55 protein-coding genes and 1 pseudogene (1 of these 56 running past the window's edge) are annotated in these 57,671 nt (G+C 61.3%); 46 read left to right on the top strand and 10 right to left on the bottom strand.

Annotated features, from left to right (window positions below; translation table 11 throughout):
* Positions 1-1,335, bottom strand: partial view of an acyltransferase family protein gene (locus E4U03_RS02710; RefSeq protein WP_135011449.1) — the 5' portion only. It extends 618 nt beyond the left edge of the window; only the first 1,335 of its 1,953 coding nucleotides appear in the window; it begins with the start codon at positions 1,333-1,335; its stop codon lies off the left edge, out of view.
* Between the two features lie 337 nt (positions 1,336-1,672).
* Here E4U03_RS02710 and dapB point away from each other — a divergent pair, with 337 nt between their 5' ends.
* The 11 genes from dapB (at position 1,673) to E4U03_RS13310 (ending at position 13,831) form a co-directional block, all read left to right on the top strand.
* Entirely contained in the window at positions 1,673-2,428 is a 756-nt protein-coding gene (gene dapB, locus E4U03_RS02705) for a 4-hydroxy-tetrahydrodipicolinate reductase (protein ID WP_135011448.1), read from the top strand.
* A 3-nt stretch (positions 2,429-2,431) separates the two neighbouring features.
* Positions 2,432-3,037, top strand: coding sequence for a hypothetical protein (locus E4U03_RS02700; protein ID WP_245207650.1), 606 nt, complete (start codon positions 2,432-2,434; stop codon positions 3,035-3,037).
* A gap of 93 nt (positions 3,038-3,130) precedes the next feature.
* Positions 3,131-4,063 (top strand): 4-hydroxy-tetrahydrodipicolinate synthase, encoded by a 933-nt coding sequence (dapA, locus tag E4U03_RS02695; protein ID WP_135011447.1) that lies wholly within the window; start codon positions 3,131-3,133, stop codon positions 4,061-4,063.
* Positions 4,064-4,166: 103 nt separating this feature from the next.
* Positions 4,167-5,882: a ribonuclease J gene (locus E4U03_RS02690; protein ID WP_135011446.1), complete on the top strand. Its 1,716-nt coding sequence runs from the start codon at positions 4,167-4,169 to the stop codon at positions 5,880-5,882.
* 87 nt (positions 5,883-5,969) lie between these two features.
* Entirely contained in the window at positions 5,970-9,215 is a 3,246-nt protein-coding gene (locus tag E4U03_RS02685) for an FtsK/SpoIIIE family DNA translocase (protein WP_135011445.1), read from the top strand.
* Between the two features lie 81 nt (positions 9,216-9,296).
* Positions 9,297-9,899 carry a CDP-diacylglycerol--glycerol-3-phosphate 3-phosphatidyltransferase gene (gene pgsA, locus E4U03_RS02680; RefSeq protein WP_245207649.1) on the top strand — a complete coding sequence of 201 codons (603 nt, stop codon included), beginning with the start codon at positions 9,297-9,299 and terminating at the stop codon, positions 9,897-9,899.
* A gap of 6 nt (positions 9,900-9,905) precedes the next feature.
* A complete protein-coding gene (locus tag E4U03_RS02675) occupies positions 9,906-10,448 on the top strand; it encodes a CinA family protein (RefSeq protein ID WP_135011444.1) in 543 nt (180 codons plus the stop codon).
* A 203-nt stretch (positions 10,449-10,651) separates the two neighbouring features.
* Positions 10,652-11,101 (top strand): helix-turn-helix domain-containing protein, encoded by a 450-nt coding sequence (locus tag E4U03_RS02670; protein WP_135011443.1) that lies wholly within the window; start codon positions 10,652-10,654, stop codon positions 11,099-11,101.
* 102 nt (positions 11,102-11,203) lie between these two features.
* A complete protein-coding gene (locus E4U03_RS02665; RefSeq protein WP_135011442.1) occupies positions 11,204-11,425 on the top strand; it encodes a DUF3046 domain-containing protein in 222 nt (73 codons plus the stop codon).
* A gap of 204 nt (positions 11,426-11,629) precedes the next feature.
* A complete protein-coding gene (gene recA / locus E4U03_RS02660) occupies positions 11,630-12,736 on the top strand; it encodes a recombinase RecA (RefSeq protein ID WP_135011441.1) in 1,107 nt (368 codons plus the stop codon).
* Between the two features lie 93 nt (positions 12,737-12,829).
* Complete coding sequence (locus tag E4U03_RS13310) at positions 12,830-13,831, top strand: regulatory protein RecX (protein WP_245207648.1); 1,002 nt, start codon at positions 12,830-12,832, stop codon at positions 13,829-13,831.
* 107 nt (positions 13,832-13,938) lie between these two features.
* Here E4U03_RS13310 and E4U03_RS02650 read toward each other — a convergent pair whose 3' ends face one another.
* Both E4U03_RS02650 and E4U03_RS02645 read right to left on the bottom strand, forming a co-directional pair.
* Entirely contained in the window at positions 13,939-14,193 is a 255-nt protein-coding gene (locus E4U03_RS02650) for a type II toxin-antitoxin system RelB/DinJ family antitoxin (protein WP_135011440.1), read from the bottom strand.
* A 39-nt stretch (positions 14,194-14,232) separates the two neighbouring features.
* A complete protein-coding gene (locus E4U03_RS02645) occupies positions 14,233-15,321 on the bottom strand; it encodes a hypothetical protein (RefSeq protein ID WP_135011439.1) in 1,089 nt (362 codons plus the stop codon).
* Positions 15,322-15,355: 34 nt separating this feature from the next.
* Between E4U03_RS02645 and miaB the strand changes: the two genes are divergently transcribed.
* Genes miaB through E4U03_RS02625 form a run of 4 tightly spaced genes read left to right on the top strand, consistent with a single transcriptional unit; the run spans position 15,356 to position 19,471 of the window.
* Positions 15,356-16,870 (top strand): tRNA (N6-isopentenyl adenosine(37)-C2)-methylthiotransferase MiaB, encoded by a 1,515-nt coding sequence (gene miaB / locus E4U03_RS02640; protein WP_135011438.1) that lies wholly within the window; start codon positions 15,356-15,358, stop codon positions 16,868-16,870.
* Positions 16,871-16,873: 3 nt separating this feature from the next.
* On the top strand, positions 16,874-17,836 hold the full coding sequence (gene miaA / locus E4U03_RS02635) for a tRNA (adenosine(37)-N6)-dimethylallyltransferase MiaA (RefSeq protein WP_135011437.1): 963 nt from the start codon (positions 16,874-16,876) through the stop codon (positions 17,834-17,836).
* A gap of 36 nt (positions 17,837-17,872) precedes the next feature.
* Positions 17,873-18,829, top strand: coding sequence for a diaminopimelate epimerase (gene dapF / locus E4U03_RS02630; RefSeq protein WP_245207647.1), 957 nt, complete (start codon positions 17,873-17,875; stop codon positions 18,827-18,829).
* Positions 18,830-19,471, top strand: coding sequence for a class I SAM-dependent methyltransferase (locus E4U03_RS02625; RefSeq protein WP_135011436.1), 642 nt, complete (start codon positions 18,830-18,832; stop codon positions 19,469-19,471).
* Here the strand turns inward: E4U03_RS02625 and E4U03_RS02620 are convergent.
* A complete protein-coding gene (locus E4U03_RS02620) occupies positions 19,448-20,053 on the bottom strand; it encodes a class I SAM-dependent methyltransferase (protein ID WP_135011435.1) in 606 nt (201 codons plus the stop codon). The two genes, E4U03_RS02625 and E4U03_RS02620, sit on opposite strands and share 24 nt — an antisense overlap.
* Before the next feature lie 87 nt (positions 20,054-20,140).
* Here E4U03_RS02620 and hflX point away from each other — a divergent pair, with 87 nt between their 5' ends.
* Together hflX and E4U03_RS02610 are read left to right on the top strand one after the other, a co-directional pair.
* Positions 20,141-21,745, top strand: a complete 1,605-nt coding sequence (gene hflX / locus E4U03_RS02615) for a GTPase HflX (protein ID WP_135011434.1) — start codon at positions 20,141-20,143, stop codon at positions 21,743-21,745.
* Entirely contained in the window at positions 21,742-23,778 is a 2,037-nt protein-coding gene (locus E4U03_RS02610) for an ATP-dependent DNA helicase (protein WP_135011433.1), read from the top strand. The genes hflX and E4U03_RS02610 overlap by 4 nt, the downstream gene beginning before the upstream one ends.
* 14 nt (positions 23,779-23,792) lie before the next feature.
* Here E4U03_RS02610 and lexA read toward each other — a convergent pair whose 3' ends face one another.
* A complete protein-coding gene (gene lexA / locus E4U03_RS02605; RefSeq protein WP_135011432.1) occupies positions 23,793-24,509 on the bottom strand; it encodes a transcriptional repressor LexA in 717 nt (238 codons plus the stop codon).
* A 218-nt stretch (positions 24,510-24,727) separates the two neighbouring features.
* Here lexA and E4U03_RS02600 point away from each other — a divergent pair, with 218 nt between their 5' ends.
* From E4U03_RS02600 to E4U03_RS02575, 7 genes are all read left to right on the top strand, one after another.
* The gene (locus tag E4U03_RS02600; RefSeq protein WP_167752241.1) at positions 24,728-25,330 is read left to right on the top strand and encodes a LysM peptidoglycan-binding domain-containing protein; all 603 of its coding nucleotides are present in this window, start codon (positions 24,728-24,730) and stop codon (positions 25,328-25,330) included.
* A gap of 75 nt (positions 25,331-25,405) precedes the next feature.
* The gene (locus tag E4U03_RS02595; RefSeq protein ID WP_245207646.1) at positions 25,406-26,515 is read left to right on the top strand and encodes a histidinol-phosphate transaminase; all 1,110 of its coding nucleotides are present in this window, start codon (positions 25,406-25,408) and stop codon (positions 26,513-26,515) included.
* A 54-nt stretch (positions 26,516-26,569) separates the two neighbouring features.
* Positions 26,570-27,202 (top strand): imidazoleglycerol-phosphate dehydratase HisB, encoded by a 633-nt coding sequence (hisB, locus tag E4U03_RS02590; RefSeq protein WP_135011430.1) that lies wholly within the window; start codon positions 26,570-26,572, stop codon positions 27,200-27,202.
* Complete coding sequence (gene hisH, locus E4U03_RS02585; RefSeq protein ID WP_135011429.1) at positions 27,202-27,882, top strand: imidazole glycerol phosphate synthase subunit HisH; 681 nt, start codon at positions 27,202-27,204, stop codon at positions 27,880-27,882. The genes hisB and hisH overlap by 1 nt, the downstream gene beginning before the upstream one ends.
* Before the next feature lie 3 nt (positions 27,883-27,885).
* Positions 27,886-28,056: a hypothetical protein gene (locus E4U03_RS12730; protein WP_167752239.1), complete on the top strand. Its 171-nt coding sequence runs from the start codon at positions 27,886-27,888 to the stop codon at positions 28,054-28,056.
* Between the two features lie 53 nt (positions 28,057-28,109).
* Positions 28,110-28,841, top strand: a complete 732-nt coding sequence (gene priA / locus E4U03_RS02580; protein ID WP_135011428.1) for a bifunctional 1-(5-phosphoribosyl)-5-((5-phosphoribosylamino)methylideneamino)imidazole-4-carboxamide isomerase/phosphoribosylanthranilate isomerase PriA — start codon at positions 28,110-28,112, stop codon at positions 28,839-28,841.
* A complete protein-coding gene (locus E4U03_RS02575; protein WP_245207645.1) occupies positions 28,841-29,761 on the top strand; it encodes an SseB family protein in 921 nt (306 codons plus the stop codon). Before priA ends, E4U03_RS02575 begins: the two co-directional genes overlap by 1 nt.
* Here the strand turns inward: E4U03_RS02575 and E4U03_RS02570 are convergent.
* On the bottom strand, positions 29,758-30,177 hold the full coding sequence (locus E4U03_RS02570; protein ID WP_135011427.1) for a DUF1844 domain-containing protein: 420 nt from the start codon (positions 30,175-30,177) through the stop codon (positions 29,758-29,760). The two genes, E4U03_RS02575 and E4U03_RS02570, sit on opposite strands and share 4 nt — an antisense overlap.
* A gap of 326 nt (positions 30,178-30,503) precedes the next feature.
* On the opposite strand from E4U03_RS02570, the gene infC reads away from it, so the two are divergent.
* The 3 genes from infC to rplT all read left to right on the top strand — a co-directional run bounded on the left by infC (position 30,504) and on the right by rplT (position 32,093).
* Entirely contained in the window at positions 30,504-31,196 is a 693-nt protein-coding gene (infC, locus tag E4U03_RS02565) for a translation initiation factor IF-3 (protein ID WP_135011426.1), read from the top strand.
* Between the two features lie 204 nt (positions 31,197-31,400).
* Positions 31,401-31,595 (top strand): 50S ribosomal protein L35, encoded by a 195-nt coding sequence (gene rpmI / locus E4U03_RS02560; protein ID WP_135011425.1) that lies wholly within the window; start codon positions 31,401-31,403, stop codon positions 31,593-31,595.
* A gap of 114 nt (positions 31,596-31,709) precedes the next feature.
* A complete protein-coding gene (gene rplT, locus E4U03_RS02555; protein WP_135011424.1) occupies positions 31,710-32,093 on the top strand; it encodes a 50S ribosomal protein L20 in 384 nt (127 codons plus the stop codon).
* A 382-nt stretch (positions 32,094-32,475) separates the two neighbouring features.
* On the opposite strand, the gene E4U03_RS02550 is transcribed toward rplT, so the two are convergent.
* Entirely contained in the window at positions 32,476-33,141 is a 666-nt protein-coding gene (locus E4U03_RS02550; RefSeq protein WP_245207644.1) for an NAD(P)H-dependent oxidoreductase, read from the bottom strand.
* A gap of 130 nt (positions 33,142-33,271) precedes the next feature.
* On the opposite strand from E4U03_RS02550, the gene E4U03_RS02545 reads away from it, so the two are divergent.
* The 13 genes and pseudogenes from E4U03_RS02545 to E4U03_RS02490 form a co-directional block, all read left to right on the top strand.
* A complete protein-coding gene (locus tag E4U03_RS02545) occupies positions 33,272-34,207 on the top strand; it encodes a TrmH family RNA methyltransferase (protein WP_135011422.1) in 936 nt (311 codons plus the stop codon).
* Between the two features lie 2 nt (positions 34,208-34,209).
* On the top strand, positions 34,210-34,650 hold the full coding sequence (locus E4U03_RS02540; protein ID WP_245207651.1) for a (deoxy)nucleoside triphosphate pyrophosphohydrolase: 441 nt from the start codon (positions 34,210-34,212) through the stop codon (positions 34,648-34,650).
* Positions 34,651-34,760: 110 nt separating this feature from the next.
* Positions 34,761-35,270 (top strand): hypothetical protein, encoded by a 510-nt coding sequence (locus E4U03_RS02535; protein ID WP_135011421.1) that lies wholly within the window; start codon positions 34,761-34,763, stop codon positions 35,268-35,270.
* 530 nt (positions 35,271-35,800) lie between these two features.
* Positions 35,801-36,928, top strand: a complete 1,128-nt coding sequence (pheS, locus tag E4U03_RS02530; protein ID WP_135011420.1) for a phenylalanine--tRNA ligase subunit alpha — start codon at positions 35,801-35,803, stop codon at positions 36,926-36,928.
* A gap of 3 nt (positions 36,929-36,931) precedes the next feature.
* Positions 36,932-39,484: a phenylalanine--tRNA ligase subunit beta gene (gene pheT / locus E4U03_RS02525; RefSeq protein WP_135011419.1), complete on the top strand. Its 2,553-nt coding sequence runs from the start codon at positions 36,932-36,934 to the stop codon at positions 39,482-39,484.
* A gap of 239 nt (positions 39,485-39,723) precedes the next feature.
* A complete protein-coding gene (locus E4U03_RS02520) occupies positions 39,724-40,392 on the top strand; it encodes a hypothetical protein (RefSeq protein WP_135011418.1) in 669 nt (222 codons plus the stop codon).
* A gap of 211 nt (positions 40,393-40,603) precedes the next feature.
* Complete coding sequence (argC, locus tag E4U03_RS02515; protein ID WP_135011417.1) at positions 40,604-41,647, top strand: N-acetyl-gamma-glutamyl-phosphate reductase; 1,044 nt, start codon at positions 40,604-40,606, stop codon at positions 41,645-41,647.
* Positions 41,644-42,861 (top strand): bifunctional glutamate N-acetyltransferase/amino-acid acetyltransferase ArgJ, encoded by a 1,218-nt coding sequence (argJ, locus tag E4U03_RS02510; protein WP_245207643.1) that lies wholly within the window; start codon positions 41,644-41,646, stop codon positions 42,859-42,861. Before argC ends, argJ begins: the two co-directional genes overlap by 4 nt.
* 13 nt (positions 42,862-42,874) lie before the next feature.
* Positions 42,875-43,885, top strand: a complete 1,011-nt coding sequence (gene argB, locus E4U03_RS02505; protein WP_135011416.1) for an acetylglutamate kinase — start codon at positions 42,875-42,877, stop codon at positions 43,883-43,885.
* Between the two features lie 8 nt (positions 43,886-43,893).
* Positions 43,894-44,457, top strand: a complete 564-nt coding sequence (locus E4U03_RS13625) for an aminotransferase class III-fold pyridoxal phosphate-dependent enzyme (RefSeq protein ID WP_322785910.1) — start codon at positions 43,894-43,896, stop codon at positions 44,455-44,457.
* Positions 44,384-45,112 (top strand): aminotransferase class III-fold pyridoxal phosphate-dependent enzyme, encoded by a 729-nt coding sequence (locus E4U03_RS13620; RefSeq protein ID WP_322785912.1) that lies wholly within the window; start codon positions 44,384-44,386, stop codon positions 45,110-45,112. The genes E4U03_RS13625 and E4U03_RS13620 overlap by 74 nt, the downstream gene beginning before the upstream one ends.
* 107 nt (positions 45,113-45,219) lie before the next feature.
* Positions 45,220-46,176, top strand: a complete 957-nt coding sequence (argF, locus tag E4U03_RS02495) for an ornithine carbamoyltransferase (protein ID WP_135011415.1) — start codon at positions 45,220-45,222, stop codon at positions 46,174-46,176.
* A gap of 16 nt (positions 46,177-46,192) precedes the next feature.
* Positions 46,193-46,681 (top strand): annotated as a pseudogene (locus E4U03_RS02490) (arginine repressor); the annotation flags it as partial.
* Positions 46,682-46,736: 55 nt separating this feature from the next.
* On the opposite strand, the gene E4U03_RS02485 reads toward E4U03_RS02490, so the two are convergent.
* On the bottom strand, positions 46,737-47,132 hold the full coding sequence (locus E4U03_RS02485; protein WP_135011413.1) for an ankyrin repeat domain-containing protein: 396 nt from the start codon (positions 47,130-47,132) through the stop codon (positions 46,737-46,739).
* Between the two features lie 160 nt (positions 47,133-47,292).
* Here E4U03_RS02485 and E4U03_RS02480 point away from each other — a divergent pair, with 160 nt between their 5' ends.
* Positions 47,293-48,867 carry an AMP-binding protein gene (locus tag E4U03_RS02480; protein WP_135011412.1) on the top strand — a complete coding sequence of 525 codons (1,575 nt, stop codon included), beginning with the start codon at positions 47,293-47,295 and terminating at the stop codon, positions 48,865-48,867.
* Positions 48,868-48,896: 29 nt separating this feature from the next.
* Here the strand turns inward: E4U03_RS02480 and E4U03_RS12725 are convergent, their stop codons facing one another.
* A complete protein-coding gene (locus E4U03_RS12725; RefSeq protein ID WP_167752238.1) occupies positions 48,897-49,034 on the bottom strand; it encodes a glycerate kinase in 138 nt (45 codons plus the stop codon).
* A gap of 231 nt (positions 49,035-49,265) precedes the next feature.
* On the bottom strand, positions 49,266-49,529 hold the full coding sequence (locus E4U03_RS02475; protein WP_135011411.1) for a hypothetical protein: 264 nt from the start codon (positions 49,527-49,529) through the stop codon (positions 49,266-49,268).
* Between the two features lie 176 nt (positions 49,530-49,705).
* Between E4U03_RS02475 and E4U03_RS02470 the strand changes: the two genes are divergently transcribed.
* The 5 genes from E4U03_RS02470 (at position 49,706) to tyrS (ending at position 57,100) form a co-directional block, all read left to right on the top strand.
* Entirely contained in the window at positions 49,706-50,908 is a 1,203-nt protein-coding gene (locus tag E4U03_RS02470; RefSeq protein ID WP_135011410.1) for an argininosuccinate synthase, read from the top strand.
* A 120-nt stretch (positions 50,909-51,028) separates the two neighbouring features.
* Positions 51,029-52,471 carry an argininosuccinate lyase gene (argH, locus tag E4U03_RS02465; RefSeq protein ID WP_135011409.1) on the top strand — a complete coding sequence of 481 codons (1,443 nt, stop codon included), beginning with the start codon at positions 51,029-51,031 and terminating at the stop codon, positions 52,469-52,471.
* A gap of 9 nt (positions 52,472-52,480) precedes the next feature.
* Positions 52,481-53,032 (top strand): adenine phosphoribosyltransferase, encoded by a 552-nt coding sequence (locus E4U03_RS02460; RefSeq protein ID WP_135011408.1) that lies wholly within the window; start codon positions 52,481-52,483, stop codon positions 53,030-53,032.
* A 256-nt stretch (positions 53,033-53,288) separates the two neighbouring features.
* Positions 53,289-55,589, top strand: coding sequence for a HelD family protein (locus E4U03_RS02455; protein ID WP_228065729.1), 2,301 nt, complete (start codon positions 53,289-53,291; stop codon positions 55,587-55,589).
* A 203-nt stretch (positions 55,590-55,792) separates the two neighbouring features.
* Positions 55,793-57,100, top strand: coding sequence for a tyrosine--tRNA ligase (tyrS, locus tag E4U03_RS02450; RefSeq protein ID WP_135011406.1), 1,308 nt, complete (start codon positions 55,793-55,795; stop codon positions 57,098-57,100).
* Positions 57,101-57,671 lie beyond the last annotated feature (571 nt).

The following is a 57,671-nucleotide window of genomic DNA, read 5'->3' as shown; positions in this document are numbered from 1 at the left end:
GGACGCCTGCATGTAGTTGGCACCGGCCGCTACCACAGCTTCAGCCTGGGTCATGGCAGGTGCGGTACGCACCGCAAAAACGGTGGCAATTAGGGTTACACCGGCAAGGACGGCTACGCCCACCGGCAGGGCCCGGCCTGCCGGTGCTACCATGGCTGAGAACCAGGCTGAAAGCGTCCCTCGGAAGCCCAGCTGACGCACGGGTTGCTCCACATACATGTAGGACAGACCCGCAACAATCAGGGTTAAGAACAGCACGCCGACGTTCACCCAGGGGGAGCGTGCCGCGCCAAAGGTGTAGTGGGCCAGCACCATCAGCGGCCAGTGCCAGAGGTATATGCCGTAGGAGCGCTGGCCGATCCAGCGCAGGGGAGCTAGGGACAGCAAGCCCCGAAAGAGCTCGGATGTGCCGCCGCGGACGTCCGGAAGCAGGGCCTGAATAATGCCCATACCCAAAAGAGAACCCACCAGCAGGCCCCAGGGCATGAGCCAGGAGCTGTGGTCTGAAAGGGTGAGTGCAAAGGGAATGACGGCAGCCAAGCTCACCCAGCCGACCAGCTGGCGCATCCAGCCCCAGATACCGTTGCCGTAGCCGACCAGGGGGTAGAGACGGTCATCAACAGGCGGGTACATGGACCAGGGAATCATCATGGCCAGCAGGACGCCCAGCATCAGGCCGTAGAGGTGGGTATCGGTTCCGTAGTAGAGGCGGGTGGTGGAAGCACCCAGTAGCCCCAGCACGACCGCAGTCAGCAGCGACAGGGCACCCAAAACTCCAGGGACAAGAGCCCGCTGCCACCACTTAGCGGTAAACATAAAGACAAAGACCATCACGACAGGCCAGAACAGGTAGAACTGTTCTTCAACCGCCAGCGACCAGAAATTGGTCATGAGCTCAGGAGAGGTCTGGGTGAAATAGTCGTTACCGGCCCAAATCAGCAGCCAGTTCGACGAATAGGTAAAAGCGCCGAGAATCTGGCGGCCCAGACCGACCTGGGCATCACCGCCTACCAGCAGGGCCAAAGAACCTACCACCAGGGTCAGCAGGGCAAAAGCCGGCACCAGACGGCGCAGACGCCGCACCCAGAAAGAAACGATATCCATCTTGCCGGTGTAGGCACCCTCGCGCAGTAACAGGGCAGTAATCAGATAACCCGAGATAACGAAGAAAATATCAACGCCAATCATGCCCCCGGGCAGGTACTGGGGCCAAAAGTGGTACACCAGCACCAGCAGCACCGCGATAGCACGTACGCCGTCGAGACCGCGCAGGACAAAGCGTCGCTGCCCCTCGTGGGGGTGCACGGCAGAGTAAAAAACGTGATCGTCTTTCATAGTTCCCTTGGGTCGGTGAGCTGGGGTGCAGACGCACCTTTCTAGTGTAAGAGCTGGGCGGGTTTTCTTGTGTCGAACCCGCCGGGTCTTTTAGCACTCAGCGGGCCGAAACCGGTTTCGGATGCTGAAATACCCCCGCCTACTTTCGGGTATTAGCACAGGTGAAAGGACGCTTGGGTGCGGCAGGGCGTGCAGTGGGGCTACCCCGTTCGCTAGAGTAGTGTGATGTGGCTTGTTGATGCGATACCTGCGCCAGCCGGTGCTGTGCGTGTGAGCGAGTACCGCCAGGTGCCGCCCGGCACCCAAGCTAACGACTATCTAAGGGATATATAGAGGCATGAGCAAGATTTGGAAGGTCGCTGTTGTAGGCGCTGCCGGTCGTATGGGGTCAGAGGCAGTGAAAGCGGTTAACACCGCAGAAGATATGGATCTGGTAGCCGCCCTGGGCAACGGGGACTCCCTGGACCTGCTCGTTGAATACGGCGCCGACGTCATGATCGACCTGACCGTTCCCTCCGCCACCGAAGCGAACGTACGCTTCGCCGTTGAGCACGGCATCCACGCGGTGGTCGGCACCACCGGCTGGAATGAAGAGCGCCTGGCCTCCCTTGAAGCCCTGCTCGCCGAGCACCCTCGGGTGGGTGTGCTGATTGCCCCCAACTTCGCCATCGGTTCTATCCTGGCCACCGAGTTTGCAGCTAAGGCAGCTAAGTTCTTCGAGTCAGTCGAAGTGATCGAGATGCACCACCCCAACAAGGTGGACGCCCCCTCGGGTACCGCCGTCCACACCGCCCACAAAATTGCAGCAGCCCGCGCCGAAGCCGGTGTGCCCGCCTCACCCGATGCTACCGAAACCGACGAAGGTGGCTCCCGCGGCGCCAAGGTCGCCGGCGTTAACGTGCACGCCGTCCGCCTGCGCGGCCTGACCGCCCACCAGGAAATCCTGCTGGGCGATGCCGGTCAGCAGCTGGTCATCCGCCACGACTCCTTTGACCGCACCAGCTTCATGCCCGGCCTCCTGCTCGGCGTCCGCCAGGTCGAACAGCACCCCGGCCTCACCGTAGGCCTTGACCGCTACCTCAACCTGGACTAGCCCGTGACCTCGCTGCGCGCCTTCACCGCCGGGGCAATCACCCTGGCCGTCCTCACCGTGCTCATCCTGCCCCTGCCGCTAGGAACCCGCCTCTTCTTGCTCGCGGTCGGTGTTTTCTGTGCGGTGTTTATCGCGGTGGACGCCGGTGGGCGGGGGCGTGCCTTCGCCGCCCTCGTTACGGTAGCCCTGAGCCTCTACCTGGTACTGACCGTTCAGAGGGGCTTCATTTTCCTGCAGAACGCCGGAACCCTGGGCGCCCTCTTAGGCGGAGCTCTCATCGTGCTGCCCGTCCTAGGAGCCTGGGCCATGGTTCGCGAAATTATCTTCGGCTCCCGCACCCAGGCACTTGGCCAAGAACTTGCTGCAACCGGGGAACTGTCCGAAGACACCCTGCCCTGCACAGAATCCGGCCGCATCGACCGCACCGCCGCCGACGCCCAGTTCACTCGGGTTGCAGCAGCAACCGAGACCGAACCGGCCAACTGGAAAAACTGGTTCCACCTCTCCCTGGCCTACGACGCCTCCGGCGACCGAAAACGCGCCCGCAAAGCCATGCGCACCGCCATCGCTCTTTACCGCGGCAAAACCCCGGCCCAACTCTCCGTCTAGAAGCTGCCCGCAGACGTCCCCGCCCCGCCCAGCCACCTAGCTTTAAGCAAACTCACCTCACCCCACCCAGCCAGATAAGGTAACGTAGTAGATATGTCTGAGACCGCACAGAACACCTCAACCGCAGCAGAACCCGTCTTCGGGCGCCTGCTCACCGCCATGGTCACCCCCTTCGCCGCCAACGGCGAAGTGGACGAACAAGCAACCGCAGCGCTCGCGACCAACCTGGTGGACCGAGGCCACGACGGTCTCATCGTCTGCGGCACCACCGGCGAATACTCCACCATGACCGATGAGGAAAACGAAAACGTCTTCCGCATCGTCAAAGAGACTGTCGGCGGCCGCGCAAAAATCGTAGCTGGCGTTGGCTCCAACGACACCGCCCACACCCTGCACCTGGCCTCCCGCGCCGAAGCAGTAGGTGTAGACGGCCTGCTCGTGGTCACTCCCTACTACAACAAGCCCACCCAGACCGGCCTGGAAGCCCACTTCCGCACCGTAGCTGACGCCGTCAAGACCCCCGTCATGATCTACGACATCCCCGGTCGCGCAGGCATCCCCATCACCCCCGCCGTCTACCGCGCCCTGGCAGACCACGAGAACATCGTGGCAGTCAAGGACGCCAAAGCAGACTTCACCGCCGCCACCGAGGTCATGGAAACCACCGACCTCGACTACTACTCAGGCGATGACGGCCTCACCCTGCCCTGGCTCGCCATGGGCGCAGTCGGTCTTGTAGGCGTCACCTCCCACGTAGCCCCCGAACACTTCCGCCAGCTCATCGACGCAACCGTTGCCGGTGACCTGGCAACCGCCCAGAAACTGCACCTCGACCTGGCCCCCGTCGTCCGCGCCGCTATGAGCCGCGTACCCGGCTGCGTCGCCGCCAAGCAGATTCTTACCTGGCAGGGCATCCTCGACTCAGCCACCGTGCGCCTGCCGCACGTGCTCGCTACCGACGAAGAAGCCGCCCTCATGCGCTCCGACCTCGAAGGCTCCATCATCGCCTCAACCCTGGTCAAGTAAAAACGTACTGCGGGTACCCGGCGGGCCCACCCAAAATCACGGCGATTTTGGGTGGCCCGCTTTGCCCGTATTCAGAAAAAGAAAAACGAACGAAAGAGAAACTATGCAAACAGTTGAAAGTCCGCACCTACCTCCCAAACTGAAAAAAGACACCCTGCGCGTTGTGCCCCTGGGCGGCCTGGGCGAAGTCGGCCGTAACATGACCGTCTACGAGATCAACGGCAAACTGCTCGTTGTCGACTGTGGCGTGCTCTTCCCCGAAGAGTCCCAGCCCGGCGTTGACCTCATTCTGCCCGACCTCAACTACATCAAGGACCGTCTGCAGGACATCGTGGCCATCGTGCTGACCCACGGCCACGAAGACCACATCGGCGCTGTACCCTACCTGCTGCGTCTGCGCCCCGACATCCCCCTGGTTGGCTCCCAGCTAACCCTGGCCCTGGTCGAGGCAAAGCTGCAGGAACACCGCATCAAGCCCTACACCATGGACGTCGTTGAAGGCCAGGTTGAGCGTTTCGGCCCCTTCGAATGCGAATTCGTAGCCGTTAACCACTCCATTCCCGATGCCCTGGCAGTCTTCATCCGCACCAAGGCGGGTAAGTGCCTGCACACCGGCGACTTCAAGATGGACCAGCTGCCCCTCGACGGCCGCATCACCGACCTACGCCACTTCTCCCGCCTGGGTGAAGAAGGTATTGACCTCTTCCTGCCCGACTCAACCAACGCTGAGGTTCCCGGCTTCACCCCGACCGAAAAGAACATCGGCCCGGTTATCTCTAACGTCATGCGTGACGCCAAGCGCCGCGTTATCGTTGCCTCCTTTTCATCCCACGTCCACCGCGTGCAGCAGGTGCTCGACGCCGCCGCCGAGCGCGGCCGCAAGGTCGTGTTGGTAGGCCGCTCCATGGTGCGCAACATGACCATCGCCGAGAAGCTGGGCTACCTAAACGTACCCGAAGGTATTCTGGTCGACCTCAAGAAGGTCGACGACTACCGCCCCGAGCAAATCGTGATGATGTGCACCGGTTCCCAGGGTGAGCCCATGGCTGCCCTCTCCCGTATGGCTAACGGCGACCACAAGATTCAGGTCGAAAAGGGCGATACCATCATCCTCGCCTCATCCCTGATTCCCGGTAACGAAACCTCCGTCTACCGCGTGATTAACGGCCTGATGAAGCTGGGTGCCAACGTGGTACACAAGGGTAACGCCAAGGTTCACGTCTCCGGCCACGCCGCCGCCGGCGAGCTGCTCTACTGCTACAACATCCTGCAGCCCAAGAACGTCATGCCCGTACACGGCGAAGTCCGTCACCTGCTGGCCTCCGGCAAGCTCGCTATCGAAACCGGTATCAAGAGCGACCGTGTGCTGATCTGTGACTCCGGTACCGTGGTAGACCTGCGCGATGGCCGCGCCGATATCGTCGGCCAGGTACCCTGCGAATACGTCTACGTCGATGGTAAGTCCGTGGGCCACGTGACCGAGGACGACCTCAAGGATCGCCGCGTTCTGGGCGAAGAAGGCTTCGTTTCCATCGTGACCGTGGTCGACCGCGCCACCAAGCGCGTGGTCACCGGCCCCGATATCCACGCCCGCGGCATCGCCGAAGACGACTCCGTCTTCGACGACATCACCCCCAAGATCACCGCAGCCCTCGAGGACGCCCTGCACCGGGCCCCCGAAAAGGTGCACACCACCCACCAGCTGCAGCAGATCGTCCGCCGCACCATGGGTGCCTGGGTGGCCCGCCGCCTGCGCCGCAAGCCCATGATCGTGCCCGTGGTCATCGAGACCCACACCCCTGAGGCTGAAGGCAACTAGCAACCTCTGCGCATACCCGGCGGCAGTTTTACCTGCTGCCGGGTAAGCTATTTAAACGCATACCAACGTCAACCAGTATTGGGAAGAATGGCTCCGCGAAAGTCTGCATCGAGTAAATCAGCTCCCCGCTCTACAGGGAGCCGCTCCAAGACGTCCTCACGTCGCTCAACCTCCGCTCAAGGTCGAAGCCGTAAGACCACGTCAGCGCCCCCTCAGGAGAGCAACGCCTTTGTGCGTGCCCTGGTGGGAGCCTGGCAGTCTCTAGCCTTTACCGTGGGCGGTGCCGTGCGCCGTATGGGCGAGCTCCGCACCGATATCGAACTGCACGAACGCCGTGACGGCGGTGCCTTGCTGGTGCTGGCTATTGGCCTGCTCACCGCGGGCGTGGAGTGGTGGGGCTGGCGAGCTGACCCCGCTAACCTTGCCTGGTACGAGTGGCCGCTGCACCTGTGGCATATCGCCGTGGGCGGCCTCTTCGGTCAGGGCTCCCTGCTGATTCCCATTCTCTGCCTGATTTTCGCTATCAGAATCTTCCGCCACCCGCTGGAGGTACGCGCCAACAACCGTATCGCCATCGGTTTTACCATCATGATGGTTTCGGCTTCCATGATGGGCGCCAAGGTCGCCGGCTACCCCTCATTCTCATCGAGCTTTGATGAATTCTGGGGCGGTGGCGGTACCGTGGGCGTCCTGATCGGTACCCCTGCAAGCCGTATCGTGGGCGGCGTGAATGTGCTCGAATGGCTTGTGATTGCCCTGGTCTTCCTTGCCGGTTTGCTGGTGGCAACCGATACGCCCCTGCGCCAAATCTGGCCCAAGGTCGTGCATATTTTCGGCCTGCTGCTGGGCGAAAAGCCCCACGGCTCTGTTGCCGACGCCGGACGTCCTTCCCGCGTCTCCCGCACCCAGGACGATACCGAAACCCGCGTGCTGGACGGCGAGCACGACCGCTCCTATCTCTACGAGGACGCCCCCGCCCCAGCTCCCCGCCGCCGCGGCGGCCTGCTGAGCTGGCTGGGCTTTGGACCTTGCGAAGAGAAGGACCGGAGGCTTGACCGCTACGAGGCAGACGAGGCCTACCAGACTGCTGTTATTGAGGGTGGCTACGATGCCGAACCCGAAACTGCCCGCGTTGAGCAGGTTCCTGCTGCTCCCCGCCGCGCTGCCCAGAACGCGGCCCGCCCCGTAGAAGCCTTCGACGTTGAGGCCCCCCGCAAACAAACCCGTAAAGAGAAGAAAGCAGCGGCTAAGGCCGCCAAGAAACAGGGCGAGCTCTTTGACCAGGGTCTGTGGGAGAGCGAGGACGAGCTTGCGGCCAGCTACGCCGAGCAGGAGCGTTCGGACGCCCCCGCCCAGCGCCTCGACCAGGCCCGTCAGGCTGCCGCGGATCACGGATATAGCCCTGAACCGGTAGAAGCAGACCGTGACGACTTTGAGCCCGAGATTGTTGCGGCTCAGCCTGTTAGCCGACCGGCTGCTGCTTCTGCATCGGCACCCGCCCCCGCATCAGCTCCTGCTGTGCCCCGCCCCGGCAAGGGGAGCGCTTCTGCCGCTTCACTGGGTGCTGCCCTGACCGGCGCGGCTGCTGCCGGTGCTGCTAGTGCAACCGCGGCGGCACGTCCTGCCGCAGAGCGCCCTGCCGCTGAACGCGCGTCCGCCCGCCTGCAAAACAACACCGTGGCAGAACGAACCGAACAGCCCCGTGGCGAGCTGGTCGTGGAGTATTCGACCGGCTCCTACACCCTGCCCACCGAGTCCATGCTCGAGGCCGGCCCGCCCGCCAAGGAAAGCTCCGAAGCCAACGAGCAGGTGGTCGATGCCCTGACCAACGTGCTCCAGCAGTTCAACGTCGATGCCGAAGTCACCGGCTTCTCCCGCGGCCCCACCGTCACCCGCTATGAGATTGAGCTGGGCCCCGGCACCAAGGTGGAGCGCGTCACAGCCCTGTCCAAGAACATTGCCTACGCTGTGGCGTCTGCCGACGTACGCATCCTTTCGCCCATCCCGGGTAAGAGCGCTATCGGTATCGAAATCCCCAACACCGACCGCGAAATCGTGGTGCTAGGCGATGTGCTGCGCTCCGCCAAGGCTCACGCTACCGACCACCCCATGGTCATGGGTGTGGGTAAGGACGTCGAGGGCGGCTTCGTCATTGCTAACCTTGCTAAGATGCCCCACATGCTGGTGGCAGGTGCTACCGGCGCCGGTAAATCCTCGTTCGTGAACTCCATGATTACCTCGATCCTGATGCGCTCAACCCCCGATCAGGTGCGCCTGATTATGGTTGACCCCAAGCGCGTGGAGCTCACCGCCTACGAGGGGATTCCTCACCTGATTACCCCCATCATTACCAACCCCAAGAAGGCCGCCGAGGCCCTGCAATGGGTTGTGCGAGAGATGGACGCCCGCTACGACGACCTTGCCCACTACGGCTACAAGCACGTGGACGACTTCAACAAGGCCGTCAAGGCTGGCAAGATTCAGCCGGAACCCGGCTCCAAGCGCCAAATCAAGGCCTACCCCTACCTGCTGGTGATCGTGGACGAGCTTGCCGACCTGATGATGGTTGCCCCGCGCGATGTGGAAGAGTCCATCGTCCGTATCACCCAGCTGGCCCGCGCCGCCGGTATTCACCTGGTGCTGGCGACCCAGCGTCCGTCCGTTGACGTGGTCACCGGCCTGATTAAGGCCAACGTGCCCTCCCGCATGGCCTTTGCGACCTCGTCAGTGACTGACTCCCGCGTGGTGCTCGACCAGCCCGGTGCCGAGAAACTAATCGGTCAGGGTGACGCCCTCTTCCTGCCCATGGGCGCGTCGAAGCCCATGCGTGTGCAGGGTGCCTGGGTGGGCGAATCTGAGATTCACGAGGTCGTGGAACACGTGAAGAAGCAGGCCCCTGCGGTCTACCGCGACGACGTGATCGCCGCTGCCCCCTCCAAGAAGATTGACGACGACATCGGGGATGACCTAGACGATCTGCTGCGGGCAGCCGAACTGGTGGTCAACACCCAGTTCGGTTCGACCTCCATGCTGCAGCGCAAGCTGCGCGTGGGCTTTGCTAAGGCAGGGCGCCTCATGGACCTGCTCGAATCCCGCGAAGTCGTTGGCCCCTCCGAAGGCTCGAAGGCTCGCGATGTGCTGGTCCAGCCCGATGACCTGCCCGCCGTCCTCGCTAAGATTCGGGGTGAAGAGCCCCCGGCCCCTGTAGACAGCGACCCCTACGGAGGGGATCCCGTAGCCCACATGAACGACGGGGTGCCGCAGGCCGTTGACTACTACGACGAGGCGGACGACCCCGACAGCGAAGACGCCTGGAACCTGACCGGCCGCTAGCCGGCCTTCCCTGCCAGACCCAACCGACGGCGTCCGCCCCGCTTATCGAGAGAGGGGCGGAACCACCCTAAGGAGAACACCGTGGCCGACCAGACCGCAACCGCTTCTAACTGGAACATCCCGAATGCGCTGACCGCCCTGCGCATTGTGATGGTTCCCCTGTTCGTCTGGACCCTCTGGGCCGGCGGGCCCCACGGCGAGGCCAACCTGAGCCTGCGCTGGTGGGCAGCCGCCGTGTTCGTACTAGCCATGATTACCGACTGGCTCGATGGCTACCTAGCCCGCAAAAACAACCTGATTACCAGCTTCGGCAAGATCGCTGACCCCATCGCTGATAAGCTGCTCACCGGGGCGGCCTTCGTGGTGCTGTCCATGCTGGGGGAGCTGTGGTGGTGGGTCACCATCGTCATTTTGGTGCGCGAGTGGGGTATCACGGTGATGCGCCTGTTCATCATCAAGTACGGGGTCATGGCGGCCTCTAAGGGCGGTAAGCTCAAGACCGTGCTGCAGACGGTGGCACTGGTGCTGATGATTCTCCCGCTGGGGCAGCTGGGTTCCTGGGCTTTGTGGCCCGGCTACCTGGTGATGGCCGCCGTGGTGGTCGTGACCGTGGTGACCGGTATTGACTACGTCATCAAGGCCATGCAGCTGCGCCGCAACTATTTCGCGGCTCAGGGGAAGTAGCCCGGCATGGTAGAGATAAGGGCCCAGGACCTTGAGCGCGCTGCTGCCCGTCTGGTTGCCGCTGCGGTAGCTCGCGCAGTCGATGGGGCACAGAAGGGGGCGGACGCCGGTGCTCAACTGGCAACGGCAGAGTCCCTGACCGGGGGTATGGTAGGCCAGCTCATCTGCACCGTTCCTGGGGCGTCTGCGGTGTACCGGGGTGGCATTATCTCCTACGCTACTGAGGTCAAAGCCTCTGTCCTGGGGGTACCTGCCGGTTTGCTCGCTGAGCGGGGAGCGGTAGACCCAGACGTTGCGATCGCTATGGCTCAGGGAACCGCCCGGGTCTGCGAAGCTGATTTCGGCGTAGCCACCACCGGAGCTGCCGGGCCAGAGCCCTGCGATGGCAAACCGGTAGGGCGCGTCTACCTGGCCGTAGCGCACCCGGCCAGCGGGGGCATCCGCGTGCTTGAAAAAAACTATGCGGGCAACCGGGCAGAAATTCGTGCCCAAGCCGCCCATGATGCCTTGAACCTGCTTGCAGAGTTTCTTGCTGACACGGCCAAGTGAGCTCCCAGAAAATTTTCAGATGAATTTTTCAGCTAACAGGGAATGAAAACACAGCCCTATGGGTTTAGATAGATGTAAGGAAAAGAAGTCGTAAGTAAACGAAATATTTTCCGGTCAGCTGACGAAAGCGCCAACATGCGCTAGGCTGAAAACACACGCTCCTGATATAACAGGAGCACGACAACCAGGAGATTGGTATAAAAATGACTAAGCAGCCCGTATCCGTGAACGGTGTCGTCCGTTGGAAGGATGTGGGTCAGACTGAGAACGCTGCCCCTGCCCACGACACCGGTAAAGTAATCCTGCTCCGCCACGCTATCGGCGAAGTTCTGCGCGATGTTCGCCAGCGCCAGGGCCGCACCCTCCGCGAAGTTTCCCACTCAGCCCGAGTATCACTGGGCTACCTCAGCGAGGTCGAGCGCGGACAGAAGGAAGCCTCATCAGAGCTGCTGGCTTCCATCTGCCAGGCACTGAACATCTCCCTCTCAGCTATGCTGGCCGAAGTCTCAGCCCGCATGGCTGTTGAAGAAGGCTTCTCGGTACCCGATACCGTACCCGCTGAGTTCTCAGAACAGTTCAAGCGTGAATACGGTATCGCAGCAACCTCAAGCCGCGATATTCCCGCCGTCGAGCGCCCCCTGGCAGCTCGCTAGACAATTCGCTCTCTAGGTAACTAAGAGATGGAGCCGGGCCCCGCAAGGGCTCGGCTCTGTTTGTGTTCTGTGGTGTCTGTGTACTGTGGAGGAAGGAAGAAGATGAAGCTCAGTGAATTTTGGGCGGCGATGGACCATGAGTTTGGATCGGTCTATGCCCGCCACCTAGCCCGTGATCTGGTACCCGGGGACTTTGGCGATTTGACGGCCCAGCAGGCTCTGGACGCCGGCGCCAACGTGCGCGAGGTATGGCTGGCTATTTGCCGGGTACAGGATGTTCCTGTAGAACGGCAGCTGGGGCCCGATATCGAGCCGCGGCCCTAGGCTAGAAAATCGTTCGTACTTAATAGAAAATGTGTTCGAATTCCTGTAGGATTGTGAACGAACGACCGGCAGCTCGCGACACATAACCGGGTTATCCACAGATTTTCAAAATCTTCGCGCTGAACCCTTAAAGTGTCAGCCCTAGGTATTACCGTGGTAGCCAGAGAAGAACTCTCGTACCGCGATAAGAAATGAGGAACATACATGGCAGCGAAAACTCGCATGCAGTCAGTAGGTCAGGTACCCGCCGAAGGGCGCGAAAAGGCACTTGAGGCCGTCCTTGCCCAGATTGATAAGAACTACGGCAAGGGCTCCGTCATGCGCCTGGGTGACCGCGAGGCCAGCAAGGTCGAAACTATTTCAACCAGCGCTCTGGCCCTGGACGCCGCCCTCGGCATTGGCGGCCTGCCCCGCGGTCGCGTGGTAGAAATCTACGGCCCAGAATCTTCCGGTAAGACCACCGTCGCCCTCCACGCTGTGGCTAATGTGCAGAAGGCCGGCGGTATCGCAGCCTTCATCGATGCTGAACACGCCCTTGACCCGGTCTACGCAGCCAAGCTGGGTGTAGACACCGACGCCCTGCTGGTCTCCCAGCCCGATACCGGTGAACAGGCCCTGGAAATCATGGATATGCTGGTGGGCTCTGGCTCCATCGACATCATCGTGGTTGACTCCGTTGCCGCTCTGGTGCCCCGCGCCGAAATTGAGGGCGAGATGGGTGACTCCCACGTGGGTCTGCAGGCCCGTCTGATGTCCCAGGCTCTGCGTAAGATTACCGGCCGCCTGTCAGCAACCAACACCACCGCTATCTTTATCAACCAGTTGCGCGAAAAGATTGGCGTTTTCTTCGGCTCACCCGAAACCACCACCGGTGGTAAGGCTCTGAAGTTCTACGCCTCGGTACGTATCGATATTCGCCGTATTGAGACCCTCAAGGACGGCGCTAACCCCATCGGCAACCGTACCCGCGCCAAGGTCGTCAAGAACAAGATGGCTCCGCCCTTCAAGCAGGCTGAATTCGATATTCTCTACGGTGAGGGTATCTCAGTTGAAGGTGGCATTCTCGACCTTGCCGTTGAGCACAACGTGGTCAAGAAGTCCGGCGCCTGGTTCACCTACGAGGGCGATCAGCTAGGTCAGGGTAAGGAAAACGTGCGCCGTTTCCTCAAGGACAACCCCGAACTAACCGAAGAGATTAAGTACAAGACCATGGTTAAGCTCGGCATCATTGAGGGTGAAGAGGAAGAGCTGGACGAGGTAGAGCCCAGTACCTCTGTTGACCCGCTCGATGATATCTCTGAGAACTTCTAAACTCATAACAGCGAGCTAGTAGCCGCCACTACGGGAAAAGCCCCGGTAGTGGCGGCTTTCGACATGACACGATGTAGGTAGCAGGAGGGGAACGTGAGCGCAGAAAACCCACGAGTCGAAGATTTTCTTGCCCCTGAGGAGTACCCGGCCTGGCACCCGGCGGCACAGGGCCTGGCCCAGGATCTACCGGGGGAGTCTGGCGCTTACGCCAGCACACAAACCGCTACCCCCTACACCGGTAAAGCATCAGCTGCAACGGGTAGTAGCCGGGACGGTGGGGAAGTAGCCGAGGCTGCGGAACCAGCCCGTCAGGGCAAATACACCCGCCGTCGCAACCCCAACCTCAAAAAAGGGTTCCGCAAGCCGCCCGCCAAATATGCTGCCCGCTCGCCCTTCGCACCCGCTATCGGGGCGGCGTCCGCTCCAGAGAACGAAACTCTCCAGCGCAAGCGCTCGCAGCCTCTCTTCCGTGAAGGCTCGGCCCTGAATGAGTCGGTCACCGACGAAGAAATGCTGGTGCAGGGGGTCACTCCCATGCCTGAGAAGAGAAGCCGCGCTGGTAAGGAACCGGAGAGCGAATTTACGCGGGCTAAAAATATTGTGCTGAATCAGCTTGCTGCCTCGCCTAAGTCCCGGGCCATGCTGGAGAAAAAGCTGGTCGACAAAGAAATTTCGGCGGAGGTTATTGAGGATATCCTGAACCGTTTTGAGGCGGTCAACCTGATTAACGACGCTGAGTTCGCCGACATGTATGTGCGTACCCGAATGAACGTGAAGAAGCTGTCGCGGTCGGCTATCCGGCGGGAGCTGAAAACCAAGGGCGTTGAAGGTGAGCTTGCCGAAATAGCTCTGGAGCAGCGCACCGAGGAGGACGAGCGCGCCGATGCCCACGAGTTGGTGCGCAAAAAATTGCGTCCCTCAATGGACCTGGGGGACAGGGGCGAGAAAGAGAAGGTTATGCGTCGCCTGGTGGCTATGTTGGGGCGTAAGGGCTACCCGGCGGGTCTAGCTTTTAGCGTGGTGCGTGAAGAGGTCGAGAGCTACGCTCAAGAGATGGGTATGAGCAGTGAGGACGGGTACAGCTACTACGACTAACTGAACGTGGTGCAAATGAATCTAAGGACTAGTGGTCGCCGTAGTGAGTTTTGCGGTCTTCGCTTTGCCAGCTTACATACTGTGCCCAGGCTTCATCGGACCATAGCTTATTCATCAATCAGCCCATGCTCTGTTAGCTGGCCTCCTTTGACCTGGTGAATAGAGCGTCGTAGATGTTTGAGATTGTTCTCAGAGTAGAAAGGGTCGATAGACACTTCAAAAGGAATTCGCTGTTCTCTGGTCATCTTCTTGGCAAACATCGAAAAAGCTGCTGAGACAGTAATTCCTAATTGCTGGCAGAGGATATCAAGTTCTTGTTTAGTCTCTTCATCGAGTCGAACGTTAACAACTGTGGTGGCCATGACCCCTCCTTGTGTATATAAGGTATATACAATGTACCCTTAAAAAGGGGTTTTGGAAAGAGATGCTACCTCTAATCTGCCTTGTTCTGCCATAATCGCCTGAACCGCTACCATTGCTGCAGCTATCTGGGTGTCATCGTGTACGCTCTCGCTGGGGCTCGGAGCCACCTGCTTATAGAAACGCTGTACCGCCCCCTGCCATAGAGTACTCTCCACAAGGTCCGCTGAAATCGGCCCCTCTGGCCAGGACGGGAAGCCCAGCAGGAGCTCAGCCACCGGTAGCGCCCAGTGGTGCCAGCAAGTTCCCTCAGCGTCGATACCGCGAACTCTCGACGCAGGAGCTGCCTGCTGCAGCAGGTTAGCCGGAGAAAAATCGCCGGACGACAGCACCCTCTCACTCGGCGCCGGGTAGATAATGCCCTCCACGGCCTGCTCCATCTGCGTGAATTCAGTCGAGCCCACCGGCACACCCTCCCTATCGGCCAGCAGGCGCAGGCCCTTGAAGGCAAGCCGGGGCGAGGGCAAGGACCCCGGTGCGGACGCCTGCGCATCAGCGCTCGCAAGCTCAGCGACAAAAGATGCCTGGGCGGCAGCCTGAGCGGGGGAGCCCAGAATACTAGCCCAGGTATCTACCCAAGCGTCCAGGGCCTGCCGGGGTGTGGCGTCCGCCCCGGACGACAGCAGAAGCTCACCCAGGCTTATAGTAGACGAGAAGCCGCCGGTGACGTCCTCAAGAATCAGCAGACGATCAGCGTCGTCAGCAGCCAACAGGCGGGGGTAGAGCCCCGGCGCGACCTGCTTCAGGGCAGCAAGGCCGTGTTTTTCGCGCAGGTAGCCAAAACCGCCAGAGTTGCGGGCTGAGTCCTTGCGGCGAAAATACTTGAGCACACAGCTCGCCCCGCGATAATCCCGTACCCGAACCACCACCGACCGCATCCCGCTCGACAGAATCTGGGCATCAGCAACCTGAACGTCGGTCAGTTCCACAGACCGCTCTAAAAGCCCGGCCAGCAGACGCAAAAAAGCGGGGGAATCTACGGGCTGCTCCACCGCCGCGCTAGGGGAGTAGGCACTCGCAGCCTGGGCGGCACGTGATGCAAAGAATGAGGGAGAATGGCGAACCGGCATAGAGCCCAGAATAGCAACCTAGTAGACTGTACGGGTGAGTATTGACGTGAACACCGACAAGCCCGTGGCAGCACCCAAGACCCGCACCTACGAGGTGCGTACCTTCGGCTGCCAGATGAACGTACACGATTCAGAGCGTATGAGCGGCCTGCTTGAGGCATCAGGCTACGTGCCCGCAGAAGAGGGAACCACCCCCGACCTGGTCGTTTTCAACACCTGTGCCGTGCGCGAAAACGCCGATAATAAGCTCTACGGTAACCTGGGTCAGCTCGCCCCGGTCAAGCGTGAGAACGAGGGCATGCAGATTGCCGTGGGTGGCTGCCTAGCGCAGAAGGACCAGGACGTCATTCTGAAGAAGGCCCCCTGGGTCGACGTGGTGTTCGGTACCCACAACATTGGTTCCCTGCCCACCCTACTCGAGCGCGCCCGTCATAACAACGAGGCCCAGGCTGAGTTGCTGGAGGCCTTGGAGGTTTTCCCCTCCACCTTGCCGACTAAGCGCGACCACGTGTACTCCGGCTGGGTCTCTATCTCGGTGGGCTGCAACAACACCTGCACCTTCTGCATCGTGCCCTCTCTACGCGGTAAGGAAGAAGACCGCCGCCCGGGCGAAATCCTGGCAGAAGTGCAGGCCTTGGTCGATGACGGCGCTATCGAAGTGACCCTGCTGGGCCAGAACGTCAACTCCTACGGTGTGGGCTTTGGCGACCGCCAGGCGTTTTCGAAGCTGCTGCGAGCCTGCGGTGAGATCGAGGGCTTGGAGCGCGTCCGCTTTACCTCCCCCCACCCGGCCATGTTCACCGACGACGTCATCGACGCTATGGCTGAAACCCCCAACGTCATGCCCGTGCTGCACATGCCCTTGCAGTCTGGCTCTGACAAGGTGCTCAAAGACATGAGGCGCTCCTACCGCTCCAAGAAGTTCCTTGGCATCCTGGAGAAGGTGCGCGAGCGCATCCCCGATGCCGTCATCACCACCGACATTATTGTCGGCTTCCCCGGCGAAACCGAAGAGGACTTCCAGGAGACCTTGCGCGTGGTTGAGGAGTCCCGTTTCTCGTCCGCTTTTACCTTCCAGTATTCGATTCGCCCCGGCACTCCGGCAGCGACCATGCCCAACCAGGTGCCCAAGGCTGTGGTGCAGGAACGCTACGAGCGTCTGATTGCCCTACAGGACCGCATTGCCGGTGAAGAAAACCGTAAGCAGCTGGGTAAGACCGTTGAGCTGATGGTTACCGCAGAGTCAGGGCGTAAGGCCGAAGAAACCGGCCGTCTGTCGGGCCGAGCCCGCGACCAGCGCCTGGTTCACTTCACAGTGCCCGAAGGCTGCGAGGTGCCCCGACCCGGCGACCTGGTGACCCTGCCTATCACCGAGGCCGGCTCCTTCCACCTGATTTCTGACCCCACCGCCGACCAGTACTCGGTGCGCCGCTCCCGCGCAGGCGATGCCTGGGACCGCGCCCAGGCCGACTCCTGCGGCACCGGTACCACCCAGGTGCCCGGCACCCCGGTTTCCCTGGGTTTCCCCACCTTCAAGCCCGCCCTCTAACCCATGGCAGAGAAGGACGCCGCCAGCAGCTCCCTGCCCATCATCGCGGTGGTGGGCCCCACCGGCTCAGGTAAAAGCGCTCTCGCTATCGAGCTGGCACGGGCTTTGGGAGGGGAGTGCGTCAACGCCGATTCCATGCAGTTCTACCGGGGTATGGATATCGGCACCGCCAAGGTCACTGCCGAAGAAATGCAGGGGGTTCTCCACCACCTGCTCGACACCCTCGATGTCATGGAGGAAGCCTCAGTCGCTACCTTCCAAGCCCAGGCTAGGGCTATCTTTGACGAGATTCGCGCTCGCGGGAACTACCCGATTCTGGTCGGTGGGTCTGGCCTGTATGTGCGCGCTGCCCTGGATGTTCTGGAATTTCCCGAAACCGACCCGACGGTGCGGGCTCGGCTGGAAGCTGAGCTGGCGGCGTCCGGCCCCGGCCCCCTGCTCGAGCGTCTGCGCGCGGTTGACCCCGAATCAGCTGAGCGGGTGAAGGACGGCCGCCGCCTGGTGCGCGCCCTTGAGGTCTTTGAGGTGACCGGCCGCCCCTTCTCGTCCTTCATGCCCACCCGCACCTACCACCAGCCTGCCCTGCAAATTGGTCTCAACGGTGACCGCGCCCAGCTACACCAGCGGCTACACAACCGGGTAGTTGCCATGGAAGAAGCCGGGCTGCTGGCCGAGGTAGAAGCCCTCGAAGCCAAGGGCCTGCGCCTGGGCAAAACCGCCCCGGCAGCTATCGGCTACCGGGAATTTCTCAAGGTTCTGGACGCCGCCCGCGGCTTGCTGCCAGCCGGTGAGGAATATTCTGTCGCCCAGGCAGTTGAAGATACCGTCACCGCCACCCGCCAGTTCGCCCGCCGCCAGCTCACCTGGTTCAGGGCAGATGAGCGGGTGCACTGGCTTGACTGGTCCAGCCCCGATCTGCTCACCGAGGCCCTGGCCATCATCAAGGGCCACCAGGCACTAGACTAAGAAGAAAAAGCGCCCCACAACGGAAAGGCAAAACCCGTGGCAATCCACACCGTAGAAACCCCCGTCTGGGGCGATTTGACCGGCAAGACCCTCACCAAGGGGCAGGCAACCGGCAACGACTTCATCTTTGTCACCGACCCCGAAGCTAGGCTCGACCTGCCGGCTGAGCTTATTGCCAAGGTTACCGACCGCCACTTCGGCATCGGCGCCGACGGCTTTATTCGCGCGGTCAAGACCGAGCACCTGGATTTTGCGTCCCACCTGCTGGAAGAGGCTCCTGAAGCTATCTGGTTCATGGACTACCGCAACGGCGACGGCTCGATCGCCGAGATGTGCGGTAACGGGGTGCGCGCCTTTGTTGACTACCTGCTGACCGAGAAACTGGTTGAGCTCGAAGAGGGCGGACGCCTGCTCATCGCCACCCGCGCCGGTATCAAGGCCGTGGGCCGCACCGAAGACGGCTACGCCATCGACATGGGCCCCTGGGGCTTCATCAACGGCGATATGGCCCGCGATAACGGTACTGACGCCCAGGTAACTGCCAAGGGGCTACGCACTCCCCGTGGGGCTCTGTCCATCACCATGGGTAACCCCCATACTGTCGTCATGCTGGGCACCGACGGCAAACTTGACGGGCTGAACCTGCACGAGGCCCCCAAGGTTTCACCCAACCCGCCTGAAGGCACCAACGTAGAGTTCGTCGTCCCGGAAGAAATTTCAGCAGAGGACGGTGACCCCGCCACCGAAAACATCGGCTCAATTCGCATGCGCGTGCACGAACGCGGCGTCGGCGAAACCCTCTCCTGCGGTACCGGCGCTTGCGCCGCCGCTGCCGCTACCCGTTTCTGGGGTGGCGAGGACGCCCCTGACGAGTGGCTGGTCCGCGTACCCGGTGGAACCCTCGCCGTCACCTTCGTGCTGGGCCCCGACAACCTCGAACACGTCGTCCTGGCAGGGTCCGCCGCTATGACCAGTAAGGTGCTGCTGGGCTAAATGACTGAAAACGTAGAAAACAACCGGGAACTATGGAACGAGATTTACTCAGAGCGGGAACAGATGTGGTCGGGCAAGCCCAACGCCTCGCTCGTTACCCTGATTGGAGACCGCGCTCCCGGCTCCGTCCTTGACCTTGGCTGCGGCGTAGGCGGGGACGTGCTCTGGCTGGCAGCCCGCGGCTGGCAGGCTACCGGCATCGATATTTCGGACGTCGCGGTAGGGCGCGCTCGCACCCGCGCGGCAGCCGAGGGGCTGGATGCCAGCTTTATCGACGCTGATCTCACCGACTGGTCTACCGACCAGCGTTTTGATCTGATTGTCACTAGCTTCTTGCAGTCCTACGCTGACTTTGACCGCCTGCCTCTGCTTGCAGCGGCCCTGGACCTGATGAAGCCCGGTGGAGAGCTTATTTCGGTAGCGCACGCAGGTGCCCCCTCTTACGCTGACCCCGAGGACGCCCGCAAACACAAGGCCCGCATGGTCAAGGCAGCAGAAGAGGCCCAGGCTCTTACCCAGGGCCGGGACGATATTGAAATCGTGCTGGCCGATGACTGGATTCGGGATATCACCTCACCCGAGGGTGAGCCCGCAACCATTCCAGATGCGGTGATGGTGCTACGCCGGGCGGTGCACCTCTAGAATGCGGAAACCCTTCGAGGTAGCGTAGCGGGCTACCTCAAGGTCGGGAAAAGTCTCAGCCAGCCACTTCTGTAGGGAGTCTGAGCCCAGGTTTTTCTGCACGACCAGGTAGGCGGTACCGCCGGGAGCCAGACGGGGGAGCCAGGTGTGCATGATGCCGTGTAGTACGTCCTTACCCACCCGAATGGGCGGGTTCGACCAGATGGTATCGAAGGTCAGCGACTCATCGAGCGCGTCGGGGGCAGCTACCGTCACGTTGGTGAGACCCAGGCGCTCAGCGTTCATCTCGGTGAGCTGGGCGGAGCGGGAGTTCACCTCGACCCCGTAGACCTCAGCATCAGGCGCTGCCATCGCCAGGGTCAAGATAATTGGGCCCCACCCGCACCCGATATCGAGCATGCGCGCCCCCTGCGGGGCGGGGGCCTTATCCAGGAGAATACGGGTTCCCTTATCAACTCCACCCGGGCTAAAGATTCCGGAAGCGGTCAGAACCTGCACCCGGCGTCCGCCCAGCTCAACAGTCACAGGCTGGGGTAAAAAATCGCCGGTGGGGTTTTCAGAAAAATAGTGCGCGCTACTCATAGACGTTCATTCTACGCTAAGCCCCTGCCCTTACCGCCCCGGAAAAGCTAGAATGGAAGGACGCCTCAACCCACCTCGAAAGGTACTATGACCGAGACTTCAACCCCCAGCAATGACCCCAAACTTCCCTCAGATGAACAGCTGAGACGTACAGTAGACCGCGTGCTGGGGCGGGCACAGGGCAACGGTAGTGTGCTCGATGAGAGGGCCCGCGAACTCTCAGATAACCAGCGTGAACATTCCGAATACGACGGCGATCAGGTAGATCTCGAAGAGCGTCGAGCGCTGCGCCGTGTAGCGGGTCTATCAACCGAGCTTGATGACGTTACCGAGGTCGAATACCGCCAGTTGCGCCTAGAGCGCGTTGTGCTGGCAGGCGTCTGGTCAGAGGGCACTCTGGAAGAAGCCGAGAATTCCCTGCGTGAGCTAGCGGCGCTGGCTGAGACTGCCGGTTCTGAGGTTCTGGACGGTCTGGTGCAGCGTCGTCTGAAGCCCGACCCGGGCACCTACCTGGGCTCCGGCAAGGTGCTGGAACTCAAAGATATCGTTGAGGCGTCCGGCGCCGATACCGTGATTGTGGACGCCGAGCTAGCCCCCTCCCAGCGTCGAGCTATTGAAGATATTGTCAAGGTCAAGGTCATTGACCGAACCGCCTTGATTCTTGATATCTTCGCCCAGCACGCTAAGTCGCGTGAAGGTAAGGCCCAGGTTGAGCTGGCCCAGCTCGAATACATGCTGCCGCGTCTGCGCGGTTGGGGTGCCTCTCTGTCCCGTCAGGCTGGTGGCCGTGCCGCCGGTGGTGAAGGCATCGGTTCCCGTGGCCCCGGTGAAACCAAAATCGAAATGGACCGCCGCCGCCTGCGCGCCCGCATGGCTAAGCTCAAGCGAGAGATTGCAGCCATGGCTCCTGCCCGCGAAACCAAGCGCCTGAACCGCAAGCGTAACCGGGTGCCGTCCGTAGCTATTGCCGGTTACACCAATGCCGGTAAGTCCTCCCTGCTCAACCGCCTCACCGACGCCGGCGTGCTGGTCGAGAACGCCCTCTTTGCGACCCTTGACCCCACCGTGCGTAAGGCCCAGACTCCGGACGGCGTGGGCTACACCTTGTCTGACACCGTCGGCTTCGTGCGCGCCCTGCCCACCCAGCTGGTGGAGGCCTTCCGCTCTACCCTTGAAGAGGTAGCGGACGCTGACGTCATCGTACACGTTGTGGACGTCTCCCACCCCGACCCCGAGGGGCAGATCCACTCCGTCCGGCAGGTGATTACCGAGGTCGACGCCCAAAATATCCCCGAAATCATCGTGCTCAACAAGGCAGATGCGGCCGACCCCTTCGTCATTGAGCGCCTGCGGCAGAAGGAACCCAACCACGTTGTGGTCTCAGCCCGCACCGGTGAGGGTATCGAGGAGCTACAGCAGAAGATTGCGGACACCATTCCCCGCCCCTCGATTGAGCTCAACCTGCTGGTACCCTTCTCCGCAGGTGGCGTGGTGTCCCGTCTGCACGAGTGGGACGCCGAGATCCTGCGCACTGCCTTTGTGCAAGACGGTACCTATGTGCAGGCCCTGGTCCGCGAAGAGGTAGCCTCTGACCTTGCTGAGTACGTGCTCGAAGAAGACCTTCTTGAGGTACTGCAACCTGAAATCGACGAAGCTATCGCCTCAGGGGCGGTAGAGACCCAGCGCGCATGAACGACCACGTCACCGCACCCACCGGGCAGGAGCTAGAGACCCTGCCCGGAGCCAAGCCCGTCCTACAGCTCCTCGATACCGTCGTGGAGCGCTCTGGCGGCCAGAAGCGCGACGGCCAGCGCACCATGGCAGCCCACGTAGCCCGTGCCCTCGACACCGAAAAACACCTGCTGGTGCAGGCTGGCACTGGCACCGGTAAGTCCCTGGGCTACCTGGTGCCCGCCATTCATGCTGCCCAAACAGCAGAAAAACCTATCGTGGTGGCTACTGCAACCCTAGCCCTGCAATCCCAGATCGTTAATCGCGATATTCCGCGCCTGCTGGAATCCCTGGGCGATGAACCCGAGCACGAAACCGACGTCGCTATCCTCAAGGGCCGCAACAACTACGTCTGCCTGCACAAGCTCGAAGGCGGCTATCCCGAGGACGACGGAGATGCCCTCTTCGATATGGACGCCACTACCGGCGCCACCGGCCCCTCCGGAAAACTGGGGGAAGAAGTTGTGCGCCTTCGCGAATGGGCACAGACCACCGACACCGGCGACCGCGACGAGCTGTTGCCAGGCGTGAGCGATAAGGCATGGCGGCAGGTAGCCGTCACCGCCTCAGAATGCCTGGGCAAAAAATGCCCCCTGGTCGAAGAATGTTTCAGCGAGATGGCCCGAACCAGGGCAGCTGAATCAGATATCGTCATTACCAACCACGCCCTTCTCGCTATCAACGCCTTTGAGGGTGCTGCGGTGCTACCCGACCACGACGTCGCCATCATCGATGAGGCTCACGAACTGGCTGACCGTGTCACGGGCGCTGTCACCGGGGCACTCTCGCCGGCCGCTATTACCAAGGTTGCCCGCAGCCTCAAACGGCACACGGATGCTGACCACAAGGCACTAGAACAGGCAGCGCTCGCTCTTGACGACTCGCTCAATGGGGTACCCGCCGAGATGATGCCTAAGGGCTTGCCTGACCGGGTTGCCGCTGCCATGGAACGCGTGCGTGATGCAGCGCGTCAGGCTCTCACCGATACGAAGAGCGGGGACAAGGACGGCGACGCCGGCCGCCAGATGGCGCGTGCCGCCCTGACAGAGGTGCACGAAACCTCAGATAAGATGTTGACCGCTGACCCGCTCTACCAGGTTATTTGGGTTTCTCGTACCGGCTCTTGGGAGCCCGGTAGGGGGTACGTGGCGGCAGCCGACGATGACCCCGCTACCCTGAACATTGCCCCTATTTCGGTTGCCGGTTACCTGCGAGAGGGGCTTTTCGAAAACCGCACCGTGGTGCTGACATCTGCGACGCTGACGGTGGGAGAAAGTTTTGATGCCGCCGCTGGTGCCCTGGGGCTGATGGGTAAGGACGCTCCGCGCTGGGACGGTATCAACGTGGGCTCACCCTTTAACTACCCCAAGCAGGGCGTGCTGTATCTAGCCTCTGACCTGCCTAAACCTGGGCGGGGAGTTTCGGTAGAGCAGCTGGACCGTATCGTTGAGCTTGTGACTTCCTCGGGTGGCGGCGCGCTGGGGCTCTTTTCCTCTAAGCGCGGTGCTGAGCTGGCTGCCGAGTATGTGCGGGAACGCACCGACCTGAACATTCTTCTGCAGGGGGAGTCGTCTCTGCGTGCCCTGGTGAAGGAGTTCACCGAGGACACCGATTCCTGCCTTTTTGGCACCATGAGTCTCTGGCAGGGCGTGGACGTTCCTGGCGACTCCTGCCGCCTGGTCATGATGGACCGTATTCCCTTCCCTCGCCCCGACGATCCGCTGTCGCAGGCGCGCACTCGGGCGGTAGCAGCTGCTGGCGGTAATGGCTTTATGGCTGTGTCTGCCTACCACGCGGCGGTACGCATGGCCCAGGGCGCCGGCCGCCTGGTACGGTCGGTCGGTGACAGGGGAGTTGTGGCTGTCCTTGATTCCCGCATCGCTACTCAGCGCTACGGCTCCTACCTGGTGAAGTCTCTTCCGCCCTTCTGGACAACTACCCGCAAGGATGTCGTATTAGGAGCGCTCGAGCGCCTCAAACAGTCAATCGACTAGTTAGAGGCTAGGTCTTAGAGACTGCGCAGTACGGAGACGACCTTACCCATAATGGTGGCTTTATCGCCCAGGATGGGCTCGTACTGGGTGTTCTGGGGCAGCAACCAGGTGTGACCATCGCGCTGGCGGAAGGTCTTAACGGTGGCCTCGTCGTCGAGCAGGGCCGCGACGATGTCACCGTTCTGGGCAGTGTTCTGGGCACGCACTACGACCCAGTCACCATCGCAAATCGCAGCATCGACCATGGAGTCCCCCTTGACGCGCAGCATAAAGAGGTCGCCCTGACCTACGAGCTGGCGGGGGAGCGTCATGACGTCTTCAATTGCCTGCTCAGCGGCAATGGGCGAACCCGCAGCAATACGGCCGACCAGGGGAACGGTAGCGAGGTTATCATCGGTCTGCGCGAAGGTAGGCACAATCGGCAGCGTGATGACGCTCGTTTCAGGCTTAGCTTCGTCGGGGGAGGTCTCGCCGGTGAGAACCTCAATGGCGCGAGGGCGCTTGGGGTCGCGCCTAATGTACCCCATCTCTTCGAGGCGAGAGAGCTGATGGGTAACAGATGAGAGTGAAGCGAGACCAACAAGGTCACCGATTTCACGCATAGACGGCGGGTAGCCGTGCTCATCAATAGCGCTGGAAATGGCGCTCAAAATTTTTTTCTGGCGGGCAGTGAGGGGGCGAGAGCCCTTGTGGGGCGGGCTTGCCGGAGTCTGCGGAGTTCGTTCGCTCACGGTATCTCGTCTCTGTTGGTTCTTAAAATGTCAGCCACCCGGTGTTCACTATCAAGTGGTCTTCTAAGACTATGTCAAGCAAACAGGTTATTCAAACATTTGTTCTAATTTTTCTCGACTATGTTCGATTTTTCTGATAGAACATAGATACGAAGAATTTTTAAAACAAAGATTCGACTTTTGGTTGAATGTTTGAGCGTGAATCAGGAGAAAGACTTATGAGCACCATCGCCTTGCCCGAGTTTATGGCTCGTACTTCTTTGAAGAAGCCCCTTGATCAGGCTGCTACTTTTACCGCCCGTCAGCACCCGCAGGTGCCCGCATCGGCCGGGGCACTGCGGCAACCCCAGTACCGTATTCGTTTTGCGGCACCTGTGCCTGTTCGCCCTGCACCTGTAGCTCCCTTGCGGAATCTGCCTTCCCGCCCTGCTGCTTCTGCCCCAGCTCAGCAGCCTAGCGCGGTAGTAGAACCGTCTCAGAAAGCGAAGACGGAGCGCCAGAAAATCCGTCTGACCCGCCGGGGTCGTCTGGTTTTTAGGGGCCTGCCTCTACTCACCCTTGTGGCTCTTGTGGTTCTCGGTGCCCTGACTTTCCTTGCACCCGGCGAAGCCAAGAGCGCCACTGTCGAACCTGTTGTTCCGGTCAGCCAAACGGTCACCGTTGTGCACGGCGATACTCTCTGGACTATCGCAGCAGATGCGGCGCCCGGTGAAGATAATCGAGACGTCATCAATCGGATCATGCAGATTAACGACCTTACCAGTGCTCAGCTGGTTCCCGGCCAGGTTCTTGAGGTGCCTGTCTACACCCAGTCACAGTAAGAAAAAGAGCGGTGCCCTATGCCAGACTGCGAAACAAGAATGCAGCATACGGGGCTAGGTCGCTACACTAGGGGAGTGACCGAAACTACCACAGCACTCGAAGCCCTGCCCCTGCGCGAAGATTTGCGGGGCCGTTCACCCTACGGCGCACCCATGATTGATGTTCCGGTAACCCTCAACGTTAACGAGAACACTCACCCCATGCCGCAAGAAGTCATCGATGCCATCACGCGCGATGTAGCAGAGGCCGCCGTAACCCTGAACCGCTACCCCGACCGCGAGTTCGATACCCTCAGGGCAGAACTGGCAGACTACCTGGGGCACGGTTTGACCCCCGAAAACATCTGGGCAGCTAACGGCTCCAACGAGATTCTCCAGCAACTCATGCAGGTCTTTGGCGGCCCCGGGCGCTCGGTCATGAGCTTCGTACCCACCTACTCTATGTACCCCCTGCTGGCAGACGGCACCAATACCGCTTTTATCGCGGGTACCCGCGCAGCCGACTACTCCCTCACTGCGGATTCAGCAGTTGAACAAATTGAAGAGCACAAGCCCTCTATTGTTATTCTCTGCTCACCCAATAACCCCACCGGTACCGGCCTGGGGCTAGACGTTATCGAAGCGGTCTACGATGCGGTGGCAGCCTACAACGGTATCGTCGTGGTCGATGAGGCCTACGCAGAGTTTGCCCAAGACCGCACCCAGAACGCTCTCACCCTACTTCCCGGCCGCCCTAATCTGGTTGTCTCCCGAACCATGAGCAAGGCCTTCGCCCTGGCAGGTGCTCGTCTGGGCTACTTTGCAGCAGATCCCGCTGTTGCCGACGCCGTCCGCCTGGTTCGCCTGCCCTACCACCTCTCAGCCGTTACCCAGGCAACTGCGATTGCAGCCCTGCGTCACCGCACCCAGCTACTGGCTAACGTCGACGACATCCGCGCCCAGCGCGACCGCATCGTGGAGCACCTCACCGGCCTGGGGCTAGAACCGGCTGTATCGGATTCTAACTTTGTGTTCTTCGGCGGACTCAAGGACGAAAAAGCTGCCTGGAACTACCTGCTAGAACGCGGCGTCCTGGTGCGCGATAACGGGATTCCCGGCTACCTGCGCGTCACCGCCGGTACCGAAGCCGAGACCAGCGTCTTCTTAGACCACCTCACCGACTACGTGCAGACTTTCGAGCGCTAAACGCAACGCACAGTCATATCCACACCGGCAGACACCTTAGAAAAAGAGACAGACATGGCAGTACCTACTGAATCATCCACCGGCATTGGCCCTCGTATTGCAAAGATGGAGCGGGCAACCAGCGAGTCGTCCGTCAGCGTCGAAATTAACCTCGACGGCGCCGGCGTATCAGACATCGACACCGGTGTGCCCTTCTACGACCACATGCTCACCGCTCTGTCCAAGCACTCCCTGATTGACATGACCATCAAGTGCTCTGGCGATACCCACATCGATGTGCACCACACCGTTGAAGATACCGGCATCGTGCTGGGCGAGGTACTCCGTCAGGCACTGGGCGATAAGGCGGGCATCCGCCGCTTCGGTACTGCCACCGTGCCCCTTGATGAAGCTCTGGCCTCTGCCGTGGTCGATATTTCTGGCCGCCCCTACCTGGTCCACACCGGCGAGCCCGAAGGGTTCGAATACCACCTCATCGGTGGGCACTTCACCGGTTCAATGGTGCGCCACGTCTTTGAGGCTTTTGCCTATCATGCCGGTATCTGCCTGCATATCACCCTGCTGGGCGGGCGCGACCCCCACCATATCGCTGAAGCCCAGTTCAAGGCTCTCGCCCGCGCTCTGCGTCAGGCAGTAGAGCCCGACCCCCGCCACGCCGGTATCCCCTCCACCAAGGGAGCTCTCTAATGAGCGAGACTCTACAGCAGAAGCCCACCGTGACCGTCCTTGACTACGGGGCAGGGAACGTGCGCTCAGCCGTCCGCGCCCTTGAAGAAGCCGGCGCCCACGTGGTGCTGTCCCGCAAGGAGTCAGACGTGCTGGGAGCAGACGGCCTGGTCGTGCCCGGTGTCGGTGCTTTCAAGGCCGTGATGGACGGGATCAAAGAGGCGGACGCTATCCGCATGATTGGCAGGCGCGTTGCGGGCGGACGCCCCGTACTCGGCATCTGCGTGGGCCTACAGGTCATGTTCGAAAAGGGCGTTGAGCACGGAGTTGAAGCCGACGGCCTGGGCGAGTGGCCCGGCGCCGTTGAAAAGCTCAAAGCCGAGGTCGTGCCCCATATGGGGTGGAATACCGTCCGCGCACCTGAAGGGTCCACGCTCTTTGCCGGTATTGAGAACGAACGCTTCTACTTTGTGCACTCTTACGGGGTGCAAGAATGGACCTTCGACCAGAACAACGAAGCCATGCTGCCGCCGCAAGTTACCTGGGCTAACCACGGCGGTGACTTCATCGCGGCAGTCGAAAACGGGCCCTTAGCTGCCACCCAGTTCCACCCCGAAAAGTCGGGTGAAGCCGGCATCCGCCTGCTTAAGAACTGGATTAATTCCCTGCCCGTAACCGGGCGTCTAGACGGGGCGAAGTAGGGTATGTCAGCTACAACCTCCGGGCTACTGCTCATGACCGTAGGCATGATGTTCATCGGCGGAGCCTACTCCTTCTACAAGCAAAAAATTACCTGGGTGGCCCAGCTCGTACTGCTGCTGGTGGGCCTAGCCTTTGCCGGGTACGGCCTGTACGTCGTGATGAACTACAGCTAGCCCGCCGCCCCCTAGACCTAGATTTTTACTGTCCTACTCCCAAGGAGATAACAATGACTGATCGTCTCGAACTGCTGCCCGCGGTCGACGTAGCCAACGGCCAGGCCGTGCGCCTGGTGCAGGGCGAAGCCGGATCGGAAACCAACTACGGTTCCCCCGTCGAAGCTGCCCTAGAGTGGCAGAACGCCGGTGCTGAATGGCTGCACCTGGTCGATCTCGACGCTGCCTTTGGCCGCGGCGATAACATCGAGATTCTGACCGAGGTAGCTCAGGAACTTTCCATCAAGATTGAGATGTCGGGCGGCATCCGCGACGACGAATCCCTGGAACGAGCCCTGTCTCTCAGCCCCGCCCGCATCAACCTGGGCACCGCTGCCCTCGAAAACCCCGAGTGGACCCGTAAGGTCATCGCCGAGCACGGCGATGTTATCGCTGTTGGGCTGGACGTCCGCGGGGACGTACTGGCCGCCCGCGGCTGGACCAAAGAAGGCGGCAACCTCTGGGAGGTTCTCGACCGCCTGAACGACGACGGCTGCGCCCGCTACGTGGTCACCGACGTCACCAAAGACGGCACTCTGCAGGGCCCCAACCTAGAACTTCTGTGCAAGGTCGCTGAGCGCACCGATAAGCCGGTGGTCGCATCCGGCGGTATCGCCACGCTGGACGACATCGCAGCCCTGCGCACTATGGTGCCCCACGGAGTTGAGGGCGCTATCACCGGCAAGGCCCTCTATGCCGGCAAATTCACCCTCGCCCAGGCACTCGACGTCGCAGGTCGCCCCTAGTGACAGACTTTTCAGATCGCGTGCACCGCGCCCACACCCACGGGCACGGCAATCCCGGAGACCCTAGCGCACCCCGCCGGGAACTCCCCGCACATATTGCTGCCCAGCTGGCGTCCGCCGGCCAAAAAACCGATACCGGCGGGCAGCCCTGGGAAGGACGTAACCTGGGGGAGGGCACCAGCCACACCCACCAGTTCCCCGGCGATGACGGCAGAACCGACCCCGCCCTGCAAAAAGTTCTCGATGCTTTTGCCGCGGGCGAGGTCGATGAGGTCGCCGTGGTCGACGCCCTGCGCTCCGTGCGTATCTTTGCCCCGGTCGTAGCCCAGCTATCTCAAGCAGAAATCACCGAGCACGGCCTGGTATCAGACAAAGAATCGGATATGGCGCTGGTGAGTATCCAAGCTCCGGACGGACGCCGCGCCCTCCCCGTCTTCACCAACGTAGACGCCCTCACCGCCTGGCACGACCTAGCCCGCCCGGTTGCCGCAGATATGCGGAAAACCGCCCTATCAGCCGTTGAAGACGAGAACCAGCTGATTGTGGTAAATCCCGGTGCCGACCTCACCTTCGTCGTGCGCCGCCCCGCTTTCTGGGCAATCGCCAAGGGAGAAGAATGGGTGCCCTCCTACCGCAGCCCCCGGGTCTCCGAAGAACTCAGCAACATTGCAGCGCCCCTGTCTGCCGTGGTTGCGGTTGAAGCAGGCCCCGGCACCGGCGTGTACTCGCAGACCGCGAGCGGACGCGTACTGGCAGGTGGTGGGCACGGGCCAGAGCTGAAAATCATGCTCAAACTCCGCCCCGGCCTCACCCAGGAACAGGTCAACCAGACCGTGCAGACCTTCCAGCAGGGGCTCGCCCTCAACCAGGTCATTGCTGAGCAGGCTGACTCAGTGCAGATTGCCTTGGCTTCAGCTTAGAAAACCGGCCCGGTGAACTTTTCGCCGGGCCCCTTGCCGGGGGCATCCGGGTAGGGGGAAGCCTCACGGAAGGCCAGCTGGAGGGAACGCAGGCCGTCGCGCAGGGGAGCGGCGTGCTGGGAACCAATCTCGGGCGCCGCAGCGGTGACGAAACCTGCCAGGGCGGTAATCAGCTTGCGGGCCTCATCAAGATCTTTGAGGTCTTCGGCGTTCTCTTCAGCAGCCAGGCCGCATTTGACGGCAGCGGCGCTCATGAGGTGAACAGCAGCGGTGGTAATGACCTCAACCGCGGGAACCTCAGCGATATCGCGCATCTGGGCGTTAACTTCTTCAACCTGCTCGGCAGTCAGGCCCTCGGGCAGCGCCTTGCCCTGCTCAGCGGAATCTTCAAAACGGTAGCTAGTTTCGTTGCTCATGGTTACTAGAATCTCACACCAACCCCACCGAGCGTGAATCGCCCGTCACACTCAACCCGACCACCGGCGTCCGCCCCAAGAAAAACAGCCCAAACCCTTGAAAAACAGCCCCTAACCCAGTAATGTTAAGAGCTGTTTGCAAGTGGAACTTAAGTTCCCACCCGCTGCCGCCAACTCTGGCGACCGGGTCAGCCCCAGGCTCCCGCGAGGGAAACCTTCGAAGGCTCACAGCGCCGACTACCGGCGTCCGCGCCTTTACCCTGGGTAGGTAACCTAAGCCTCCGCTTGCCAAGCCGCAACCGGGGGCTTTTTCACCCCCCACAGAAATTCACGGGGACACCCCCACCACAAGCAACAGGAGCTTTGTCATTAGCGATCCACGCATCAACGACCGCATTCGCGTTCCGGAAGTTCGACTCGTCGGCCCCGGCGGTGAACAGGTCGGTATTGTCCGCGTAGAAGATGCACTGCGTCTTGCTCAGGAATCTGACCTCGACCTGGTTGAGGTTGCTCCCAACGCTAAGCCGCCTGTGTGCAAGCTTATGGACTTCGGCAAGTACAAGTACGAAGCCGCAGTCAAGGCACGTGAATCTCGAAAGAAGCAGGTCAACGCTTCTTTGAAGGAAATCCGTTTCCGCCTCAAAATTGACACCCATGACTACGAAACCAAGGTAGGGCACGCACGTCGTTTCCTCGCCGGCGGTGACAAGGTCAAGGCTATGATTCAGTTCCGTGGTCGTGAACAGCAGCGCCCCGAGATGGGTGTGCGTCTGCTTGAACGCATGGCAAACGACCTCACCGAGGTTGGTACCGTAGAGTCCAACCCCCGCGTCGACGGTCGCAACATGGTAATGGTTCTTGCTCCGCTACGCGGCAAGCAGGAAGCCCGCCGTGAAAGCCAGAAGTCAGGTGGCCGCAAGGGTCGCGAACGCGTCAACACCACTGAGGCAACCCCTGTAACTAACTCCCTGGCAGATGCAATGCCCGAGGAGCTCAAGGCACAGGCGTCAGCCGAATAGGAGCTGTTTAGACAACCAGGCGCGGGCTCGTGTAGGGTTTCGTGCTTGGTCGTCGTTCGCTCTGCCGCTGTTTTTATTGAAAGATAAGGGCACCGGTGGGCGGGCAGAACACCCTTAAAACTTCCCCGCCCGCCGGGGACGTTGAGTTTTTCAGTTCCTCACCCCGTAACCGGGGCGAGGGTAGAACGTAAGGAGAATCGGCTCATGCCGAAGCAGAAGACCCACTCTGGTGCTAAGAAGCGCTTCAAGCTCACCGGTACTGGCAAGGTTAAGCGCCAGCAGGCCAACCGCCGCCACTACCTCGAGCACAAGTCCTCCCGTCTGACCCGTCGTCTGGCTTCTGACCAGATCGTAACCGGCGGTCAGGCTAAGGTCATCAAGAAGATGCTGGGCAAGTAAGCTCCTTCTTTTTGAAGCTTCGCCCTGAAAGGGCGCACCAAAAGTAGATATTTTCTCTCCTGCACCAGCGCTAGAGTTTTTAGCTGGGTAGGACATAGACGTTAGGAGACACACGTGGCACGTGTGAAGCGCGCGGTTAACGCGCACAAGAAGCGCCGAGTAATCCTTGATCGTGCATCAGGCTACCGTGGCCAGCGTTCACGCCTTTACCGTAAGGCTAAGGAACAGGTCACTCACTCACTGGTATACAGCTACGACCACCGTCGTAAGAAGAAGGGCGACTTCCGTCGTCTGTGGATCCAGCGTATCAACGCAGCTGCACGCGCTGAGGGCCTGACCTACAACCGCTTCATCCAGGGCCTGAAGGCTGCTGAGGTTGAGGTTGACCGTCGTATGCTCGCTGAGCTGGCTGTTAACGAGCCTGCTGCTTTCTCAGCTCTGGTTGAAATCGCTAAGAACAACCTGCCTGAGGACACTTCAGCTCCCAAGGCTGCCTAAGTCTTTTTAGGTTTGTCTTTCCCCACCTAGTAGGTGGGGTGCGGACGCCGCCTCCCGCTTTCCTGCCCCTGGGCAGGGGAGTGAGGGGCGGCGTCCTTGTATTTATTGCGGTATCTGTTGGGGCTGGAGCGTCGGGTGCGCAGCGAATGCCCACCAGATTCTCGCAGTGTCTACGCCTATGATGGGCGCATCGAGAGTCTGGTGGACAGTCAGATTTTGAGTGCGGACGTCCGTGAGCGTGAAACGCGGCCCACACCAGTTCATGGTTCCTAGGGTCGGCTGAAACTGGTGCAGGTAAGCCCACCCCGCTTTTCGTCCATGGGCGGACGGCGGTGGTGTGGGCTTCTGCGCTACCTGAAGTTGAAAACGGGCTGGGGTCTAGTTAGTTGACCCAGGTAATGACCTCTTCGGCGGGCTTGCGGGTCTGGGGCCAGGAGAGTTCTTCTGCGCGGTAGCCCAGAGCGAGCATGCTGGCGATGCTTTCGGTCGCGGGGTTGATGATGCCGTGTTCAGTCAGCAGGGCATTAACCTGATCGACGTTGAAACCTTCAATGGGGCAGGAATCGACACCGATGAGGGCTGCTGCGGTCATCATATTACCCAGGGCGATGTAGGTTTGCTTGGCTGACCAGTCGAAGATGGCTCGGTCGGTGTCCAGCTGCATGTCGTTGACCTGGAAATTCTTGTAAATTTCGAGGGCCTTAGCGTGCTCTTCGGGGGAGAGATTGCGGAAACCGAGTGAGGCCTGCAGGTGGGGGCCGTCGTGGTGCATATCGCGGTTAGCCAGAAGTAGCACGAAGTGGCTTGCGCCGTCTAGCTGGCGGGCTGCACCCCAGCTGAAGGGCTTGAGCGCTTCACGGATTTCGGGGTTCTGAAGGACGACGAAACGCCAGCCCTGAGCGCCGACGGAGCTGGGGGAGAGGCGAGCAATTTCGAGGATGTAGTTGATGTCGTCATCGCTGATTTTCTTCTCGGGGTCGAAGAACTTGATGGCGCGGCGGCGGTGGGCGGCGTCGAAGACGAGCTGCTTGATGTCTTGGTTCTGCACGGGGCATTCCTTACGGTTTGGTTTATAGTGCCTACTACTTAACACCTGGGGTATTGAGTTTATTCCAGCTGACAGCGTCCTTCCCCACAATCTGACTGGCCAGCAAACTAGCCGTGAGACAATAGATTCTATGGACTTCAAAGAACGCCTCAGCACCCCCGTTGTCATGGAAAACCCCCAGGCAGACCGTGTCAAAGACATCGCCAAGCTTGCCACCCGGGCAGCCCGCACCAAGACCGGGCACTTCCTGGTTGAGGGGCCGCAGGCCGTCCGCGAAGCCCTCAAGGCCCACCAGGTCAAGCCCCTGCTCGACGCCGTCTACATCACAGAGCGCGCCTTCGACCGTCACCCCGACATCGTTGACCTGCTCGAAGACGTCCACGGCACCCCCACCCCCGAGCCCGGCCGCAAGGTCTTCATGCGCATGGTGACTGAGCCCGTCCTCGCCGCCATGGCAGAATCCGTCAGTCCCCAGGGCATCATCGCCGTCGCCTTCCAGACCGACATCGCCCCCTCCGACATCTGGGGCGAGGGAGCCATCAACCCCAAGCTCATTGCCGTCCTGGCCCGCGTTCAAGACCCCGGCAATGCCGGCACCATCCTGCGCGCCGCCGACGCCGCCGGGGCTGACCTCATCGTCACCACCAAGGGTGCAGTTGACCTCTACAACCCCAAGGCAGTGCGCTCCACCGCAGGCTCCCTCTTCCATGTGCCCGTTATCCAGGGCATCGACCTCGAAGACTTCGCCGAAGACGCCAAGGCCCAGGGCATCGGCGTGCTCGCAGCGGACGGCTACGGCCGGGTTTCCCTTGACGACCTACAGGACGCCGCCTTCGCCCTGCGCAACGGCGTCGAACCGCGCAAGAAGGTTAAGTACGACCTGGCCAAGCCCACCATGTGGCTTTTCGGCAACGAGGCGGCTGGCCTGAGCGACGAAGAAAAAGCCGCCGCCTCTCTTCGCGTGGCCGTGCCCCTGCACGGGGCTGCCGAGTCGCTGAACGTCGGCATGGCAGCTGGCGTCTGCCTCTTCGCCTCGTCCCTGGCACAGAACCGCAAGGGCGACTAGTGGTGGAGCGCATCAACACCGTCTACCCGGTGCAGGTGGTTGGGGCTGCCATCGTCGATTCTCTGGCTACCCCCACCCGCCTGCTGGTCGGTCAACGCTCTGCCCCGCCCGCGCTCGCGGGCCTGTGGGAGTTCCCCGGCGGCAAGGTTGAACCCGGAGAGACCTGCGAGGACGCCCTGCTGCGCGAACTCCGCGAAGAGCTCGGCATCACCGCCCGACTCGGCATCGAAATCGTTGGTCCCCACCCCCAGGGCTGGGTGCTGAATGAGAAGGCCGCTATGCGGGTCTGGTTTGCAGAAATTGCGGACGGACGCGCCACCGCCCTGCAAGACCACGCTGAGTTACGCTGGGTTCAGCTTGATGCTACGGTGCTGGAGCTACCCTGGATTCCCGCTGACTTTCCTATTGTCGAGGAGCTGCTGGCGAGCGTCCGCGCCGCTTAACCTGTAGCGAAGCGTAATAGAGCCTGCCTCAGCGCGAATATAAGGTGTCTGACTTTTATCTCCGGTATAATATGTAGTGCGCAACATATCTTTTACATGGAGGTTTAGACATGTCGCAGACACCCTACGGAACTAATGATTACTCCGCACCGAACGACACCCAAGCCATGTATATGGGCGGTCAGCCCGGTTTTAGCCCTGAGTCGCAGGTCGCTCCTGATGCCGAGCAGAAGCTTAAGCTCTCGCAGATGATTCTGCTGGCTACTGCTGTTGTCTACCTGTTGATGCAGACACTGAGTTACGTACTTACACCTGCAACTATTGATGTGCTGGGGGAAACTGTTCCAACTGACCAGAATCCCGTCTATACGGTGGTTGGTGTTCTCATTGGGCTGGCGCTCTTTGCATTGGTATACAGTCTGATGAGCAAGCGCAAAAAAGCTGGTCGTATCACCGGCTATGTTTTCGCGGGTCTGGGAATTCTTGGTGCAGCCTTCTCGGCGCTGGGTGCAATCTATATTTCGATTATTGTTGTCGCACTCTGCGTTCTGTGGTTGGTCCTGGCCATCGTCTGGATTGTTGTGGTATCGAACAAGTCCGTTTCTTCAATCCTGCGCTAGACCTTAATTTCTAGCTGTGATGGGCCCTTTGGTTCTACCGGAGGGCCCATTTCTGTGCGAGCTTCATAATCTTGAACCGTGGCCGGCTGGTCGTTACCCTAAAAGAAAGGAGGCTGATGATATCAGTGGCTCACGGGGAGTTGTGAGTGCTGTTATTTCAATTGCACTCACCTCCTTGTTATATATCTGGGTTATCCGCCGCACCGGCACCTGTCAAAAAGCCGGTGCTGCTAACCTATTCGGGTTTGTCTGTACCGTCATCAGCACTGTTTCGCTTCTTTCACTTATCTGGGTTGCACCTCCTGCTGTCGGTCTAATGGCTATGACTGGGTTTCTGGTATGGTCTCTAGCCAACCTGACCTGGCTTGCCCTGACCTTCACTCCTAGTGCCCGGGTTTTCTTCGCGAGGGTAAGGTGAAGTAGGCTTGCAGCGAGCGCGAGCCTGCTTCACCTTTTTGCACTAAACTATTGTCTTGATGCCCTGGGCGCGGTAAGCGCCCGTTTCGCCCACAATGTGAAGAGAAGTGCAGATGACTGATTCTTTGCCCGAGGTGCCTGAGAACCCCACACCCTTCCAGGTGCTGGCTAACATTCGCGCCATTCTAGAAAAAGACCCCGAGAACGGTCTGGCGGCCGTCCGCGAAGCCTTCACCGCCGAGTTTGAGCGTGCGCAGAAGGAAATCGCTGAAAAAACCGCTGACTTCGAAGAACTTAAGCGCGTGCGCCTGGATTTCACCGGCGATAAGGCTGGCTTCACCCTGGCTAATAAGCAGATGCGTGATCTGCGTAAGGAGCACAAGGCTGAGGTGGGTAAGCTCATGGGTCAGGCGCGCGGACGCCTGACTAAGGCTCTTGAGGCCCGTAACGCTGAGCTGGAAGAAGAGCGCGACGCTCGCATCCTGATTGAAGAGGCTGTGGACGTCACTGCCCACACTCCTCGCCGTCGTATCGGTGGTCGCCACCCCATCAGCGTCCTGCAGGAGCAGATGTGCGATATCTTCGTGGGCATGGGCTGGGAGATTGCCGACGGCCCCGAACTCGAGTCAGAGTGGTACAACTTTGATTCGCTGAACTTCAAGCCTGACCACCCGGCTCGTGAGCTGCAGGATACCTTCTTCGTGGAGCCCACTAGCGCCCACCTGATGCTGCGTACTCACACCTCACCGGTGCAGATGCGTTCCCTGCTGTCTCGTGACCTGCCCCTGTATGTGGTCTGCCCCGGCCAGGTCTACCGCACCGACGAGCTCGATGCCACCCACACCCCGGTCTTCCACCAGATTGAGGGCCTGGCCGTCGATAAGGGCCTGACCATGGCTGACCTTAAGGGCACCCTGGAGCACATGGCCCGTGCCATGTTCGGTGAAGAGGCAAAGATTCGTCTGCGCCCCAACTACTTCCCCTTCACTGAGCCCTCGGCTGAGCTGGATGTCTGGCACCCGGACGCCAAGGGTGGCCCCCGCTGGATTGAGTGGGGCGGCTGCGGCATGGTTAACCCCAACGTGCTGCGAGCAGCCGGTGTTGACCCCGAAGTTTACTCAGGTTTCGCTTTTGGTATGGGCATCGAACGTACCCTCATGTTCCGCAACGGCGTACAGGATATGCGCGACATGATTGAAGGCGACGTCCGTTTCTCACAGCAGTTCAAGATGGAGATCTAACCCATGCGCGTACCCCTTTCCTGGCTGCGTGAATACGCACCCGTTCCGGCCGACGCAAGCGCCGAAGACGTTATGGCTACCCTGGTCAAGGTTGGCCTTGAAGAAGAAGACGTTCACCGCCCGACCGACGAGCTGACCGGCCCCATCGTGGTGGGTCAGGTGCTCTCGATGGAACCTGAAACCCACTCCAACGGTAAGACCGTTAACTGGTGCCAGGTGCGCGTTGTGCCCGAGGGGCAGAAGCAGACTCTGACCGGTAAGGGCATTGAAGAGTCCGGCGTGCAGGGCATTATCTGCGGCGCCCACAACTTCAAGCCCGGTGACAAGGTCGTTGTCACCCTGCCCGGCGCTGTACTGCCTGGCGGCTTCGCTATTACCGCCCGCAAGACCTACGGCCACAAGTCAGCCGGTATGATCGCCTCTGTCAAGGAGCTCGGCATCGGTGAGGACCACGGCGGCATTCTGGTGCTGTCCACTCTGGGGCTTGACCCCGAGGTCGGCACCGACGCCATGGAGCTGCTGGGCCTCTACGACGAAGCTGCTGAAGTCAACGTGACCCCCGATCGCGGGTACGGCTTCTCTATTCGCGGTATCGCCCGCGAATACTGCCACGCCACCGGCAACGACTTTGATGACTTCGTCCTCGACTTGGCCGCCAAGGCGCCCGCTGTCAACGGCGCGGGCCTGCCCGTCACCCTGACCGACTCAGCTCCCATTCACGGTAAGGACGGCGTCACCCGCTTCGTTGCCCGCTCGGTTAGCGGCGTCGATGCAACTGCCCCCGTCCCCACCTGGATGTCCTCCCGCCTGCGCCTGGCGGGCGTCCGCTCTGTCTCCCTGCCGGTTGATATCTCCAACTACGTCATGCTCGAAACCGGCCAGCCCCTGCACTTCTACGATGCAGACAAGCTGGCAGGCGGCATCACCGTGCGTCGTGCCGAAGCTGGCGAGAAGCTCACTACCCTGGATGAGAAGGAGCGCGAGCTCAACGTCGAAGACCTGCTGATTACCGACGAATCCGGCCCTATCGGCCTGGCAGGTGTGATGGGCGGGGCTTCCACCGAGGTCTCTGACTCAACTACCCGCATCGTCATTGAGGCAGCCCGTTTCGACGAGGTCTCCATCGCCCGCACCGCCCGCCGCCACAAGCTTTCATCTGAGGCGTCCAAGCGTTTTGAGCGCGGCGTTGACCCTCAGATTCAGGCCGCTGCCGCCCAGCGCGCCGTTGACCTGCTGGTTGAGCTGGCAGGTGCAGCCGTTGATGAGGGTGTGACGGACGCCGGTGGCAGCTTCGAGCCCACCGTCATCTCCCTGCCCGCCGACTACACCGCAGGCCGCATTGGCATCGACTACACCGAAGAGCAGATTGTTGGCTCTCTGGAGCAGATTGGCGCCAGCGTTGAGGTAGCCGAGGGTTCCTACGAGGTCACCGTACCCTCATGGCGCACCGACCTGGGTGCCAAGGAAGATTTGACCGAGGAAGTTGCCCGCCTGGTGGGCTACGATAAGATTCCCTCGACCCTGCCCGTGGCCCCTCCCGGTCGCGGCTACACCGTCGAACAGACCCTGCGCCGCCGGGCCCTGAACGCCCTGGCAGCATCGGGCCTGACTGAGGTCTTTGCCTACCCCTTTGTCTCCGACGAAGATAACAATCTCTGGGCAACCTCTGTCGCCGGTAACCCGGTGGATTCTATCCGCCTGGCTAACCCCATCTCGTCCGCCCAGGGCTGGATGCGCCGCTCCCTGATGCCGGGCTTGACCGAGGTGCTCTCACGCAACCTCTCCCGCGGTTTCAAGAACCTGGCCATCTACGAGACCGGTTCCGTCTTTATTCCCGGCACCCAGCTGGGGTCAGCCTCAATCCCCGGCCTGGGCGTCAAGCCCGCCGACGAGGTTCTGGCCGACCTGAATGCCGGTATTCCCGACCAGCCCCGCCACATCGCCGGCCTCTTCTCCGGTGCTGAGCACGATGAAACCCCGGGTGCAACCGCCCGTGGCTTTGACTGGCGCGATGCCCTCGACTCCGTGCTCCTGGTGGCCGATGCTGCAGGTGTGAAGCTCACCGTTGCCAACGGTGAGCACCAGGCCTTCCACCCCGGCCGTACCGCCGTGCTCAAGAACGCTGCCGGTGACGTGATCGCCTACGCCGGTGAACTGCACCCCAAGCTGCTGGCTAAGCTCAACCTGCCCGAGCGCACCAGCGCCTTCGAGCTCAACTTCACCGCCCTGATTGCTGAGGCAGGCGAGGCAGTGCAGGCCACCGGTATCTCCGGCTACCCGGCTGCCAACCAGGACGTCGCCCTGGTCGTCGATGCCGCGGTTCCTGCCGCTGACGTTGCCGCTGCCCTGGCCGAGGGCGCAGGGGAGCTGCTCGAGGACGTCCGCGTCTTTGACGATTACCGCGGCACCGGTATCGAAGAGGGCAAGAAGTCCCTGGCCTTCGCCCTGCGCTTCCGCGCCACCGACCGTACCCTGACCGCAGATGAGGCCTCCGAGGCCCGTGAGGCCGGTGTAGCCCTGGCTGCCGAACGCTTCGGCGCGGTTCAGCGAGCCTAAAGCCCGTACAAACAAACCCCAGATCCGGGTAGAGCCCGGCGGACGCGCGTCCGCCGAGCTCTTTGTCTGCGCAGCTGGCAAGCCGGGCAGGTGCTCGAGCGAAGAGAGCCACTTTTCTGGGCGGCGGCGCTGAAAAGGCTGGGTGGTCGGTGAGACAGATAAGCCTTTTGGGAGCTGACGCGGTAGAATGGACTTCCGCCTTTGTATAGGCAATCACCCACAACCTCTGGAGATGCACCGTGAGCGATCAGCGCTACCTCGAAGACCACGACAACTTCGACGAAGATGACCGCACCGACGACTTCTTCACCTTTGCAGAAGAGGAAGAAGACTACGAGGAACCCCGCGGCCCGCTTGGCCCCAAGCTGGCAGCTGCCGGCATCATGATTCTCGCGTCAATTTTCGCGATTATTCTGCTGATTGGCGGTGTTCGCACCTTCAATGAGGCCCGCGCTAACGAGGGCTACGAGGGGCGCTCCTGGGTGATGACCGGCACCTTTGAGAAGGTCACTAGCGATCTGCAGGGCGATAACAACGTTGCCATCTACACCGGCATTCTGCCCGATAACACCGCTATGACCGGTAAGACCTTCATCTCTGACATCGCCGACTCAGCACAGGTTAACCCGGGCTCTACCGTGGAGTTCCGTGGCTCCCAGACCGGCACCGTCAGCGCTGACTTCCCCGAGACCGTTGATGCCCTGCTGGTGCAGACTGACGATAGCCACCTGACTGTGGCCCGCACCGGTGAAAAGGGGAGCCTGGTGCCGGTGACCGAAGATACCGTTGCATTGCAGAAGCGAAGCGCCATGCTGCGTCTTGCCGGTGCGATTCTGGTCTTTGGTGCCGGTGTTGCCGGTACCTTCATGATGATCCGCAAGCGCAAGAGCGCCGAGGTGCTCGACTAGGTTGAGCCGTTTCCCCTCACCCTCAAGACCAAGGGGACCGCATTTTCAAAAAGGGACCGCAAATTATGCGGTCCCTTTTTGGTTTTCAGGTCCCCTTGTGGGAGATGGGAGCGGGCGGACGCGCGTGGGCGGCTTGGTGCCCACCGGTTCACATTGCGAAACGCAGTGCATAAATATTTACTACTATGCAAAAACATGCAAAGATAGTGCTATGACTATTACCGTAGCTGTCACAGGAGCCACCGGGTACGCCGGTGGTGAGATTTTGCGCCTATTGGCCACCCACCCTCACGTTGAGGTAAAAACCGTGGCCGCGCACTCGTCCGCTGGTTCCCGCCTGGGCGACTTCGCCCCCCACCTTCGCGCCTACGCTGACCTGGTTGTCGCCGACACCACCGCCGAGGCCCTGAGCGGGCACGATGTTGTCTTCATGGCGCTGCCCCACGGCGCCAGCGCCGAGATCGCGGCCCAGCTACCCGAGAACACCCTGGTCATCGACGCCGGGGCAGACCACCGCCTTGACAGCGCGGACGCCTGGGAAAAGTTCTACGGTTCTGCACACTCCGGTACCTGGCCCTACGGCCTGCCCGAACTGCCCACCGCCACCGGCAAACAGCGCGATAAACTCGTGGGCACCACGCGGGTTGCGGTGCCCGGGTGCTACCCCACGGCGTCCATCCTGGCTCTGGCTCCCGGTTTTGCCGCCGGCCTGCTCGAACCCACCGACGTGGTTATCGTTGCCGCTTCAGGTACATCAGGGGCCGGGAAGAGCCTCAAGCCCCATCTGCTCTCTGCAGAGGTCATGGGCAGCATGAGCCCCTACGGGGTCGGCGGCTCCCACCGGCACACCCCCGAAATCGAAGAAAAGCTCACCCACATCGCGGGGGAGCAGGTGCAGATTTCCTTTACACCAACCCTGGCTCCTATGCCCCGCGGCATCCTCGCTACCGCGACCGCGCGCGTCCGCCCCGGCGTGACCGAAGCTCAGCTGCGTGAAGCCTGGCAGCAGGCCTACGCCGACGAAAAGTTCGTGCACCTGCTTCCCGAAGGACAGTGGCCCACCACCAAGAGCGTGCAGGGCTCCAACCACGCCGAAATGCAGCTGGCCTTCGACGCACACGCCGGGCGCGTGATTGTCACCAGCGTCATCGACAACCTAGCCAAGGGCACCGCCGGCGGTGCCATCCAATCCATGAACATTGCCCTCGGGCTCCCCGAAAACGCAGGTCTGCTCCAGGAAGGACTCGCACCGTGACCGACACTATCCACCAGATCGAAGGCATCACCACCCAGGGAGTTACCTTCCCCCGGGGCTTCCGCGCCGCGGGCGTCCGCGCCGGAATCAGCGCTGTTGAGGGTAAAAAGGACGTCGCCCTGGTCGTCAACGACGGGCCCGTCAAGCACGCTGCCGCCGTCTTCACCAGCAACCGCTTCGCCGCCGCCCCCGTGCTGTGGAGCCAGCAGGTCATTAGCGACGGCCGGGCCGACGCCGTCCTGCTCAACTCCGGCGGCGCCAACGCCTGCACCGGTGCCCCCGGCTTCCAAGACACGCACGCGTCCGCTGAACTCGTTGCCGACCTGCTCGGCGTCTCAGCCGGCGACGTGCTGGTGTGCTCCACCGGTCTCATCGGCGAGCGCCTGCCCATGCACAAGCTCACCGCGGGTGCAAAGGACGCCGCAGCCTCCCTGGGCGTGAGCTCCGGCTCTTCGCTGGCGGCGGCTGAAGCTATCATGACCACCGATACCGTCTCAAAGCAGGCCGCTATCGGCGTGGAAATTGAAGAGGGCGGCACCTACCTCATCGGCGGTATGGCCAAGGGGGCAGGTATGCTGGCCCCGGGGCTGGCTACCATGCTGGTGGTCATCACTACCGACGCCCTGGTCTCACCCGATAACCTCGACACCGCCCTGCGCGAGGCCGTGCGTCTGAGCTTCAACCGGGCCGACTCTGACGGCTGCATGTCGACCAACGACACCGTTATTCTCATGAGCTCCGGCGCCTCCGATATCGAACCCGACCTGGGCGTCTTCACCGAAGCCCTCACCAAAGTCTGCCAGGACCTCGCCCTGCAACTCATTGGGGACGCCGAGGGAGCCAGCCACGACATCCACGTGCGCACCCTGGGCGCCGCCAACGAAGCGGACGCCGAAGAAGTCTCCCGGGCAGTATCCCGCTCCAACCTCTTCAAAACCGCCATCTTCGGCAACGACCCCAACTGGGGCCGTATCCTCTCCGAAGTCGGCACCACCTCAGCCACCTTCGACCCCGATAAGGTCAACGTCACCATCAACGGAGTGCAGGTCTGCACCGGCGGCGGCATCGGCCAAGACCGCTCCCTTGTTGACCTCACCGCAGACCGCAAAGTAACCGTCGACATCGACCTGGGTGCAGGCCAGCACGAAGCCACCATCTGGACCAACGACCTCACCCACGACTACGTCCACGAAAACTCGGCCTACTCCAGCTAACCGAAAGATCCCCATGGCAGAGCAAAAAAACGCCCACGCCCGCTTCGACACCGCCCAACAAAAAGCCAAAACCCTCATGGAAGCCCTACCCTGGATCCAACAGTTCCGGGGTAAAATCATGGTCTTCAAATACGGGGGCAACGCCATGATTTCCGAGGAGCTGCGCGCCGCTTTCGCCGAAGACATGGTCTTCTTGCGAACCATCGGCATCTGCCCCGTCGTCGTCCACGGCGGCGGACCCCAAATCACCGCCATGCTAACCAAACTCGGTATCGAAAGCGAGTTCCGCGGCGGCCTGCGCTACACCACCCCCGAAGCCATGGACGTCGTTCGCATGGTACTCACCGGCCAAGTAGCCCGCGAACTTGTCTCCCTCATCAACGCCCATGGCCCCTTCGCCGTCGCCATGAGCGGCGAGGACGGCGGGCTCCTACGCGCCCGCCGCATCGGCACCGTGGTGGACGGCCAAGAAGTCGACCTCGGCCTCGTCGGTGAAGTGGTCGGTGTGAACACCACCGCCATCATGTCCATGATCCAGGCAGGCAAAATCCCCGTCATCTCTTCCGTCGCCCCCGAAATGCACGACCCCGAAAAGTACCCCGAACACAACCACGGGCTTGCCGGGCTCACCGGAGAAATCCTCAACGTCAACGCAGACACCGCCGCTGCAGCCGTCGCCGCCGCCCTCGGAGCCGAAAAACTCGTCGTCCTCACCGACGTCGAAGGCCTCTACGCCAACTGGCCCGACAAAGACTCCCTCATCTCATCCCTCACCGTCAGCGAACTACGCGAGATGATCCCCAGTCTGGTCTCCGGCATGATCCCCAAAATGAGCGCCTGCCTGCAGGCCGTAGAACAGGGTGTGCCCAGAGCCTCCATCGTCGACGGGCGCCTCGCCCACTCGCCCCTGCTCGAAATCTTTACCGACCGCGGTATCGGCACCCAGCTCACCCCTGACAACGTCGACGACACTCCCTGGCACCACCCGGCCCCTGACTTCCAGGTCAAGCCGGTGACTTATTAGGACTACCCATGACACAAGAAAACTTCCTAGCTGACTACCGGAACGACCTCCTAGGGGTCTTTGGTGACCCCTCCCTGGTGCTGGTCTCGGGGCAGGGCTCACGCGTGACGGACGCCGACGGGATCACCTACCTTGACCTACTCGGTGGTATCGCCGTCAATACTCTCGGCCATGCCCATCCCGCCTGGGTAAAAGCCGTCAGCGAGCAGGCCGCAACCCTGGCCCACGTCTCCAACTTCTTCACCAGCCCCCAACAGATCTCCCTGGCCCACCGCCTGCTGGGCTACCTGGGCACCGAATCGGGCCGCGTCTTCTTCTGCAACTCCGGCACCGAAGCCAACGAAGCCGCCTACAAACTCGCCCGCCGCCACGGCAATCTCCACGGCAAAGGCACCATCCTAGCCCTGGACCACGGCTTCCACGGGCGCACCATCGGCGCCCTATCCCTCACCTGGAAACCCGCCTACCGCCAGCCCTTCGAGCCCCTCCCCCGCCGGCATCAAACACATTCCGGCCACCCTCGAAGCCCTGGAAGAAAATCTCACCGACGACGTTGCGGCCCTTATCGTTGAACCCATCCAGGGGGAAGCAGGCGTCCTGCCCCTGCCCGCAGGCTACCTTACCCGCGCCCGCGAACTCACCCGCGCTCGCGGCTCCCTGCTCATCGTGGACGAAGTCCAAACCGGCATGGGCCGCACCGGCCGCTGGTTCGAACACTCCCGTGAACTAACCGGCGACAACCTTCCCGATGCCATCACCCTCGCCAAGGGCCTGGGCGGAGGCTTCCCCATCGGCGCCATGATCGTGGTCGGCGACGACAACGCCCGCACCCTCGAAGCAGGCATGCACGGCACCACCTTTGGCGGCAATCCCCTCGCCACCGCAGCAGCTACCGCAACCCTCGAAACTATCGAAGCTGAGCACCTACTCGACTCCGCTGCCCAACGCGGCTCAACCTTCAGGGCCGCTGTCGAAGAAGTAGACGGTGTGGCAGAAACCAGGGGAGCGGGTCTACTCATCGGCATCGTCCTCACTGACGAGACCACTAACTCCGGTGCGCCCCTGGCACCAGCCTTCGTGACCGCCGCCCGGTCATCCGGCTTCATCGTCAACGCGCCGGACGCCCGCACCGTCCGCATCGCCCCCGCCCTCACCATCACCGATGCAGAACTAGCAGAATTCACCGCCGCCTTCCCCGCGATTCTGGCTGAGGCGCGACAACAGTAAATAACGTCGGTGATGTCTACTCTTATTCACATACTGCATAACTATCAGTAACTATGCATATAATAAAAGGTCAGCTGAAACGCTGCCCCTACCCCTAGGAGAAAACCGTGGTCCGCCACTTCCTTAAAGACACCGACCTCACCCCCGCCGAGCAGGCGCAGGTGCTCGATTTGGCTGCCTCCATGAAGGCGGACCGCTACGGCTACAAGCCCCTGGCTGGCCCCCAGACCGCAGCCGTTATCTTTGACAAAACCTCGACCCGCACCCGCTTCTCCTTCCACGCAGGCATTGCAGAACTTGGTGGCAACCCCCTGATTGTCAACCCCGGCGAAGCCCAGCTTGGCCACAAGGAAACCATCTCAGATACTGCCAAGGTCATTTCTCGCATGGTCTCCACCATCGTCTGGCGCACCTACGCCCAGGCGGGTCTCGAAGAGATGGCTGAGCACTCCCACGTGCCCGTCATTAACGCCCTCTCCGACGACTACCACCCCTGCCAGATTCTCGCCGACCTGCTCACCATCCGCGAGCACAAGGGCAAGCTGGCCGGCCTCACCATGGTTTACTTAGGCGATGCCGCCAACAACATGGCTAACTCTTACCTGCTCGGTGGTGCCACCGCGGGCATGCACGTTCGTATCGCGGGCCCCGAGGGCTACCTTCCTGCTGACTCCGTCGTCGCAGAAGCCCAGCAGCGAGCAGCCGAAACCGGCGGCTCAATCCTGGTCACCACTGACCCCGACCAGGCCCTGGCCGGTGCCGATGTCGTCATCACCGACACTTGGGTCTCCATGGGCCAAGAGGACGAAAAAGAAGCCCGCGCCCAGGTCTTTAAGCCCTACACCATCAATACCGACGCCATGAATAAGGCTGATTCCAGCGCTATCTTCCTCCACTGCCTTCCCGCCTACCGCGGCTACGAAGTCACCGCCGACGTTATCGACGGGCCCGCCTCCGTCGTCTTCAACGAAGCAGAAAACCGCCTCCACGCCCAAAAAGCCCTCATGGCCTTCCTGCTCGCCGAGTCCAACCTAGTCACCGACGTCCGCACAGCCCTTAGCTAAACCGACCAGAAAAAGAGAAGAAACAATGGCGATTCCCTCCACCAAGACCGCGCGGCAAGCCCGCATCATCGAGGTGCTTCAAACCCACCGCGTGCGCTCGCAAGCCGAACTAGCCCAGCTACTCACCGACGACGGGCTCAAAGTCACCCAGGCGACCCTCTCCCGCGACCTGGTGGAAATAGGCGCCGAGCGCGTGCGCGACGAAAAATCGGGGCTGATTTACGCCGTACCTAACCACCCCGTCCGTCGGAGTACCCAGGAAGGCCCCGATGCCCGCCTCGTTTCCCTCTTTAAAGAACTGCTCGTGACTGCCGAGGCCTCAGCCAACCTAGTTATCCTGCGTACCCCGCCGGGCGCAGCCCAGTTCCTGGCCTCAGCTATTGACCAGGCCGGGCTAGAGCCCCTGCTGGGGTCCATCGCGGGCGACGACACCGTCATGGTCATTACCCGCGACCCCAACGGCGGCGAAAAGGTCGCTTCCCTCTTCCTGGAGTGGGCGGCTTAGGCAAAGAAAAACTAAAGAACAGGGGCGGGCCACCTCGGTAGCCCGCCCCTACTCTTTAGGCGAAGAGCTTCTTCATCTCTTCAAGGTTGAAGAATTCGGCGACATCGGCCGGAGTCTGGCTCCCCAGGGTCTCGTCGGCTCCGGCGTCCAGGAGCATGCGGGCAATCGGCAGATTGTTACGGAAGGTCGCGCAGACCAGGGCGGTCTGGCCCCGCTCGTTGAGTCGGTCAAGATCAGCGCCCTCGTTGATCAGCAGCTGAACCAGCTCCGAGTGTTCGTGGTAGGCGGCCAAAATGAGCAGGGTGTCGCCTTTTGCGTTGGTCAGGTCAACGGGTATGCCCTGGTCAAACAGGGATTTGAGGGCTACCGGCTTGTTGTCCCTTGCCAGGTCGAAGACCGAGTTGAGGAAGTCGATGTCCTGCTCGGTCAGGCTATGGTTCGCATCTGTCATACTTTCACTTTCTCAGAAAGCTAGCCTCTTTAGCAACCCTGTCTAGACCACCCTACAGCTTGTGACCACCTTATTTAGAACTTTCGTTCAGAAGTGTTGGCCGGGTGGGTGTGAAAGAATAGACAGGGCCAGTTATGCCCCGCAAGGAAAGGTTCCATTAGTGAATATCAAGCACGACCAGCAGACCGTAGCTCCCTCTTCCCAGAATAACCTGGCTGCCCTGCTTGCTGCCCGCGCTAGCTCTGAGCGCCCGGCTCTGACCTGGGCAGGTGGGTCTTTGACCTACCAGCAGCTGGCTCAGCTGGTCGGTGCTGCTCGCACTTGGCTGGGGGAGCGGGGCTTGGTTCCCGGCGACAGGGTGGCCCTGGCCCTGCCGAACGTACCGGCCATGGTGGGCCTCTACTACGGAGCTTTATCGCTCGGGGCGGTAGTGGTGCCTATGCACCCCCTGCTGTCGGCTCGTGAGGCTGCCTATCAGGTGCAGGACGCCGGTGCGCGGCTTCTGGTGGCAGCAGCTGGGACTCGGGTTGGGCAGGAGAGTGAGCAGATTCTTGGTGAGGTGGAAGGCCAGCTTACCCTTGAGGTGCTATCGCCCGACGCGATGTTTGGTGCGGATGCTCCCGACCCGCAGCCCTGGGAGGCTCACCCGGTTGCCGCTCAGGACCCGGCCGTTATTCTCTATACTTCGGGAACCACCGGTGCCCCGAAGGGGGCGACTCTCACCCACGCCAATATGCTCTCCAATGCCCTGACCTGTGTGGATGTCTTTGGTTTCACATCAGACGACGTTATTTTCGGGGGCCTTCCCCTCTTCCATGCCTTTGGGCAGACCGTATCGATGAACGCGGTACTTGCAGCGGGTGCCGCTATCGCCCTGCTTCCGCGTTTCACTCCGGGTGGGGCTGCCCAGCTGTGCGCTACTGTTGGAGTTACGGTGTTTGCTGCGGTTCCCACCATGTACAGTGCCTTAGCCAGCTACCTGGGTACTGACCCTGCCCTGGCGCACCGGCTGCGGGGGCGCGTCCGCTTCGGCATATCGGGCGGGGCTGCCCTGCCCGCCTCTGTCCACGCCGATATTGAGCGTCTGGTAGCCTTCCCCATCTACGAGGGGTACGGCCTGAGCGAAACTGCACCCGTTGTCTGCTTTAACCGGGCTGAGTACGGCCTTGTGATTGGTTCTGTCGGCAGGGCCCTACCCGGGGTAGAGGTGAAAGTGGTCGATAGGCAGGGCCAGCCGCTGGCTACCGGTGAAGCGGGTGAGCTGTGGGTTGCCGGGCCCAACGTTATGGCCGGGTACTGGGGCCGCCCCGAAGCGAGCGCCGAGGCGCTCAAGGGCCGCTGGTTTGCCACCGGCGATGTAGCCCGGCTTGATGAGGCCGGAAATATCTTTATCGTTGACCGCCTCAAAGATATGATTTTGCGCAACGGCAACAGCGTCTACCCGCGGGAAATTGAGGACGTCCTCTACACCCACCCCGCTGTCCAGCTGGCAGCCGTAGTGGGGCAGCCCTCGGAGACCGTGGGTGAAGAAATTGTGGCGGTAGTGATGCCGCGCGAACCCCTGGACGCTTCGCAGCGGGCTGAGCTGACCGCGTCCCTCGATCAGCTGGCCCGCCGCGAACTTGCCGCCTACAAGTACCCGCGTCGCTATGTTTTCAAAGAGGAGCTACCTCTGGGGCCCACCGGCAAAATCTTGAAGCGGGTACTGGCAGAGGCCCTCACCCAGGAAGCCTAGGGGAGAGCCTCTACCGTTTGCTGGTTACCTTAGGCTGCGGCCAGCTGCGCCCGGCGGGACTGCATGGACGCCGAGAGCGAAGCATCCAGCAGAATCATGCGGAAGGTGCGCTCTGCCGAGTCGGTCAGCAGTTCTTCACCGTTGACCAGGGCATCTTCGAGATCCATGGGCAGGGGATAATCGAGGCGAAGGCGTCGATACCGGCATCGTGTACGCGGTAGGCCTTCTTACCGATCGAGCCAGCCAGCGCGAGTACCGGGGCACCCGCCGGCCAGACCGGAATCGATAAGGGCCTCAAAGCGCGGGGTGAGCTCGGCACCGATGAAAGCCAGCCCTGCCCCCAGGCCCCCGGAGGCGCCGGTGCCTGCTCCGGGGGAGCTTGCTCGGCTGGTGCTTGTTCAACAGGAGCCTGGGCAGCAGCCGCTTCTTCTGCTGCGGGTCTGTTCGGGCTCAGTGGTCGCTTCGGAGCTTTCTGCCGCGGTGGGTGTTGCGCTGGCAGTGCTAGGGGAGGCGGACGCCGTTGCGCTCGGTGAGCTGGTGCGGTCGAGCACGATGGGGCCAACTTCATCGCCGAGCTGGCCGCGAAAGGTCATGACCAGGGCAAGGGCCGCGACGATGGCGGCGGCTGCCAGGAGCAGGATAAGGTTCTGTGAGTATTCCATTAAGGTTTTTTCATTTTTGGGCGCGCGTTTCTCTTGCTGGTTCGGGGGCGGCGCGCGATGATAGTAGCGCGTATCACTGACCGATACGTTTTGCATAATTATGTCTGAATGTGCATAATTATTTATAGAACCTGCGGGGCTACCTTGCCCCACAACGTCGTATATCAAGGAGCACCATGAAAGAGCGCATCGTCCTGGCCTACTCAGGCGGTCTAGATACCTCAGTTGCCATCGGCTGGATTGGCGAAGCAACCGGCGCAGAAGTTATTGCCGTTGCTGTTGACGTAGGGCAGGGCGGCGAGGACCTCGAGACCATCCGCCAGCGCGCCCTCGACTGCGGTGCCGTTGAAGCCTACGTAGCAGATGCCCGCGATGAATTCGCCAACGAGTACTGCATGCCCGCCCTCAAGGCCAACGCCCTCTACATGGACGCCTACCCCCTGGTATCGGCTGTTTCCCGCCCCGTCATTACCAAGCACCTGGTAGCAGCAGCCAAGCAGTTCGGCGCCACCACTGTTGCCCACGGCTGCACCGGCAAGGGTAACGACCAGGTCCGCTTTGAGGTTGGTATCCAGACCCTGGGCCCCGAGCTCAAATGCATCGCCCCCGTGCGTGACCTGGCCCTGACCCGCGAGAAGGCCATCGACTACGCAGAGAAGAACAACCTGCCGATCGTCACCACCAAGAAGAACCCCTTCTCCATCGACCAGAACGTCTGGGGCCGCGCCGTTGAGACCGGCTTCCTCGAAGACATCTGGAACGGCCCCACCAAGGACGTCTACGACTACACCGACGACCCCACTTTCGCTCCCACCCCCGACACCGTCGTCATCTCCTTCAAGGAAGGCATCCCCGTTGCTATCGACGGCCAAGCAGTTACCCCGCTTGAAGCTATCGAGATTATGAACCGCCGCGCAGGTGCCCAGGGCATCGGCCGCATCGACATCGTCGAAGACCGCCTGGTCGGCATCAAGTCCCGCGAAATCTACGAGGCCCCCGGTGCTATGGCCCTCATGGCTGCCCACAAGGAACTCGAAAACGTTACCATCGAGCGCGAGCAGGCCCGCTTCAAGAAGATCGTTGGCCAGCGCTGGACCGAACTGGTCTACGATGGCCAGTGGTTCTCACCGCTGAAGAAGTCCCTGGACGCCTTCATCAATGACACCCAGAAGATGGTCAACGGCGATATCCGCATGGATCTGCACGGTGGTCGCGCCGTTGTTACCGGCCGTAAGTCAGAGACCTCCCTCTACGACTTCAACCTGGCTACCTACGATGAGGGCGATACCTTCGACCAGTCCATGGCCCGCGGCTTCATTGAGCTGTTCGGTATGTCCTCCAAGGTCGCTTCCGCCCGCGACCAGCGCCTGGGCCTCTAAAACTAGCCCCGCTTCAGCCGCCCAACCCCGCGCGTCCTTACCCCACGAGAAGGTGAGGACGCCGGCGGGCGGCTTTTGCCTTACCCCGCACGATTTTCCCAACCCCGCAAAGGTAAAACTATGTCAGCTGAAAAGCACGGTACCAACAATGGCGCCCTCTGGGGCGGACGCTTCGCAGGCGGCCCCTCTGAGGCTCTTGCCGCCCTGTCGAAGTCAACCCAGTTCGACTGGCGTCTAGCGCCCTACGATATTGCAGGCTCCCGCGCCCATGCCCGTGTGCTGGCTAAGGCCGGTCTGCTCACCGATGACGAGCTCACCGGCATGATTACAGCCCTCGACCAGCTTGAAGCCGACGTCCGTTCTGGCGCCTACACCCCGGCGGAGTCGGACGAAGACGTGCACGGTTCCCTCGAAAAGGGCCTCATCGAACGTGCCGGTGCCGAACTGGGCGGTAAGCTGCGCGCTGGCCGCTCCCGCAACGACCAGATTGCCACCTTGGGCCGCATGTATCTGCGCGATCACGCCTCTATCATTGCCACCGGCGTCATGGACACCATCGACGCCCTGATTGCCCAGTCCGAGGCCCACCCCTACGCCCCCATGCCCGGCCGCACCCACCTGCAGCACGCCCAGCCCATCCTGCTCTCCCACCAGCTCCTGGCCCACGCCTGGGCCCTGTCCCGCGATCTTGACCGTCTGCTGGACTGGGACAAGCGCGCCGCCGTATCACCCTACGGCTCCGGGGCGCTCGCGGGCTCTTCCCTGGGACTGGACCCCGAAGCCGTAGCCGCTGACCTGGGCTTCAACTCTGCAACCCACAACTCTATCGACGGCACCGCCTCCCGCGATGTCTACGCCGAGTTCGCCTGGATCGCCGCCATGATTTCGGTAGACCTCTCCCGCATCTCTGAAGAGATTATTCTCTGGGCCACCAAAGAATTCTCCTTCGTAACCCTGCATGACTCCTTCTCCACCGGCTCATCGATTATGCCGCAGAAGAAGAACCCCGATATCGCTGAGCTTGCCCGCGGTAAGGCTGGCCGTCTCATCGGTGACCTCACCGGCCTGCTGGCTACCCTGAAGGCTCTGCCCCTGGCTTACAACCGCGACCTGCAGGAAGACAAAGAACCGGTCTTTGATGCCATCGACCAGCTTGAAGTTCTGCTGCCCGCTGTCTCCGGCATGATTGCTACCCTCACCTTCAACACCGATCGCTTAGCTGAGCTGGCTCCCCAGGGCTTTGCCTTGGCGACGGATGTTGCCGAGTGGCTGGTGCGCGAGGGTGTGCCCTTCCGCGTGGCCCACGAACTGGCCGGTGAAGCTGTGTGCGTCTGCGAAGAAAAGGACTGCGAGCTGTGGGACCTGACCGACGAGGACTACCTAGCGATCTCACCTGCCCTGCACGCTGGCGTTCGCGAAGTGCTCACCGTTGAGGGGTCTTTGAACTCCCGGAGCGCCCAGGGCGGCACCGCCCCGTCTGCTGTTGCCGCCCAGCTGGAAGCGCTCAAGAGTGAGCTAGAACCTGCGCGTGCTTTTGCGGCCCGCCCCCAGGTCATCAGCTAGGCTAAAAGCATGATTAAGCCCGTTGATTCTTCCCTGCCCCTTGAGGAGCAGATTCCCGCTGCCTGCGCGCAGATTCAGGACTACCCCAAGGAAGGCATCCTCTTCTACGACGTCACCACCCTGTTCGCTAACCCGCAGGTCTTCCGGGCGTCTATGGAAGAGCTCGCCCAGCGTTTTGAGGGCCAGTTCGATATCGTAGCTGGTGTTGAAGCGCGCGGCTTTCTGATGGCTTCGGCTATCGCCTACATCGCCGGTACCGGCGTCATGACCGTGCGTAAGGCCGGTAAGCTACCTCGCGACACCTACATGAAGGAATACTCCCTCGAATACGGCCAGGCCGCGATTGAGATTCACAAGGACGACATCCCGGCAGGTTCCCGTGTGCTGATTGTGGATGACCTTCTGGCTACCGGTGGCACCCTTGAGGCAGCTACCCACCTGATGGAGATGGCTGACCTGAAGGTCGCCGGTATCGGCGTGCTCCTGGAGCTTGAGGGCCTGGGCGGACGCGAGATTCTGGCTGGCCACCGCCTGGAGGCTCTGTCTCTGGTCGCTGAGTAGAGACTGCCCCGCTCATAGCACCCCGGTTTTTGTGCATCTACCCCGGTTTTTACCTGGGGTAGATGCACAAAAACCGGGGTCTTTTGCTTCTGCTGGGCTTTCTAGCTGATTACCGCCTGCAGGTATCACTACTGATAGGCAGCGACTGAAAGCCTGGGCGCCCTGCCCCGCCGAGCTGCCGCGGGCGTCCTTTCTTTTTGCTCGGGTGTACGGGTAGAATGGAGGGCTTGAATTTTCCGCGATGAAGGGTTCCCTCTTGACCGAGAACACAACCGCAACCGGTGAGCAGACTGCCGCTGAAAAAGCCTACGAGGCTCAGCTGGCAGGTGAACGAGCCTACGTGGGCAGGCTGTACGCCCGCCTTGACGAGCTCCGAGAGATTAACGAAAAAAAGCTCAAGAGCACCCGCAAGAACCAGGCCGTTGGCAGCCACCAGAACCGTTCAGAGCGTGACGCCTACGCCCAGCACTATGAAGACCGCCTGGCCCAGTACAACGCTGTTGACCACCGCCTGGCTTTTGGCCGTCTTGACCTCGACGACGAGGCTATCCGCTATATTGGCCGTATCGGCCTGGCAACCGAAGACCACGAGCGCTTACTTATTGACTGGCGTGCCCCCGAAGCCGGTACCTTTTACCAGGCCACCGCTTTCAACCGGCAGGGTGTGCGGCGCCGCCGTCACCTGATGTTGGAGCGCCGCGAAGTCACCGGCTTCGAAGACGACGTGCTCGACTCAACCCTGCTCGAAGACGGCGATGAGAACCTGCACGGTGAGGGCGCCCTGCTGGCGGCCCTGAACCGCAAGCGCACCGGCCGCATGGGCGATATTGTGGCGACAATTCAGGCAGAGCAGGACGCCATCATCCGCGCCGATCTGGCAGGCGTCCGCGTTGTGCAGGGCGGCCCCGGTACCGGTAAAACCGCCGTTGCCCTGCACCGTGCCGCCTACCTGCTCTACACCTTCCGCGAGCGTCTCAACAACGCTGGTGTTCTGGTGGTCGGCCCCTCTGCTTCCTTTATGTGGTACATCGAGCGTGTGTTGCCCTCCCTGGGCGAGACAGGCGTGGTGATGTCGTCCTTAGCTACCCTGTACCCCGGTATTAAGGCCGTGCCCGAGACCGACCCCGCGGTTGCCCACATTAAGGGCGACCTGCGCATGGCCGAGGTCATTAAAAAGGCTGTGGCTGACCGCCAGAAGGTTCCGGCCAAGCCCGTGAAGATGTATGTGGATTCCACCGCCATCGAGATGACCCCCGGCATGGTCAAGCACGCCCGCGCCACCGCCCGCTCCACCGGCAAGCCCCACAACGAGGCCCGCGAAACCTTTGTGAAGGTGCTCCTGAAAGAGCTCACTACCCAGCTCAACGAAAAGCTGGACGCCGCAGCCGGCCACGCGGTTGATCGCCCCTACCTTGAAGATGATGTCCGCGGGTCCCTGGACGTCCGCCGGGCCATTAACCTTGCCTGGATGCCCCTGTCACCCGAGACCCTGGTGCGCTCGCTGTTTTCAAAGCCGGAGCACCTGCAGAGCGCAACCGCGGGCGTCCTCACCGACGCTGAGCGTGAGGTCCTGGCGCGCGCAGCGAACCTGCCCTTTACCGAGTCAGATGTGCCCCTGCTTGATGAGGCCGCTGAGCTTCTCGGTGATTTTTCCAAGGTCGCCGGTGCCGGAGCCGCTGTCCGCGCTGAGGTTGCCCACCAGGCCAATCTCGAAAACGCCCGTAAGGCCCTGGAGAACGTGGACCAGCAGCTGGCCGATATGGGCGTAGACGGCGTGGTCACCGCCGAGCAGATTGCTGAGCTGAACGAGGAGCGCGGTGAGCGTATGACCGCTGTCCGCGCTGCGCAGGCCGACCGCACCTGGGCCTACGGGCATGTGGTGGTTGATGAGGCCCAGGAGCTTTCCCCCATGCAGTGGCGCCTGCTCATGCGCCGCTGCCCCATGAAGTCCTTTACGATTGTTGGTGATATTGCGCAGGCGTCTTCGGCAGCAGCGTCGCAGTCCTGGGCGCAGGCTCTTGAGCCTTTTGTGGGGGAGCGCTTCACCCTGGACGAGCTGACCGTCAACTACCGCACCCCCGCCCAGATTTCGGATGCCGCTGTTGAAGTTGCCCGTGCCGCCGGCCTGGATATCTCTGCCCCCCGCGCCGTGCGCGAGGGCAAGTGGGCGCCGTCCGCCCGTATCGTGGGTGAGGACGCCCTCTACCCGGCTGTGGTGAGCACCGTCAGCGATGAGCTGGAGCAGGGTGCCGGTGGCCTCATTGGTGTAATTGTCAGCGAGGAACGCTACCGCGAGACCGCCCTGGCGATCGCTGCCGAGCACAAGGGTAAGCTGGGCACCTCGGCTTCTGCCCTGGAACACCAGGTACTGATTCTGACTCCCTGGGAGGCCAAGGGCCTGGAGTTCGACACCGTGATTATTGTTGAGCCTGCCGACCTGGTGCGTGCAGCTAACGGTTCGGTGGGCGACCTGTATGTCTCCATGACCCGCCCCACCCAGCGCTTGCACCTGCTCGCTTCTCGTGAACTGCCCGCGGGCATCGCCCCTACCGAGTAGCCTGCAAGAGATTCCGTAGCGCAAGGACGCTCCCACCCCCTTTTCCTGCCCGCGGGCAGGGAGACGGGGGAGGTGCGTCCTTTCTCTTTCTCTCAATCAGAGAACACCGGAAGTGCCCGCTGCCCGTCCCGGCGGCGAACTGGTACCTTTGTTAGAGGTGGCTTTGCCACTGCTTTTTGTTCATTACTAACCATGGAGTAACCGTGTCTGAAGAGACTCTTGCAGCTCAGCACAACGATGATTCTTTCGAGAATATCTGGCAGGAATTGAAGTGGCGTGGCTTTGTGCACGTCAGCACCGATGAAGAAGCCCTTGAGAAGGCGCTGGCTGAAGAGACCGTGAACTTCTATATCGGTTACGACCCCACCGCAGCTTCCCTGCACCTGGGGCACCTGGTCCAGCTGCTGCTCATGCGTCGCCTGCAGCTGGCTGGACACCGCCCCTTCGGCCTGGTTGGCGGTGCTACCGGCCTGATCGGTGACCCCCGCCAGACCTCTGAGCGCGTGCTCAACTCCCGCGATGTAGTTGAGGGCTGGGTAAGCCGTCTGCGCGGCCAGATTGAGCGTTTCTTGTCCTTTGAGGGTGAGAACGGGGCCCAGATGGTCAATAACCTGGACTGGACCAGCGAACTATCTGCCATCGATTTTCTGCGCGAAATCGGTAAGAACTTCCGCGTGGGCACCATGATTAAAAAGGAAATCGTGGCTAAGCGCCTGAACTCTGAAGAGGGTATTTCCTACACTGAGTTCTCCTACCAGATTTTGCAGGGCAATGACTTCCTGGAACTCAACCGCCGCCACGGCGTGACCCTTCAGTGTGGTGGCTCCGATCAGTGGGGCAACCTGACCAGCGGTACCGAACTGGTACGCAAGGTCACCGGTAAGTCTGTCCACGCCCTGGGGACCCCGCTCATTACTAACTCTGATGGCACCAAGTTTGGTAAGTCTGAGGGTAACGCTATTTGGCTTGACCCCGAGATGTGCTCACCTTATGCCTTCTACCAGTTCTGGCTGAACACCGCTGATGCTGACGTAGCTGACCGTCTCAAGGTCTTCACCTTCAAGACCCGCGACGAAATTGCTGCCCTGCAGAAGTCTGTTGAAGAAGAGCCCTTCAAGCGCCTAGCCCAGAAGACCCTGGCCTACGAGGTGACCTCTCTGGTACACGGTGTTGAAGCTACCGAGAAGGTAATCGCTGCTTCTGAGGCTCTCTTCGGCAAGGGCGATTTCGCGGCCCTGGATGAGGCCACCCTTAAGGCCGCTACTGCCGAGCTGCCCCATGCAGTACTTTCAGCTGACCAGCTGGACATGGTGACTGTTCTGACCGAGACCGGCCTTTCTGCTTCTAAGTCCGAGGCCCGCCGTACCCTCAAGGAAGGCGGCGCTGCCATCAACAACGTCAAGGTACAGGGCGAGGACGCCGCCCTCACCGAGTCTGACCTGCTTCTTGGCAAGTACGCGGTAGTTCGCCGCGGCAAGAAGAACATGGCAGTCGTTGAGGTTGCCCAGTAAGTTCTGTTATTGAAAAGCAGGATCGCGCTGGATGGAGCCCAGCAGATTCCGAGCGCGCGAGGAAATAAATCTGCGGGCGAAATAGGCGTAAGCCTGGCCCTCACCCCCCCCGCCTTACGGCGGATTGCGTTCGCTCTTGTGTGCTCGCGCGCTCGCACCCGCTCACTTCATCGAGCCGGCAGCTTCGCTGCGAGCCTGCTTTTCCTTTACCTTGTATGCATGCCTCAGCAAGAACAGCTATTTAGCTATTTACACTGGTCAGAGCGGAAAAATGGGGGAAATCGGAGGTAGGGCAGGGTGAGGTTCTGCGAGGCTAGAAAAGTTTTTCAAAATATTTTTGAGAAAACTTAACCCGCTGTTTACTAGGGGAAACGCCTTTGCCTGAGTGGGTTTGGGTGGTGTTTTGAGGGGGAAAGGGGCCTATTCGGGTTGCATGCTCCAAAAAACCTGCGTAGAGTATTACGAGTCGCCACGGCACAGGGGAAACCCACCAAGCGACAAAACACCTAGTCACATAGCGAATTCAGGCCAAAGCCGGAACCGAGAAATCCCAACTCGCACGAGTGAGAGT

Source organism: Rothia nasimurium (assembly GCF_004569295.1).
In the GTDB taxonomy this organism is placed as follows: Bacteria; Actinomycetota; Actinomycetes; order Actinomycetales; family Micrococcaceae; genus Rothia; species Rothia nasimurium_B.
This window is presented reverse-complemented; position numbering and strand designations above follow the sequence as displayed.

Excerpts from the sequence above, each read along its gene's own strand:
- E4U03_RS02675 (WP_135011444.1), top strand. The coding sequence starts at position 9,906 with ATGGTAGAGATAAGGGCCCAGGACCTTGAGCGCGCTGCTGCCCGTCTG.
- E4U03_RS02545 (WP_135011422.1), top strand. The coding sequence starts at position 33,272 with ATGGACTTCAAAGAACGCCTCAGCACCCCCGTTGTCATGGAAAACCCC.
- pheS (WP_135011420.1), top strand. The coding sequence starts at position 35,801 with ATGACTGATTCTTTGCCCGAGGTGCCTGAGAACCCCACACCCTTCCAG.
- argB (WP_135011416.1), top strand. The coding sequence starts at position 42,875 with ATGGCAGAGCAAAAAAACGCCCACGCCCGCTTCGACACCGCCCAACAA.
- dapA (WP_135011447.1), top strand. The coding sequence starts at position 3,131 with ATGTCTGAGACCGCACAGAACACCTCAACCGCAGCAGAACCCGTCTTC.
- E4U03_RS02460 (WP_135011408.1), top strand. The coding sequence starts at position 52,481 with ATGATTAAGCCCGTTGATTCTTCCCTGCCCCTTGAGGAGCAGATTCCC.
- E4U03_RS02475 (WP_135011411.1), bottom strand. The coding sequence starts at position 49,529 with ATGGAATACTCACAGAACCTTATCCTGCTCCTGGCAGCCGCCGCCATC.
- E4U03_RS02535 (WP_135011421.1), top strand. The coding sequence starts at position 34,761 with ATGTCGCAGACACCCTACGGAACTAATGATTACTCCGCACCGAACGAC.
- recA (WP_135011441.1), top strand. The coding sequence starts at position 11,630 with ATGGCAGCGAAAACTCGCATGCAGTCAGTAGGTCAGGTACCCGCCGAA.
- E4U03_RS12725 (WP_167752238.1), bottom strand. The coding sequence starts at position 49,034 with ATGGATCTCGAAGATGCCCTGGTCAACGGTGAAGAACTGCTGACCGAC.
- E4U03_RS02570 (WP_135011427.1), bottom strand. The coding sequence starts at position 30,177 with ATGAGCAACGAAACTAGCTACCGTTTTGAAGATTCCGCTGAGCAGGGC.
- E4U03_RS13625 (WP_322785910.1), top strand. The coding sequence starts at position 43,894 with ATGACACAAGAAAACTTCCTAGCTGACTACCGGAACGACCTCCTAGGG.
- argH (WP_135011409.1), top strand. The coding sequence starts at position 51,029 with ATGTCAGCTGAAAAGCACGGTACCAACAATGGCGCCCTCTGGGGCGGA.
- E4U03_RS02690 (WP_135011446.1), top strand. The coding sequence starts at position 4,167 with ATGCAAACAGTTGAAAGTCCGCACCTACCTCCCAAACTGAAAAAAGAC.
- argC (WP_135011417.1), top strand. The coding sequence starts at position 40,604 with ATGACTATTACCGTAGCTGTCACAGGAGCCACCGGGTACGCCGGTGGT.
- E4U03_RS02670 (WP_135011443.1), top strand. The coding sequence starts at position 10,652 with ATGACTAAGCAGCCCGTATCCGTGAACGGTGTCGTCCGTTGGAAGGAT.
- E4U03_RS02600 (WP_167752241.1), top strand. The coding sequence starts at position 24,728 with ATGAGCACCATCGCCTTGCCCGAGTTTATGGCTCGTACTTCTTTGAAG.
- E4U03_RS02665 (WP_135011442.1), top strand. The coding sequence starts at position 11,204 with ATGAAGCTCAGTGAATTTTGGGCGGCGATGGACCATGAGTTTGGATCG.
- E4U03_RS02645 (WP_135011439.1), bottom strand. The coding sequence starts at position 15,321 with ATGCCGGTTCGCCATTCTCCCTCATTCTTTGCATCACGTGCCGCCCAG.
- hisB (WP_135011430.1), top strand. The coding sequence starts at position 26,570 with ATGGCAGTACCTACTGAATCATCCACCGGCATTGGCCCTCGTATTGCA.
- E4U03_RS02485 (WP_135011413.1), bottom strand. The coding sequence starts at position 47,132 with ATGACAGATGCGAACCATAGCCTGACCGAGCAGGACATCGACTTCCTC.
- pheT (WP_135011419.1), top strand. The coding sequence starts at position 36,932 with ATGCGCGTACCCCTTTCCTGGCTGCGTGAATACGCACCCGTTCCGGCC.
- E4U03_RS02610 (WP_135011433.1), top strand. The coding sequence starts at position 21,742 with ATGAACGACCACGTCACCGCACCCACCGGGCAGGAGCTAGAGACCCTG.
- E4U03_RS12730 (WP_167752239.1), top strand. The coding sequence starts at position 27,886 with ATGTCAGCTACAACCTCCGGGCTACTGCTCATGACCGTAGGCATGATG.
- dapB (WP_135011448.1), top strand. The coding sequence starts at position 1,673 with ATGAGCAAGATTTGGAAGGTCGCTGTTGTAGGCGCTGCCGGTCGTATG.
- E4U03_RS02620 (WP_135011435.1), bottom strand. The coding sequence starts at position 20,053 with ATGAGTAGCGCGCACTATTTTTCTGAAAACCCCACCGGCGATTTTTTA.
- E4U03_RS02625 (WP_135011436.1), top strand. The coding sequence starts at position 18,830 with ATGACTGAAAACGTAGAAAACAACCGGGAACTATGGAACGAGATTTAC.
- miaA (WP_135011437.1), top strand. The coding sequence starts at position 16,874 with ATGGCAGAGAAGGACGCCGCCAGCAGCTCCCTGCCCATCATCGCGGTG.
- priA (WP_135011428.1), top strand. The coding sequence starts at position 28,110 with ATGACTGATCGTCTCGAACTGCTGCCCGCGGTCGACGTAGCCAACGGC.
- rpmI (WP_135011425.1), top strand. The coding sequence starts at position 31,401 with ATGCCGAAGCAGAAGACCCACTCTGGTGCTAAGAAGCGCTTCAAGCTC.
- hisH (WP_135011429.1), top strand. The coding sequence starts at position 27,202 with ATGAGCGAGACTCTACAGCAGAAGCCCACCGTGACCGTCCTTGACTAC.
- E4U03_RS02470 (WP_135011410.1), top strand. The coding sequence starts at position 49,706 with ATGAAAGAGCGCATCGTCCTGGCCTACTCAGGCGGTCTAGATACCTCA.
- hflX (WP_135011434.1), top strand. The coding sequence starts at position 20,141 with ATGACCGAGACTTCAACCCCCAGCAATGACCCCAAACTTCCCTCAGAT.
- E4U03_RS02685 (WP_135011445.1), top strand. The coding sequence starts at position 5,970 with ATGGCTCCGCGAAAGTCTGCATCGAGTAAATCAGCTCCCCGCTCTACA.
- E4U03_RS02650 (WP_135011440.1), bottom strand. The coding sequence starts at position 14,193 with ATGGCCACCACAGTTGTTAACGTTCGACTCGATGAAGAGACTAAACAA.